Raw genomic sequence first — 56,640 nt, 5'->3', positions numbered from 1 at the left:
AACGACCGGCTGCAACGTAGGCGAGGTCGAGGCTGGCTGCGCCTGCGCGGCGAACACCGGCAGTTTGGCCGACCAGGCTGCGGAACATGCCAAGGTAGTTCTCAAGGTTGTCCATTTGGCTGTCGCGGAACGGGAAGCCCGTGCCGAGCAGAGCGCCTTCGAGGCTCTTGCGATTGCTCACGCGCAGGCGACGACCATTCAGTGCAGCGCCACGGCCACGGCTTGCAGTGAATTCTTCCTGACGAACCGGATCGATAACTACCGCGTGCTCAAGACGGCCACGGTATTTGCACGCCAGGCTGACGGCAAAGTGCGGAACGCCACGGATGAAGTTGGTGGTGCCGTCCAGTGGATCAATAATCCACAGGTAGTCGGCGCCTTCGCCGGAGCCTGGGGTCAGGCCGCTTTCTTCGCCAAGAAAGCCGTGATTCGGGTAGGCTTTGCGCAAAGCCTGAATAATCAGTTGCTCGGCAGAGCGGTCGATCTCGGTCACGTAATCTTTGGCATCTTTCTCGTCTACCGAGATGACGTCCAGGCGTTCGATTGAGCGGAAGATCATTTCACCGGCGCTACGGGCTGCGCGCAGCGCGATATTCAGCATAGGCTGCATGGATGTGTCACCTGGGTCGTTAAAGAAAGCCGAAAATTATATCAGAAAAGCGTAGTAGAAAAAGAGTCCCGTTTGTCCTGCATGGCATAAACACATCGGCTTCTGTAAGATTTCAGCCCCTCTGACGTTTTAGTGAGTAGCGACGTTGCTAGATAATATCCGTGTGGTTTTGGTCAATACCAGTCATCCCGGCAACATCGGCGGGGCTGCGCGGGCCATGAAAAACATGGGCTTGTCGCGTCTGGTCCTGGTTGATCCGATTGATTTCCCAAGCGGTGATGCCGTGGCGCGCGCTTCGGGTGCCACCGATATTCTCGACAATGCACAAATTGTCGGCACCCTCGAAGAAGCGCTTGTGGGTTGCACATTGGTGCTTGGTACCAGTGCTCGCGACCGGCGTATCCCGTGGCCGTTGCTGGATCCGCGTGAGTGCGGCGTGACTTCCTGCGAGCAGGCCCGGCAGGGCGGCGAAGTGGCATTGGTGTTTGGCCGTGAATATGCCGGCCTCACCAACGAAGAGCTGCAGCGTTGTCAGTTCCATGTGCATATCCCGTCTAACCCGGATTTCAGCTCGTTGAATCTGGCCGCTGCCGTGCAGGTGTTGGCATATGAAGTGCGCATGGCGTGGCTGGCTGCTGAGAACCAGCCGACCAAGGTCGAGAAATTCGAGTCCACTTCGATGCTCAGTTCACAGGCCGTAACGGCGGACGAGCTGGAGTCTTTCTATAGTCATCTGGAGTTGGCACTGGTTGAGATCGGTTTCCTCGATCCAGCCAAGCCGCGGCACCTGATGAGTCGCCTGCGTCGTCTTTATGGGCGCAGCGGTATCAGCAAGCTTGAAATGAATATTTTGCGCGGCGTACTAACCGAGACGGTCAAGGCGGCGCGCGGTGAGCACCACAAGCAGGGGAAAGATGATGTTTGAGCGTATGCGAGAAGACATTCAAAGTGTGTTCCATCGGGATCCGGCAGCACGTAATACCCTTGAGGTCGTGACTTGTTATCCCGGTCTGCATGCTATGTGGTTGCATCGCTGTGCGCACGCGCTCTGGGGTTCTGGCTGGAAATGGCTGGCGCGCGTGGTGTCGAACTTCTCGCGTTGGCTCACCGGTATCGAGATCCATCCGGGTGCGCGTATCGGCAGGCGGTTCTTTATCGACCACGGCATGGGCATCGTGATTGGCGAAACGGCCGAGATCGGTGACGACGTCACCATCTATCAGGGTGTGACGCTGGGCGGTACCAGCTGGAACAAGGGCAAACGCCACCCAACGCTTGAAGATGGCGTCGTGGTGGGTGCCGGTGCCAAGGTGCTGGGGCCATTTACTGTGGGTGCGGGCGCCAAGATCGGCTCCAACGCCGTTGTGACCAAGGCTGTGCCAGCGGGCGCTACGGCTGTGGGTATTCCGGGCAAGATCATCGTCAAGGCGACAGATGATCAGGAAGCCAAGCGTCAGGCCATGGCTGAAAAGCTCGGCTTCGATTCCTATGGTGTGGGTCAGGACATGCCGGATCCGGTGTCCAAGGCGATTGGGCAACTGCTCGATCACCTGCAAGCCGTGGATGGTCGTCTTGATCGCATGTGCAAGGCGCTGAAAACCCTCGACGAAGACTTCGATGTGAAAGCCTTGCCAGCGCTGCGCGATGAAGATTTCGTCGGTGTGTGTAAAGAGCAGGACGATAAGCCGGCGGCATAATGTGGAACGGCGCGTGGCATGTTGCTATGCTACGCGCCCTCGCTTGCGGGCTAAGTGCCTGCAATCTGCTTGAGTCGGCTGTTCGCCAATGGGTGTTGTCCGGGCTGGTTCCGGGTAAATGGCTCTGGCTTGCGGCTTTACGCAAAACGTCTATCACTGTCGCGGCGCCTTTTTACTGCACGCTGACAGCTAATCCCGAGTAAAACGATAGGTCTTATAGTTGACTTAAATACTCGGGAATTGCATACTCACTGCATAGTAGTGACCTTCGGTAAACCTCTAATGCGACTGACTACAAAAGGCCGTTATGCCGTGACCGCCATGCTCGATTTGGCGCTGCATGCGCAAAAAGGGCCGGTGTCACTCGCCGACATTTCAGAGCGTCAAGGTATCTCCCTGTCCTATCTGGAGCAGCTTTTTGCCAAGCTGCGTCGCGGTAGCCTGGTTTCCAGTGTTCGCGGCCCGGGTGGCGGCTACCAGCTTTCGCGTGACATGCGCGGGATACAGGTAGCCGAAGTAATTGACGCCGTGAACGAGTCGGTTGATGCCACGCGCTGCCAGGGGCAGGGCGATTGTCATGGTGGCGACACTTGCCTCACGCACCATTTGTGGTGCGATTTGAGCCAGCAAATTCACGAGTTTCTAAGTGGTATCAGCCTGGCTGACTTGGTAACTCGCAGCGAAGTGCAAGAAGTTGCACAGCGCCAGGATCAGCGTCATTGCAACAGCCGATCCCCACAATTAGACAAAATTGCAGCATCCGCCGTCGACTGAAGACAAGGTGCCGGCTCGCAAGGCCTGAATCCTGATTAGGAGAGAATCAATGAAATTGCCGATTTATCTGGATTATTCCGCTACCACGCCGGTCGATCCGCGTGTGGCGCAAAAAATGGTCGATTGCCTGACCGCTGACGGTAACTTCGGTAATCCGGCATCGCGCTCCCACTTCTTTGGCTGGAAGGCAGAAGAAGCGGTTGAGAATGCGCGTCGTCAGGTTGCTGAACTGGTAGGTGCCGATCCACGTGAGATCGTCTGGACCTCCGGCGCAACCGAATCCGATAACCTCGCTATCAAAGGCATCGCTGATTTCTACAAGAGCAAGGGCAAGCACCTTGTTACGTCGAAGATCGAGCACAAAGCTGTTCTCGACACCATGCGTCAGCTTGAGCGTGAAGGCTTTGAAGTCACTTACATCGAGCCGGGCGAGGATGGTCTGATCACGCCGGCGATGGTTGAAGCTGTGTTGCGTGAAGACACCATTCTGGTTTCGATCATGCACGTCAACAACGAGATCGGCACCGTCAACGACATCGCTGCCATTGGCGAACTGACGCGCTCGCGTGGGATTTTCTTCCACGTTGATGCGGCTCAGTCGACTGGCAAGGTTGAAATCAACCTCGAGAACCTCAAGGTTGACCTTATGTCGTTCTCTGCGCACAAGACTTACGGCCCGAAAGGCGTGGGCGCTCTGTACGTTCGTCGCAAGCCGCGCGTACGTCTGGAAGCACAGACCCACGGCGGTGGCCATGAGCGCGGTATGCGTTCCGGTACGCTGGCAACTCACCAGTGCGTAGGCATGGGTGAAGCGTTCAGCATTGCCAAGGCTGAAATGGCTGCTGAAAACCAGCGTCTGCTGGCCCTGCGCGATCGTTTTTATGCGCACCTGGCCGACATGGAAGAGCTGTACATCAACGGCAGCATGACTGCCCGTGTACCGCACAACCTGAACCTGAGCTTCAACTATGTTGAAGGCGAGTCGCTGATCATGGCGCTCAAGGATCTTGCTGTATCGTCGGGCTCGGCCTGTACATCGGCATCGCTTGAGCCGTCGTATGTGTTGCGTGCGCTGGGTCGTAACGATGAACTGGCGCACAGCTCGATTCGTTTCACCTTCGGCCGCTTCACTACCGAAGAAGAAGTTGATTACGCCGCAGCCAAAGTGCGCGAAGCAGTGACCAAACTGCGCGAATTGTCGCCGCTGTGGGATATGTTCAAAGAAGGTGTCGATCTGTCCCAGGTTGAATGGGCGGCACACTAAAGCTGCCGTTGAGCGGCGCCTGATGAGTGAGGAATAGATAACATGGCTTACAGCGAAAAGGTCATCGACCACTACGAAAATCCGCGCAACGTCGGCAAGATGGACGCGCAAGATCCAGATGTTGGCACCGGCATGGTCGGCGCTCCGGCGTGTGGTGACGTGATGCGTCTGCAGATCAAGGTAAATGAGTCGGGCGTAATTGAAGACGCCAAGTTCAAGACCTACGGCTGCGGTTCGGCGATTGCTTCCAGCTCCCTCGCAACCGAGTGGATGAAGGGCAAGACCCTTGATGAGGCAGAAACCATCAAGAATACCCAGCTGGCAGAAGAGCTGGCATTGCCGCCGGTGAAGATTCACTGCTCGGTACTCGCTGAGGATGCCATCAAGGCAGCCGTGCGCGATTACAAGCAGAAGAAAGGTTTGGTTTAAGGAGGTTGTCGATGGCTATCAGCATGACCGAAGCGGCGGCTCGCCACGTCCAGCGTTCCCTTGATGGGCGCGGCAAGGGCGAGGGCATTCGTTTGGCCGTTCGCACCACTGGCTGCTCGGGCTTGGCCTATGTGCTGGAGTTCGTCGACGAAACCGCCAGCGAAGACCAGGTGTTTGAGAGCCACGGGGTCAAGGTCATTATTGATCCCAAGAGCCTGGTTTACCTCGATGGCACCGAGCTGGACTTCGTCAAGGAGGGCTTGAACGAAGGGTTCAAGTTCAACAACCCAAACGTGCGCGGCGAATGTGGCTGCGGCGAAAGCTTCAACATCTGAGGCTACTGTGGGTACTCCTTGTCATTTTGCCTTGTTCGACCTCCAGCCGAGTTTTCGCCTGGACCTCGATCAGCTTGCCACGCGTTATCGCGAATTGGCGCGCACGGTTCATCCGGACCGTTTCGCCGATGCCGATGCGCGTGAACAGCGCTCTGCGCTGGAAAAGTCCGCGAGCCTCAATGAGGCCTATCAAACGCTGAAGAACGCGCCGCAACGCGCCCGCTATCTGCTGGCGCTGAGTGGTCCTGAATTGCCGCTGGAAGTCACGGTGCACGACCCGGATTTCCTGATGCAGCAGATTCAGCTGCGTGAAGAGCTTGAAGACTTGCAGGACGCTGCGGATATCGACGGCGTGTTGCGTTTCAAGCGCAGTTTGAAGCAGGCGCAGGACGAGTTGAACGAGAGCTTTGCGGTTTGTTGGGATGATGCCGCGCGACGTGAAGAGGCCGAGCGCCTGATGCGTCGCATGCAGTTTCTCGACAAGCTTTCCCACGAGGTCCGCCAGTTGGAAGAGCGCCTCGACGATTAACGCTCGCGCGCCCGTAAGGGTGCGCTTGATATTCAGATAAGCATTTATTAATCATGGCCTTACTGCAGATCGCTGAGCCCGGACAGAGCCCCCAGCCACACCAGCGTCGGCTGGCAGTGGGGATCGACCTGGGTACCACCAATTCGCTGGTTGCTGCCTTGCGCAGTGGCCTTTCCGAACCGCTGGCTGATGCCGAAGGCAAGATCATTCTGCCGTCGGCAGTGCGCTATCACGCTGACCGTATTGAAGTGGGTGAGGGCGCCAAGGCGGCGGCCTCCAGTGACCCGTTCAATACCATTGTTTCGGTCAAGCGTCTGATGGGTCGTGGTCTGAGCGATGTGAAGCAGTTGGGCGATCAGCTGCCTTACCACTTTGTCGGTGGCGAGTCGCAAATGCCGTCTATTCAGACTGTGCAGGGTGACAAAAGCCCGGTGGAAGTCTCGGCAGAAATTCTCAAGGTGCTGCGCGAACGTGCCGAGCTGACCTTGGGTGGCGAGCTGGTGGGTGCGGTGATTACGGTGCCGGCCTATTTCGATGATGCACAGCGTCAGGCCACCAAAGATGCTGCGCGCCTCGCAGGCTTGAACGTATTGCGTCTGCTCAACGAGCCGACTGCAGCAGCGGTTGCTTACGGCCTGGATCAGAAAGCCGAAGGCGTTGTCGCCATCTACGACTTGGGCGGCGGCACCTTCGATATCTCGATTTTGCGCCTCACCAGCGGTGTTTTCGAAGTGATGGCCACCGGCGGCGACAGCGCGCTGGGCGGCGATGATTTCGACCATGCGATTGCCAGCTGGATTGTCGAACAGGCCGGTTTGTCCGCCGATATCGACCCCAGCGCCCAGCGCAGCCTGCTCGATGCCGCGTGTGCGGCCAAAGAAGGACTGACTGCCAGCGATTCGGTTGAAGTTGAATATTTGCAGTGGCGCGGTGTGCTGACCCGCGAACTGTTTGATGCGTTGATCGAGCCAATGGTTGCGCAAAGCCTCAAGGCTTGCCGCCGCGCTGTGCGTGATGCCGGCATCGAGATTGAAGACGTTGGCGCTGTGGTTATGGTCGGCGGCTCCACTCGCGTACCGCGTGTACGTCAGGCTGTGGCCGAGATGTTTGGTCGTCAGCCGCTCACCGATATCGACCCGGATCAGGTGGTTGCCATCGGCGCTGCAATTCAGGCCGATACTCTGGCAGGTAACAAGCGCGGCGAGGGCGAAGAGCTGTTGCTGTTGGATGTAATTCCATTGTCGCTGGGTCTTGAGACCATGGGCGGGCTGATGGAAAAGGTCATCCCGCGCAACACCACGATTCCAGTGGCGCGTGCTCAGGATTTCACCACCTACAAAGACGGCCAGACCGCAATGATGGTTCACGTGCTGCAAGGCGAGCGTGAGCTGATCAGCGATTGCCGTTCGCTGGCGCGCTTCGAGTTGCGTGGTATCCCGCCAATGGTGGCCGGTGCCGCGAAGATTCGGGTGACCTTTCAGGTGGATGCCGATGGCTTGCTCAGCGTTGCGGCGCGTGAGTTGGTGTCGGGCGTCGAGGCGAGCATTCAGGTCAAGCCTTCGTACGGTCTGACTGATGAGCAAGTGGCGAAGATGCTCAAAGACTCATTCAGTTATGCCGGCGATGACAAGCAAGCCCGCGTTCTGCGTGAGCAGCAAGTGGATGCTCAGCGTCTGCTTGAAGCGGTCGAGGCGGCCGTTGCAGCTGACGGCGAGCGCTTGCTCGACAGCGAAGAGCGCGAAGTGATCGGCCATGAAATGCAACAACTGCGTGATTTGATTGCGGGCAACGATGGCCACGCACTTGAGGCGCAAACCAAACGATTGACCCAAGTGACCGATGCATTTGCAGCGCGTCGCCTGGACTCTACGGTAAAGGCCGCTTTGTCGGGCCGTAGTCTTAACGAGATTGAGGAATAAGCATGACGCAGCTGATTTTTTTGCCGCACGCCGAACACTGCCCGGAAGGGGCCGTATTCGAGGCCGAGCCGGGCGAAACCGTACTTAACGCTGCGCTGCGCAACGGCATCGACATCGAGCACGCGTGCGAGAAGTCCTGCGCGTGCACCACGTGCCACGTCATCGTGCGCGAGGGTTTCAATTCGCTGGAGCCTTCCGATGAGCTGGAAGATGACATGCTCGACAAAGCGTGGGGGCTGGAGCCTAATTCGCGCCTGTCGTGTCAGTCTGTTGTGACCGACACCGACTTGGTCATCGAAATTCCCAAGTACACGATCAATCAGGTCTCCGAAGGCCATTGATATAACCGCGCGGATTGCTCGCGCCGGGTTTTAACGTTCTCTGGAGAGACGGTTATATGAGTCTGAAATGGGCTGATGTGCTGGAAATCGCCATTCAACTGGCCGACAGCAAGCCGGATGTTGATCCGCGCTATGTCAATTTCGTTGATTTGCATCGCTGGGTTTTGGCCTTGCCAGAATTCAGCGATGACCCGCAGCGTGGCGGGGAGAAGGTGCTGGAGGCAATTCAGGCGGCTTGGATCGAAGAAGCCGACTGATTGTACTGCCCTGAATAGGGGCGCCGACCGGCGCACCCTACGCATTTAACCAGAACCCGCGTATAATTCGCGGGTTTAATTTTTGCTTAATCTAAGTTCCTGGAGTTTCCCATGGCTGTTGAACGTACTTTCTCTATCATCAAACCCGACGCAGTTGCCAAGAATGTAATCGGCGAGATCGTTACCCGCTTTGAAAAAGCTGGTCTGCGCGTCGTTGCATCGAAAATGGTTCAGCTGTCCGAGCGCGAAGCGAGCGGCTTCTACGCTGAGCACAGCGAGCGCGGTTTCTTCAAGGATCTGGTTGCATTCATGACTTCCGGTCCGGTTGTTGTTCAGGTTCTGGAAGGCGAAGGCGCCATCCTGAAAAACCGTGAACTGATGGGCGCTACCAACCCTAAAGAAGCTGCTGCTGGCACTATCCGTGCTGACTTCGCTGTTTCTATCGACGAAAACGCTGTACACGGTTCGGACTCCGAAGCGTCGGCTGCTCGCGAAATCGCTTACTTCTTCGCCTCTACTGAGGTTTGCGCTCGCATTCGCTAAGCGAACATTCGAGTGAAGGTGAAACCATGACTGAATCAACCGGTAAAATTAATCTTCTGGGGCTGACCCAGCAGGAAATGGAACAATTCTTCGACAGTATCGGGGAGAAGCGTTTCCGTGCCGGTCAGATAATGAAGTGGATTCACCACTTTGGCGTCGATGATTTCGACGCCATGAGTAACGTCAGCAAGGTCTTGCGCGAGAAGCTCAAGGCCTGTGCTGAAATTCGCGGGCCAGAAGTGGTCAGCGAAGATATCTCCACCGATGGCACCCGTAAGTGGGTCGTTCGTGTGGCGTCCGGTAGCTGTGTAGAAACCGTTTACATCCCGCAAGGTGGCCGCGGCACTCTGTGTGTTTCGTCGCAGGCAGGTTGTGCGCTCGATTGCAGTTTCTGCTCCACCGGCAAACAAGGCTTCAACAGTGACCTCACCTCCGCCGAGATTATCGGTCAGGTGTGGATCGCCAATAAATCATTCGGCACCCAGCCTGCGAAAATTGATCGCGCCGTCACCAACGTGGTGATGATGGGCATGGGCGAGCCGTTACTGAATTTCGATAACGTAGTCGCCTCCATGAAAATCATGATGGATGACCTCGGCTACGGTATCTCCAAGCGCAAGGTGACCTTGTCCACCTCTGGCGTGGTGCCGATGATCGACAAGTTGTCCGAGGTGATTGACGTCTCCCTGGCGCTGTCTCTGCATGCACCGAACAACGAGCTGCGTAATCAGTTGGTGCCAATCAACAAGAAGTACCCGCTCGACATGTTGCTTGCCAGCTGCAAGCGTTACGTGTCCCGTCTCGGCGAAAAACGTGTGCTGACCATCGAGTACACCCTGCTCAAGGATGTGAATGACCGGGTCGAGCATGCCGAGCAAATGATCGAGTTGTTGCGCGATGTGCCGTGCAAAATCAACCTGATCCCGTTTAATCCGTTCCCGCATTCCGGATATGAGCGCCCGAGCAACAATGCGATACGTCGTTTTCAAGACCTGCTGCATAAAGCCGGGCACAATGTCACTGTGCGTACTACGCGCGGTGAGGACATTGATGCGGCGTGTGGCCAGTTGGTTGGCCAAGTCATGGATCGGACCCGGCGTAGCGAGCGGTATATTGCCGTGCGCCAGTTAAGTAGCGAGGCTGAGTCATCGCCTTCCACTACTAATCAAAACTAAAAGGGAGGATATACATGACCTTGCGCCCCGCGCTGTTCTTACTACTCGCCAGCCTGTTGGTCGGCTGTGTAACGACCGGCGATGTCGATCCGATGAAAACCGACAGTGGTCGCGATGAAGCGCGCGATGCATACATCCAGCTAGGTCTTGGTTATCTTCAACAGGGTTCTACCGAGCGTGCCAAGGTGCCGCTGAAAAAGGCCCTTGAGCTTGACTCCTCCAGTGCCGACGCCCATGCGGCGCTGGCTCTGGTGTTTCAGATTGAAATGGAACCCAAACTTGCCGACGAGCATTACCGCAAGGCAATTGCCCAGCGTTCCTCCGATGCACGTTTGCTGAACAATTACGGCAGTTTCCTGTTCGAACAGAAACGCTACGATGAAGCATTCGAGCGTTACGAGCAGGCCGCGCAAGATAATCTTTACCCGGAACGCTCGCGGGTCTTCGAGAACCTGGGCATCACTGCTAAGGTATTGGGCCGAAACGAGCAGGCAAAACAGTATTTTGAGCGTTCGCTGCGGCTCAATCGCCGCCAGCCACGGGCTTTGCTCGAACTTGCCAATATGTCATATGACGAGCAGGCGTATGTCCCGGCCCGCCGTTATTACGAAAGCTACAGTGCGATTAGTGAACAGAATGCCAGCAGTTTGTTGCTGGGCACGCGTCTAGCTAAACGTTTTGATGATCGTGACCAAGCTGCTAGTTTGGGGCTGCAACTCAAACGTCTTTATCCGGGCACCCCGGAATACAAGCAATATTTGTCGGAGCAATGATGAAATCGGCGCAACCTGAAGCTGTAGCAGTGAACCGCATCAACCCCGGTGACACACTGCGTAATGCCCGCGAGCAGAAGGATTTGTCTGTCGCTGAGGTGGCTGCTCAGTTGAATTTGACGCCAACTCGTCTGGGGCAGATTGAAGCTGCTGAATTCGAAAAGTTGCCGGGTCATACCTTTGCCCGTGGCTATGTGCGTGCCTACGCAAAACTACTCGGCCTGGATCAAGCCGTGCTGGTTGAACAGTTCGATCAGTTCACCGGCAGCAATGCGGTCGGCAGTAACGTACAAGGCCTTGGCCGTATAGAAGAGCCGGTTAAATACTCGCAGCGCATCTTGCGCTTCGTCAGCTTTGCGCTGCTCGTCGGCCTGGCCGTTGTCGGCTTTTACTGGTGGCAGGGTCAGGCTGAGCGTCAGGCCAACGAGCAGGCTTCATCCGCTCTGGGCCATGTAGAAGTTGAAGGTGCTGATGGCGCCACACAGATTCATCCGCTCGATGAGCCGGAAGATCAAGCTGTAGAAGCAGCTCAGGAAGCGGCTCCACTTGATCTTGGCAGCATTGCGCCAACCGATGAAAGCGAAGAGGGCGCACCGCCGACTGCCGCCGAAGAAGGCGAGCCGGAAGCTGCTCCAGCCACGCCTAATTCTACTCAGGACAATGCCGCGCAAGACGCTGCTGTCGCCGCTGCACCGGCCGCTCCGGCAGAAACCGCCGAGGCCGCGCCGGCGCCTGCAACTGAACAGCCCGTGGCGGCTGCCGGTGAAGGTAATGTGGCAATCAATTTCAGCGCAGACTGCTGGCTGCAGGTGACTGATGCCGACGGTAAAGTGGTATTCAGCGGTCTCAAGCGCAAGGGCGAAAACCTGCAAGTGGTTGGCAAGGCGCCACTGGCGTTGCGTCTGGGCTTTGCCCGTGGCGCCGAGGTTAGCTATAACGGCCAGCCAGTCGATGTAACACCGCATATCGCCAATGGCGGTACTGCGCGTTTGACCTTGGGGCAGTAAGACATGCAGTGCGAATCACCGATCAAGCGTCGTCAGTCGCGTAAAATTTGGGTTGGCTCGGTACCGGTCGGCGGCGATGCGCCAATTGCCGTGCAGAGCATGACCAACACCGACACCAACGATGTGGCCGCCACGGTCGCCCAGATCCGTCGTCTTGAGGAAGCGGGCGCCGATATCGTGCGCGTATCCGTGCCGGACATGGACGCCGCCGAGGCGTTTGGCAAAATCAAGCAGCAGTCGAACCTGCCGCTGGTTGCCGACATTCACTTCGATTACCAGATCGCCCTGCGTGTGGCTGAACTGGGCGTCGATTGCCTGCGCATCAATCCGGGCAACATCGGTCGTGAAGACCGCGTTCGCGCTGTGGTTGAAGCCGCACGCGACAAAGGGATTCCGATCCGCATCGGCGTTAACGCCGGTTCGCTGGAAAAAGACCTGCAAAAGAAATACGGCGAGCCGACCCCGGAAGCACTGGTCGAGTCGGCTTTACGTCATGCCGAGCACCTTGAACGGCTGAACTTCCCTGATTACAAAATCAGTGTGAAAGCCTCTGACGTGTTCATGGCTGTTGCCGCCTATCGCTTGCTTGCCACCCAGATTTCCCAGCCACTGCACCTGGGCATCACCGAAGCCGGTGGCCTGCGTTCGGGCACGGTCAAATCGGCAGTCGGTCTCGGCATGCTGCTGGCCGAAGGCATCGGCGACACCATTCGCATTTCTCTGGCAGCCGACCCGGTCGAAGAGATCAAGGTGGGTTACGACATTCTCAAGTCGTTGCGTTTGCGCTCGCGCGGTATCAACTTCATCGCCTGCCCGAGCTGCTCGCGGCAGAACTTCGATGTGGTGAAAACCATGAACGAGCTTGAAGGCCGTCTGGAAGACTTGTTGGTGCCGTTGGATGTTGCCGTAATCGGTTGTGTGGTGAATGGCCCGGGTGAGGCAAAAGAGGCGCATATCGGTCTCACCGGTGGCTCGCCGAGCAACCTGATTTACATTGACGGCAAGCCCGCGCAGAAAATGAACAATGACAATTTGGTCGATGATCTGGAAAAGCTCATCCGCCAGAAAGCAGCTGAGAAAGTTGCTGCCGACGCTGCTGTAATCGTACGCAGTTAAGCGCCCGGCCTTTGAAAGTTTAAGGAATTGAATTGAGCAAGTCCCTGCAAGCCATTCGTGGCATGAACGACATCCTGCCTGAGCAAACTCCGCTGTGGCGCTATTTCGAAGGCACGGTTGCGAGCCTGCTCGATGGCTACGGCTATCGGCAGATTCGTATGCCTATCGTCGAGTTCACCGAGCTGTTCAAGCGCTCGATTGGTGAAGTTACCGATATCGTCGAAAAAGAGATGTACACCTTCGAAGACCGTAACGGCGATTCGCTGACCCTGCGTCCTGAAGGTACAGCGGCCTGCGTGCGCGCGGTACTCGAGCACGGCCTGGCAGGCGGCGGACAAACTCAGAAGCTTTGGTACATCGGCCCGATGTTTCGCCACGAACGCCCGCAGAAAGGCCGTTATCGCCAGTTCCACCAGATCGGTGTCGAGGTGTTCAATCTCGATGGCCCGGACATCGACGCCGAGCTGATCGTATTGACATGGCGCCTGTGGGGCCTGTTGGGCATTCGCGATGCCGTTACCCTTGAGCTGAACAGCCTGGGCACCAGCGAGGCGCGCGCGGTTTACCGCGATGCGTTGGTTGAGTTCCTTTCGGCGCGTGCCGATCAGCTCGATGAAGACAGCCGTCGTCGTCTGAGCAGCAACCCGATGCGTATCCTCGATAGCAAGTCGCCAGAAACTCAGGCGCTGCTGGTGGATGCACCGAAGCTTGCCGATTACCTCGACGAAGCCTCGCGCGTTCACTTCGAGGGCCTCAAGGCGCGCCTCGATGCAGCGGGCATTCCTTACGTCATCAATCCTAAACTGGTGCGCGGCCTCGATTACTACAGTAAAACAGTATTCGAATGGGTTACCGATAAACTCGGTTCTCAAGGTACTGTGTGCGCCGGTGGCCGTTATGATGGTCTGGTTGAGCAGATGGGTGGCAAGCCGACCACTGGCGTTGGTTTTGCCATGGGTATCGAGCGCCTGGTGTTATTGCTTGAAACTCTGGATAAAGTACCCGCTGAAATCGCCCGTCAGGTAGACGTATACCTGTGTGCCTTTGGCGAGGCAGCCGAGCTTGCTGCGCTGACCCTTAGTGAACGCCTGCGTGATCAGGTGCCGGGGCTGCGTTTGCAGGTGAACGCAGGCGGTGGCAGTTTCAAGAGCCAGTTCAAGAAAGCGGACAAGAGCGGTGCGCTCTATGCCGTGATCCTGGGGGAAGACGAGTTGGCTCAGCAAGTGGTAGGTTTCAAACCGCTGCGTGGTCAGGCAGAACAACAAAGCATTGCCATCGACGCTCTTGCAGAGCATTTGGCAACCAGCCTCGAGAAGGCTTAAGCGATTTAGCGGATTAAGGAGTATTGGGGTGGTTTCGCGTAACGACGAAGAAGAGCTGGCGGTAATCAAGGAATGGTGGCAGCGCAACGGTAAGCCGTTGCTGGCTGGCGGCGCACTGGCGTTGATCGCGGTGCTTGGCTGGCAGGGCTGGCAAAAATACCAGGCCAATCAGTCGCAGGGCGCCTCAATGCTCTATCAGCAGCTGCTGGAAACGGCGCTGACGCCGAGCGGCAAGCCTGATGTAGCCAAGGTTGCCGAGCTGGCAGGCAAGCTCAAGGGCGAGTACGGCGGCACTCATTACGCACAATACGGCAGCTTGTTCGTGGCCAAGGTTGCAGTTGAGGCCGGTGAACTGAACGACGCCGAAGCTGAGTTGCAGAGCATTGTCGACAGCCCGGCTGACGATACCCTGGCTGAAATCGCACGCCAGCGTCTGGCACGTGTTCTGGCGGCTGACGGCAAGGCCGACGAGGCCCTCAAGCTGCTTGAAAATGATGCGGACAAAGCCTATCTGGCTGGCCGTGAAGAATTGAAAGGCGACCTGCTGGTTAAGCTGGGCCGCACTGATGAGGCACATGCTGCCTACCTGAAAGCCAAAGAAGCGCTGTCGGAAGACGCCGCTGTGGGTGGCTTGCAGCTGAAAATCGACGACCTTGCCAAAGGGGATGCGTGACGTGATGCGTTGGAAAAATGCCGCATTGCTGGCCCTGGCTGTTTTGGTCGTGGGTTGCAGCAGCAACAGCAAGAAAGAATTGCCGCCCGCTGAGTTGCCTGACTTCACCGAAGAAGTGCAACTGCAGGAGCAGTGGAGCCACTCGGTCGGTGACGGCCAGGGCGATACCTTCAACATGCTGGTTCCAGCGGTTGAAGGGCAGCGTATTTTTGCAGCTGACGTCAGCGGTGAAGTCGTTGCGCTCGATCGCACCAGCGGTGATGAAGTCTGGGAAGCCGACCTCGATGTGCCGATTTCCGGCGCCGTTGGTGCAGGTTACGGCCTGGTTCTGATCGGTACGCTCAAGGGCGAAGTGATTGCCCTCGATTCCGACACCGGTGAAGAGCGCTGGCGTTCACGGGTTTCCAGTGAAGTTCTGGCAGCCCCGGCGACCAATGGTCAGCTGGTTCTGGTGCAGACTTCGGACGATACCCTGACTGCATTCGACGCCTACACTGGCTCGCACATGTGGACCTTCAACAACACCCCGGCCGTTCTGACCCTGCGTGGCAGCAGCAGCCCGTTGTTGACTGATCGTCTGGCGATTGCTGCGTTGTCCAGCGGCAAGGTGATTGCGCTGGATGCTCAGCGTGGTATTCCGGTTTGGGAACAGGCCGTGGCGATTCCGCAGGGCCGTTCCGAGCTTGAGCGTGTTGTCGATATCGATGGCGGCCTGCTGCTCTCGGGCGGCAAGCTTTATGTTGTCAGTTATCAGGGCCGCGTTGCAGCGCTGGATGTCGATTCCGGTCGGGTACTGTGGCAGCGCGAAGCTTCAAGTTCAGTTGGTGTAGCGGAAGGTCTGGGCAGCGTTTACGTCAGCCAGGCCAACGGTACCGTTGAAGCGATTGATGAACGTTCGACCTCGGCACTGTGGAGCAATGACCAACTGGCTCGCCGCCAGCTGTCGGCCCCGGAAGTGTTCTCGAGTTATGTCGCCTTTGGCGATTTTGAAGGCTATCTGCATCTGGTCAGCCAGGTCGATGGTCGTTTCGTAGCGCGTGAGCGTATCGACAGTGATGGCCTGCGGGCGCGTCCACTGGTGGTAGGCGACTGGCTCTACGCATACGGTAACGGTGGCAAGCTGGTCGCACTGACCATCAAATAAGCCGTCACCGTCAGGCTTGGCTATGCTGCACAACAGCGTTGTGCAGCCATCCGGTTTGAGCATTTAATTTTGGCCGCTGCCCATGCAGCGGCTTTTGTATTTTCTGAAATAACGAAGTGGAGAGCCTAATGGTTCCCGTAATAGCCCTGGTGGGCCGACCTAACGTCGGTAAATCCACTCTTTTCAACCGCTTGACCAGGACCCGCGATGCCATCGTCGGTGACCTGTCGGGTCTGACCCGTGATCGCCAGTATGGCGAAGCCAAGTGGCAGGGACGCACGTACATCGTCATCGATACCGGTGGTATTTCCGGTGACGAAGAAGGCATCGACGCGAAGATGGCCGCTCAGTCCCTGCAAGCGATCGAAGAAGCCGATGTGGTGCTGTTCCTTGTGGATGCCCGGGCCGGTTTGTCTGCCTCCGATCAGATGATTGGCGAGCACCTGCGCAAGCGCAACAAGCAAAGCTACCTGGTGGTGAACAAGGTCGACAACATCGACCCGGATCTGGCATGCGCCGAATTCAGTTCGCTGGGCATGGGCAAGTCGCTGGCGATTGCCGGTGCCCACGGTCGCGGTATCGCGCAAATGCTCGAAGCGGTGCTGACCCAGTTCCCGAAAGATGCGGGTGAGTTGGAAGAAGGCGAGGAGCTTGAGGACGTCGCTGAAGGCGAGGAAGCCAAGCGTATTCCGGGCCCGAGCGAGAAAGACGGCATCAAGCTGGCGATTATCGGCCGTCCCAACGTCGGTAAATCGACGCTGGTCAACCGCATGCTCGGTGAAGACCGGGTTATCGTTTATGACCAGGCTGGCACCACGCGTGACAGTATCTACATCCCGTTTGAACGCGATGATGAGAAGTACACGCTGATCGACACCGCCGGTGTGCGTCGTCGCGGCAAGATTTTTGAAGCTGTCGAGAAGTTCTCGGTGGTCAAGACCCTGCAGGCGATTCAAGACTCCAACGTGGTGGTGTTCGTCATGGACGCCCGCGAAGGCGTGGTCGATCACGACCTCAACCTGCTCGGTTTTGTGCTCGAAAGTGGTCGTGCACTGGTTATCGCCCTGAACAAGTGGGACGGGATGGATGCCAGCGAGCGTGACTATGTGAAGGTCGAGTTGCAGCGTCGCCTGTTCTTTGTCGACTTTGCCGATATTCACTTTATCTCGGCCTTGCACGGTACTGGCGTTGGCCATCTGTACAAGTCCGTGCAGGCATCGTTCCAGTCGGCTATCACCCGCTGGCCGACCAGCCGTCTGACCCAGATTCTCGAAGACGCGGTGCGCGAACACCAGCCGCCTCTGGTCAATGGCCGTCGCATCAAGCTGCGTTATGCGCACTTGGGTGGTGCTAACCCGCCGATCATCGTGATTCACGGTAACCAGGTCGAAGCGGTTCCGCGCTCTTACTCGCGTTATCTGGAAAACACTTACCGCCGTGTCTTGAAGCTGGTCGGTACGCCGATCCGTATCGAGTACAAGGGCGGTGAGAACCCGTATGAAGCGAAGAAGAACACGCTTACTGACCGTCAGGTGAACAAGAAGCGTCGTTTGATGAGCCACCACAAAAAAGCCGAGAAGAAGCGTAAAGACAAACGCTGATCCGGCAATTTTGCGGATGTTGAAACAGGCGCCTCAAGGGCGCCTTTTTCATGCCTGCCCGATGGGCTATCCTGCCTGTCCAGGCCGCGCAGTCGGGTGCGGTGGGTAGCAGGGGGCGTAATGATCAGCAGTAAGTTGCCAAATGTCGGCACCACCATTTTCACGCAAATGTCGCAGCTCGCCGCCGAGACAGGCGCGTTGAATCTATCTCAGGGCTTCCCTGACTTTGACGGGCCGCAGGCACTGCGTGACAACGTCGCCCGGCACATCGCCGCCGGCCATAACCAGTACGCCGCCATGACCGGCTTGCCCGCGTTGCGTGAGCAGGTCGCCGCCAAGATAGCCCGCAGCTACGGCTGCAACGTCAGCGCCGACACTGAAGTAACCATTACGCCAGGCGCCACGCAGGCTATCTTCTGCGCGATTCAGGCGCTGATTCAGCCCGGTGATGAAGTCATCGTGTTCGACCCGTGCTACGACAGTTACGAGCCATCAGTTGCCTTGGCCGGTGGGCGCTGTGTGCACGTGCCGCTGGCATACCCCGGCTTCGCCATCGACTGGCAGAAATTTCGCGATGCGCTGAGCCCGAAAACCCGCCTGGTGATTCTCAACAGCCCGCACAATCCGAGTGGTGCGCTGATTACCCGCGCCGAGCTGGACCAACTGGCGGCGTTGATTGCCGAGCGCGATATCTACATCATCAGCGATGAGGTGTACGAGCATCTGGTGTTCGATGGCGTTGCGCATTGCAGCGTACTGGCCCATGAAGCGCTTTATCAGCGCGCCTTTGTGGTCAGCTCGTTCGGAAAGACTTATCACGTAACCGGCTGGAAAACCGGCTATGTCGTGGCGCCGCCGGCGTTAACCGCCGAGCTGCGCAAGATTCATCAGTACGTCAGCTTCTGCGGCGTGACTCCGTTGCAGTGGGCGCTGGCAGACTTTATGGCAGAGCATCCGCAGTACATCAGTGAATTGCCGGCCTTCTATCAGAATAAGCGCGACCTGTTCTGCAACTTGCTGGCAGACTCACGCTTGAGCTTCACCCGCACGCCCGGTACGTATTTCCAGCTGGTGGATTACTCGGCGATTCGCGATGACCTGGATGATGTGGCGATGGCTGAGTGGATGACCCGTGAACACGGCGTCGCCAGTATTCCGGTTTCGGTGTTCTACCAACAGGCACCGAAGGACATGCGCTTGGTGCGCCTGTGTTTTGCCAAGCGCGAAGAAACCTTGCGCCAAGCAGCGGAGAAACTATGCGCGATCTAACCCTGCGAGAAGACCTGCATCTGGCCCTGATCCAGACCGATCTGGTGTGGCACGACCCACAGGCTAACCTGAACCGCTTCGAAGCCTTATTGGAGCAGGCTCACGGTGTTGACCTGATCGTTCTGCCCGAGATGTTCAGCACCGGCTTTTCAATGAACTCGGCCGAATTGGCAGAGCCCGAAGACGGCCCGTCTACCCAGTGGCTGTTGCGTATGGCCGTGCGCATGAAGGCAGTGATAACCGGCACGCTGATTATTCAGGCAGCGGACGGCAGTTACCGTAACCGGCTGATCTGGGCGCGCCCCGATGGTTCGATGACGCATTACGACAAGCGTCACCTGTTCCGCATGGCCGGCGAGCATAAGTATTACACCGCGGGTAACCAGCGGGTGCTGCAGGAATTGAAAGGCTGGCAGATTCGCCCGCTGATCTGCTACGACCTGCGTTTTCCGGTGTGGAGTCGTGACCCGCACAGCACTGACCTGCTGATCTACACCGCCAACTGGCCAGCCGCGCGACGCACGCACTGGAATCGTTTGCTCCCCGCGCGGGCGATTGAAAACCTCTGTTATGTAGCGGCGGTCAATCGCACCGGCACTGATGGCAAAGGCCATCCGTACAGCGGCGATTCACAGGTTTTGGACTTTCAGGGTGAGTCGTTGCTCAACTGTCAGAATCAGCCCGGCGTCTATCGCCAGACGCTCAGCTCGGCAGAGCTAGCGGCTTACCGTGAGCGTTTTCCGGCCTACAGCGACGCCGACGACTTCGAGCTCAACTGACGGGCATAAAAAAGCCTGACGCATGGGAAATGCGCCAGGCTTGGATGCAGCGTTCAGCGAATTAAGCGGCTTCTTCTTCGGCCTGGATCAGGGCGCGGTTGAGGGCGCTGAACAGGGCACGGAAACTGGCCGTAGTCAGGTTCTCGTCAACGCCGGCGCCATGCAATGCGCGGCCACCGTTAACCCGCAACTCGATGTACGCCGCCGCTTTGGCGTTGGTGCCGGCACCGATGGCGTGCTCGGAGTAATCCATGATTTCCACCTTCACTGGCAAGCCTGCAACCAGGGCCTCCAGCGGGCCTTTGCCGATGCCGCGCCAGTGGTGGGTTTCACCGCCGCTGATGACTTCCACGTCTACCGCGCTGGTGCCGTTCTCTTCTTGCAGGCGATGGCCCTTGAGCGCGTAAGGCGCAGCGGCTTGCAGGAACTCACGGTTGAACAAGCTGTAGATCTGCTCGGCAGTCATCTCCAGACCCAGGCGGTCGGTTTCTTTCTGAACCACCTGGCTGAACTCGATCTGCATGCGGCGCGGCAAGCAGATACCGTATTCCTGTTCCAGCAAGTAGGTGATGCCACCTTTACCGGATTGGCTGTTTACGCGAATTACTGCTTCGTAGCTGCGGCCGATATCGGCCGGATCGATCGGCAAGTAAGGGACTTCCCAGATGCCGTTCGGGTCCTGCTGAGTCAAGCCTTTGCGGATAGCATCCTGGTGCGAGCCGGAGAATGCGGTGTGGACCAGATCGCCAACATACGGATGGCGCGGGTGTACAGGCAACTGGTTGCACTCTTCGACCACTTTGCGCACCGCGTCGATATCCGAGAAGTCCAGACCCGGATTGATGCCCTGGGTGTAGAGGTTCAAGGCCAGATTGACCAAGTCGACGTTACCGGTGCGTTCGCCGTTGCCGAACAGGCAGCCTTCAACACGGTCGGCGCCCGCCATCAGGCCCAATTCGCTGGCCGCAACGCCGGTGCCACGGTCGTTGTGGGTGTGCAGGCTGATCAACACGCTGTCACGACGGCTGATGTGCCGGCCGAACCATTCAATCTGGTCGGCGTAAACGTTCGGTGTGGCCACCTCGACGGTGGTCGGCAGGTTGAGAATCACCTTGTTGTCCGGCGTTGGCTGCCACACATCCAATACTGCATCGCAGACTTCCACGGCGAAATCCAGTTCGGTCGAGGAGAAGATCTCCGGCGAATACTGGAATGTCCATTGCGTATCCGGCTGTTCTGCGGCCAGACGCTTAATGATTTGCGCGGCGTTTACGGCAATGGCGACGACACCGGCTTTGTCCTGATTGAAGACAATGCGGCGGAAGGCCGGGGCGGTTGCGTTGTAAACGTGAACGATGGCCTTCTTGGCGCCTTTGAGAGACTCGAACGTGCGGGTGATCAAATCTTCGCGAGCCTGCGTCAACACCTGAATGGTGGTGTCGTCCGGGATATGGCCGTCGTTGATCAGCGTGCGGACGAAGTCGAAATCGGTCTGCGAGGCGGAAGGGAAGCCCACTTCGATCTGCTTGACGCCAACCTGTACCAGCGTTTTGAAGAAACGCATCTTCTTCTCGGCATCCATCGGCTCGATCAGCGACTGGTTACCGTCGCGCAAATCGGAGCTGCACCAGATCGGCACTTCGGTGATGGTTTTCGATGGCCAGGTACGGTCCGGCAAGTTGATCGGGGTAAATGCACGGTATTTGCTGGACGGGTCTTTAAGCATGCTCATGGTAATTCCTTGGTAAGCGGCGGCCTGTTTCTGGGTCAGGCAAATCTATCGGGGGCGTTGCGCTGGCGAGGTGATTTAGCCCCGCAGTCGTTGGCTGACCAGGCAGAGGTTGGCGTGTTGCCGCTTTAGAATGAGGGTGTGTGGACTGTTCATGGCACTAACACTACTGATGTAGGTAAAAGCTGGCAAGCTTGTCTTGAAAATTGGTGAATAACGCCATTAAAGCGGTTTGGGTGAGGATTTATTGCGTAATCTTGGGTGGTTGGTGGCAATAATTGCGCAGTTGTTTTGACGGGTGACCTGTGCCTGCCACGTCACCCGCAAAGCGCCAATCAAGGCAGCTTGTAATCCGGCTGCTGGCGAGTGAGGCCGCGCATGTCGGTGCCACTCGGATGCTGGTAAATGCGCAAGCCGAATTCCGGCAGAATCGCCAGCATGTGATCGAAAATATCCGACTGGATACCTTCGTAGCGCGCCCACGAAATCGTTGTGGTAAAGCAGTAGATTTCGATTGGCAGGCCGTCGGCAGTGGGTTCCATCTGGCGCACCAGTTGGGTCATCTGCTGGTGAATGTCCGGGTGTTTGAGCAGGTAGTTTTCGACATAGGCGCGAAAGGTGCCCAGGTTGGTCAGGCGGCGGGTGTTTGCCTGAACTTGCGAGCCTTCGCCAATTTCAGTGTTCCAGCTGTGCAGCTCACTTTTCTTGTCGGCCAGGTACGCGTTGAGCAGGTTCAGCTGTTGCAGGCGCTCAATATCTTCGCTGCCCAAAAAGGCAATGCTGTTCTGGTCGATGTACAAGCTGCGCTTGATCCGCCTGCCGCCGCACTCCTGCATGCCGCGCCAGTTCTTGAAAGGATCGGTGATGAAACGTCGGGTCGGAACACTGGTGATGGTTTTGTCCCAGTTCTGCACCTTGACCATGTGCAGGGCGATATCGACCACATCACCGTCTGCATTGAGCTGGGGCATTTCAATCCAGTCACCGACACGGACGATGTCGTTGGACGAAATCTGCACGCTCGCCACCAGCGAGAGAATCGTGTCCTGAAAAATCAACATCAGCACCGCCGCCATTGCGCCAAGGCCGGAGAGTAAAATCAGCGGTGAGCGATCTATCAGAACCGCGACCATGAGGATGGCGGCGATTACGCTGATGATGATCTGCACGACCTGCAAGTAGCCTTTGATCGGGCGGCGGTAAGCATCGGGGCGGCGCTGGTAGATCAGGTTGACCAGATCCAGCGCGCCGTTGATAGCGATGGCAATCGTCAGCACGATAAACGCATTGCAGACGTTACTGACCACGGTGGCGAAGGTTTCTGGAAACCCGTCAATCAGGGTCACGCCCTTGGAGATTATCAGCGCCGGAACCACGTTCGACAGACGCTTGATAATGCCGCTGTCGTGCAATTGCGCTTCGCGCCAGAGTCGCGTGCTGCTGGCGACCATTTGCAGGCCGCGAACCAGAATGCGCTTGACCAGCCAGTTACACGCAACGGCAATCAGTACCAGAAGCACAGACGCGCAGAGGGTGAAAAGGTCGGGATGCTGTTCCAGCCAAGCCATCCAGGTGTTTATTTGTTCCGGCATGGGTCACTCCGTGTTACCTGACAGCCGCTACTGAGGTCGGCGCTGATTAAGTGGCGCACATTAGCAAAGTGCTAAAGGCAGCGTAGCTGCCCAAAATCATGGTGTTGAGTCGGGCGATTGCTAAGGTTTGAACGCGCCGATAAAAATGGCCGGATCAACCCGCACGGCATTCAAACTGACATTCCAATGCAAATGCGGGCCAGTGGCGCGGCCTGTTGCGCCGACCTTGCCGAGCACGCCGCCGCGCGGCACCTCATCACCGACCTTCACGTCTATCTTAGACATGTGGCAGAACATGCTGATCAAGCCCTGGCCGTGATCGACAAAAACGGTGTTGCCGTTGAAAAACAGGTTGCCGGTGAGTATCACCTTGCCGGCAGCAGGTGCCTTGATTGGAGTGCCGCTGCTGGCGGCGAAATCCAGCCCCGAGTGGGGATTACGCTCCTCGCCATTGAAGAACCGACGCAAGCCGAACGGACTCGAAAGCGGGCCGTTCACGGGTCGGTCGAACAGCAGGTTGCTCGGCTGGCGCGCACTGAACTGCGCGTAGGCGGCATTCTGCTCGGCCAGCTCGCGGTTGATCCGCTTGAGATTGCTGGCGTTCGGATTGACCTGCTGCTTGTTCTTGATCTTGATGCGCTGTTCTGCGTATTTCTTGCTGCCCACCGCAAAACTCACCGTCTGCTGGCCGGAGCCGGCGTTAACCTGCAACTGCTGAGTACCAGCTTTGACGGTTAGCGGTACGCCGACGATGGCGATCCAGCGCTGGCCATCCTCTTTGATGATCAGCACCGGATTGCCCTGATACGTTGCGCTCGGCGCTTGCTCGCCATTGCCCAGGTCAATTACGGCAACACCACCAGGCACCGGCTTGTTGAGTAAACGGCTGATAAAGCCTTCGGCATGGGCTTGCATGGCACTGAACGCAATGAGCAGAATGAGGATCAGGCGAGGGTAAAAACGTGGCATGGGCAACTCGGGTTATCTGGGTTGGCAGCACAATGCTGGCTTAAAGTCGGGGTGCTGTGAAGCGATGGACGTTTCAATAGATGTCTGGCCAGTGTGGCATTGAGTCCCGACATTCGTTACAGGGATGTGCTGCAGTTTGAGGTAAAGTCCGCCAATTAATTCAATCGAGTGAATGATATGGATGTCATCACCCCACGCCCCGTGAGCGCGTGCACGCGCAATCTGCATTGGCTGATCGTGTTGCTGCTGAGCGGGGTCTATCTCAGCGCGTATTACCGCAGTTACCTCACCACGCAGCTTGAAGTGAGCAACTGGTATTCACTGGTGGTGCATATTAACGCGGGACTGCTGGTCGGCGTATTCAGTGTCCTGGCCATTGTAATGCGCCGCCGCTCCGAGCGTCGCGGCTGGCTGGCGAAACTGAGCAAGTTCGCGCTCTACAGCCTGTTGCTGCTGATTCCACTAAGCGCCTACATGGGCCTTGGTTTCAAATTGCCGATAGCAGGGCACTGGATGCTGGACAGCTTCGCGCAGTTGCCTGCGGCCCGGCAGTTTGTCAGTGAGCAAAACATGCTGATGATCACCTTTCAGGAACCGTTCGCGCTGTTTCATCAGGAGTGGGGCAGTGAGGTATTGCTGCCCGCGTTGATCGCGCTGCACGTAGCGGCAGCGCTTTATCATCACTTCATTTTGCGTGACCAGACGCTCAGGGCGATGCTGGGGCGTGGGGCGGATTGAGTGGCGACTGCTCAGCGTTTACCCATTTGCTGCTCGAGTTGCTGCCGCCAAAGGTTATCGAGTGATTGGATTTGGCTTGGGCCATAAATTGCCTGAGGCTGGCTGCAACTCCAGGCCCATAGCTGGTCACCGAAATCGTAGTGCCACCACTCGCTGGGCAGGTTGCTGAAGCCTGCCGCAAGCATTGCGTTGTAAAGAATCCGACGGTTCTTGCGTACCAGCGTCTGCCGCGTATTGGGTTGTTCAATCAGCTCAAATGCGGCTGTTGATGAGAGTGGGCTGGCTTCGTCAAATTCTGTGCCCATGTCCAGAAAGCGTCCTTCAGCATCGCACAAGGTCACGTCCACCGCGCCTCCGGTAAGGTGCGGGCTCGGGGCTGTGCGGTTGGTGCTGGGCGGCGAAACGTATTGGCGGGTCAGGTGCTCCAGCTGTGCGTTATCTGCGTCTGGGTAGTACTCGGTTAACGCGTCCGAAAGGCTTTCGTACAAGTACTGTTGCACGGCAAATGGTCGCCATGCATCCAGTATGACCAAGCGAGTGCCGGCCGGTAAAAGACGGGTTACTTCTAACAGACGCTCAAAAACTTCGCTGCGCGCGTAGCACTCAGCAATCGCATTGGGTACGCCCAGCCGGTGATAGGCTGGGTAAACGCTGAACGCAGGGCTCAAGCCGAGTACTTGCAGCGGTTGCTGGCATTCGACGATAGGAATAGCAGATACCGCATGCCAGTTTGGCTCGTCGTAGTTGGCAATGGGCTTTTCACAGTTATGCATAGTTTCAGCTCAACAAACGCGGCAACCAGAGGGTCAGGGAAGGGAAGAGGATCAGGATGTACAGCACGCTCAAGGCAACCGCGATAAACGGCCAAATGCCTTTGAACATCTCGGTGATACTCAACTTGCTGATGGTCGCAACAATAAACAAGCACGAGCCCATCGGCGGGGTGATCATCGCAATGGTGATGTTCAGGGTGAAGATCAGCCCTAGATGAACTGGGTCTACACCGGCGGCCAGAGCGACGGGGGCGATGATCGGGGTGAGTAGCATCAGCACCGATACTTCTTCCATGACCATGCCGCAGATGAAAATGATCATGCTGATCACTAACAGCATCAGGGTTGGAGAATGGCTGAATGGTTGCAGCATGGTCGCGAATTCACTGGCGACTTGCGCATAGTTGAGCAACCAGTTAACCACCGACGCCGCAGCGATAATTGCGTAGATGCTGGCGGTAAGGCGGACGGTTTCTTGAATCGACTTCCAGAATCCTGCCAGCGTAAGCTCGCGCTGGATGAAGCCGATCAAGGCAACGTACAGGACAATAATTGCCCCGGATTCGGTAGGCGTCACCAAGCCAAGCACAATACCGGCAACGATCAGAGTCGGTGCGACCAACGCGGTTGAGGCGCCTGCTACAGCCGCAAATACTTCTGCCCAGGATGGTTTCTTGTTTTGCGCCTGCAATCCGGCTTTCCGCGCATACAGCGCATTCATGGTCATGAAAGCAACAGCCAGAACCAAGCCCGGAATGACGCCTGCAAGGAACAGCTCGCCGACAGAGGTATTGGTCAGGGATGAATACAGAATCATGAAGATGCTAGGCGGAATAATCGGCCCAATCAGGGAGCTACCTGCGGTTAAACCCGCGGCAAATTTGCGTGAGTAACCCTCTTTTTCCATCGCCGGAACCAGCAGAGTGCTGAGCGCTGATGCGTCTGCAGCTGCTGAACCGTTAACGCCCGCAAAGAAAACCCCAGCCACCACGTTGACGTGGCCCAGTCCGCCGCGGAAATGGCCCACCAAGGCATTGGCTAAGCGCATCAAACGCGGGGTCATGCCTGAACTGTTCATCAGGTTGCCCGCTAAGACAAACAGTGGAATTGCCATGAGCGAAAAAATATCCATGCCGCCAAAAAAACGCTGGGGCAGGATGTTGAAGAACAGATTGGGATCGATAAAAAGGAAGCCAACCAAGGCAGTCAGCAGTAAGCAGAGAAACAGTGGCAGGCCCAGAATCAGGTTGACTGCAAAAGCTGCGATCATTGCAAAACCCATCATGGCTTGAGCCCCTGTTCTGTGGTCTGCTCCGTCTGACTTGCAGACCATGGGCCCTGCAAAAGCACCATCAAAGTGAGTAAGCCAAACCCTATCGGCAGGCTAAGCAGCGGCCACATGCGGCTCACGCCCAAACCAAGGCTCTGGAAGCGACTGGCGTTCAAGGCATAGCGATAACTGGCCCAAGTGGCGAAGGCAAAAAAGCTCAGCGCGATTAACCACTGATAACACTTCAAGACACGAGCGAGCTTGTGCGGCAGGTGTTGTTCGAGCAGGTTGATGCGCATGTGCCCACCGTGAACCCACAGAGCCCCAAGAACCAACATGACGCTGCCAATGATCAGGTATCGGGCGAGTTCATCCATCCAAATCGGCGAACTACCAATCAGGTAACGGGCAAACACGCCATAAATGAGCAGCAGCAAATCAAGCAGCAACAGCAAGGCACCCAGATTCAGTAGCACACTGCTGGTGCGCTGTAGTAAGGAACGCATAGAAACTCCGGATCAGGGGAGGGCCGCCCCGTCAGTGCGGGGCGGCAGTTACCGTGTTGCGATTATTGATTGAGGCCGGTGTCTTTGAGCGCCATATCGATCCATTTGGCATCAATCTTTTGCGCTTTCAGCCACTCCAGATAGGCCGGCTGACCTTTGCTCTGGAATGCGGCGAGATCCTTGGCGTCAGGCTGGATGACTTCCATACCTTCGGCTTTGAGGAAGGTGATATCGCTTTCCTGCTGTTTGGCAATGGCCTCACGGTTAAGTTTGGTCGCCTCCTCACTCGCCGCGAGCAGAGCGTCACGGTCTTTCTCTGGAAGCGCAGCCAGCATGTCGCCATTGGCAACCAGGAATTGATCGGAGTACTGGATGTTGGCCAGAGTCAGGTACTTCTGCACTTGGTAAAGGCTGCCAAGAATGATGTAAGACGTCGGGTTCATCTGGCCGTCGGCTACGCCTGTACGCAAGCCCATGTACAGCTCAGTCCATGGAATAGGCGTGCCGGATGCACCAAACGACTCATAAAGCGCCACTTGGCTCGGGTCCATTGCGCGGAAGCGCAAGCCGGCAAAATCCTCAGGCGATTTGATTGGCTTTTTGTTGTTGGTGAAGTTCAGGAAGCCACCTTCCTCAACAACGGCCAGCATCTCGACACCGGTGCGGTTTTTAAACTCGGTTTTAGCAGCCTTCCAGTACTCGCCATTATCGAAGAACTGGTGCGCAGCAGCAGCGTCCTTGAACATGAACGGGATCGCGCTGACATAGATTTCAGGGAACAGTGGGGCCACGCCGGCAAACGAAGCAATGTTCAGGCCCGGCGTGCTGATCACCTGCTCCATACGCTGCTCTTCTTCGCCCAGCATGCTGTTGGGATAAAGCTTGATGCTCAGCTCGCCGCCACTTTTTTCTTCAGCGATACGTTTGAGGTTGCTGGCAAATAAATGAACCGGGTTTTTCTCGCTATCAGCGGCGCCGTTATAGCTGAGATTGATTTCAGTCGCCGCGTACGACATCGCGCCAGCCAAACTCATAGCGGTGAATAGCAGCCCCGTGGTCACACGACGGGCCAAACGTGAGCGCAATTTCGAATGCATATTATTTTCCTTATGGCAGAGCGATTTAGAAAGTTAGGAGTGAATTATTGTTGTGAGTGTTGGTTGCCCAAACCTTGGGTGGTCAGAAGCTAGCTGTTGTTGTGTTGACTATTCAAGTCTTTATGCGTTGCTTTAAATGCAACACGTAAGGCGCTCTGTGCGCTTTACCAGTCAGGTCGGAACCGAATTAGCGTTTGAGAATGCTTGGGGCGTGATCGTTAAAAAAGCGCATACCCTGCTGTAAGTGATCCAGGCACGCTTTACTGGCGACCGTGAGTTCGCGGCCTTTATGGCTGACAATACGCGCGCGGGCGTCACGCAATGCCCGATTGGCCAAGCTGCATCGCTTGATAGTCCCTGCTTCGATCTCTTGGCTAACGGTGAGCTCCGGCATGAACGCTACGCCAATCCCAGACTTCACAAAGTTGACCAGAACTGCCACAGAGTTGGTGCGCATTTTCGGCTGCAGCTGCATGTGCTCCAGTTGGGCGACGATAACGGCTAACTGGCCCATGCCCGTACTGCTGTGAATGAGTGCCAGTGATTCATTGCGCAATGCCGACATCGGCACTGGCGTAGTGATATCAGCCAGCGGATGCTCAGGGGGAATAATCAGATCCAAAGGTTGTCGCGTATCGACTTCAATATGCAGGGCGTCGTCTTCAGGAGGGGCGTAAACAAGGGCGAAATCCACGGCATCTTCTTTAACCAAACCAACGGCCTCGTTGGCTCCTGCCATCCGCACTTCAAGGTCTATTCCCGGGTGGTTGAGAATAAAGCTTTGCAGTGGTTGCGATATCAGGTCGGTGATGAAACCCTCGCCAACGGCAATACGAACGCGACCCTGACGTAACCCCTGCAGGTCGGAAAGCCGCGAAAGTACCCCTCGGTCATTGGCTTGCTGCTGGCGGTAGTGGGCAACCAACAGCTCACCCGCTTCGGTTGGATGAACCCCATGTGGAGTTCGGTCGAGTAAGCGGATATCCAGTTCGGACTCGAGTGCGGAGATTTGCCGGCTAATGGCCGAAGGGTCAATGTTGAGCTGTTGCGCAGCGCGGCGAACAGAGCCGTGATGAATCACTTCGTTCAGATAGGCGAGTGCGCGCTGGTTAATGCGAATCATAGTTGTGAGTGGCTCTAATCCAGCAGTGACAACGTCGCGGGTTGGATATGGTTGTCTTCAACGCGCACATCCAATTCGCCTTCGCCTAAGCGGGCTTTCAGGCGTTGGCCCGGTCGGGTGTCGGCGGCGCTGCGGATTACCCGGCTGTGTTCATCCAGCAGAATGCTGTAGCCACGGCCCAGGGTTGCCAGCGGGCTGACGGCGTTCAGTGTTTGCACCTGGCTTTGCAGCGCCAGTCGCCGGCCTTTGAGGGTTTCGTTGATGGCTCGCGGCAAGCGCTCGGCGAGGCTGTTCAGGCGCTGTTGGAAGAGCTGCAAGCTACGCCCCGGATGTTGCCCGGCCAGGCGAGTTTGCAAATGATTAAAGCGCTCGCGACGTTTATTCAGTTGCCATTCGACCGCGCGGTGCAGGCGCATTTCAAGGTCGTCCAGCCCTTGTGCTTGCTGGCGCAGACGTTCGCCGGGATGGCGCAGGCGACGGCTGACGCCCTCAAGGCGCATGCGTTCGTGTTGCAGGTGGCCTTGCATGCGCAGCATTAACCGGCGCTGCAGGGTATTCAGGCGCTGCACCAGTTCACTGCTGTCTGGGGCCAGCAACTCGGCGGCGGCGGAGGGCGTTGGTGCGCGCACATCGGCAACAAAGTCGCTGATAGAAACGTCGGTTTCATGGCCGACGGCGCTGACAATTGGTGTGACACAGGCATCAATTGCCCGTGCGACAACTTCCTCGTTGAAGCACCACAAATCTTCCAGCGAGCCACCACCGCGCGCCAGTATCAAAGCATCAAAGCCTTGTTTGTCGGCCAGTTGCAGCGCCCGCACAATTTGCCCGGTGGCTTCACGGCCCTGCACCGCAGTCGGGATCAGGTTCAACTCGACTTGCGGGGCGCGGCGGCGGAACACGCTGATGATGTCGCGTATCACCGCACCGGTGGGCGAGCTGACAATACCGATGCGTTTGGGGTGAACCGGCAGGGGGATTTTGCGCTCGGCGGAAAACAAGCCTTCTTCACCGAGTTTTTCTTTCAGCGCCTCAAAGGCCAGACGCAAGGCGCCGTCACCTGCTGGCTCAACGCTGTCGAGAATCAGCTGGTAGTCGCCACGGCCCTCAAACAATGAGACTTTGCCGCGCACTTTAACCGCCAGCCCGTCACGCAGCGCTTCGCGTACCCGCGCGGCACTTTGGCGGAACAAGGCGCAGCGAACTTGGGCTTTACTGTCTTTGAGGGTGAAGTAAACGTGGCCTGAAGCAGGCTTGGCCAGGTTGGATATTTCCCCTTCAACCCAAATGCTCGAGAACACGTCTTCAAGCAGCAAGCGTGCGCGGTTGTTCAACTGGCTGACGCTCAGCACCTCACGGTCGAGGTTCAGGCGTTGGAAAGGGTCTTTGATCATGCGCCGATGATAATGGGTTTAAGGGTTGAACCATAGACTCCGCGTCTGGATTGTCTTGACCTGCGAGTTGGCGCCGCTAAGCTGCGCGCCTTGAATATTCAACGAGGTCGCCTCATGAGCGAACAACAAGCCATCGTTGTGCCGCTGATCTCCAGCTTTCCCGGGCATGAGGGCCGCGCACGGGCGGTTGTGCGCTGGTTGGTGCAGCAGAACATCATCGCCGAACAGGTGACGACCTGCGGGCGTACTTTCCAGTGCATGGCCTATGCCATCGCGCCCGGTGCACGCAAAGTGGTTAAACATCCCGACTTGCTGCCGTTCGACCAGCCGGTTAATGGCCTGGAAATTATCACCAAGCGCTGCATCTTCACCCCTCAAGAAGGGTTCAAGGAAGAGGCCGGTTGCCCGGAGTGCCGTCAGGAAATCGGTGAGGCGCTGTTCGACAGCCTCGAAGACTGGATGCCCGGGCGCACCGATAATTTCACCTGCCCTGAATGCCGCTTTGAAGACGACATCAACGGCTTTCTGTTCTTGCAGCCGTGTGCGTTTTCCAATCTGGGCTTCATCTTCAACAACTGGGCCGATGCCGAGTTCAAGCAGAGCTTCCTGGACGATTTTGCCGAACGTCTTGGCTTTGGCGTCAGGGTTGTGCGGGTGGACCTGTAATCCAGGACAACCCGCCGATCATGCCTGGCGGCGGGCTTGCTGCTCGACGCGGCATTGCAGTTCATACAGATAGCTGAAACCAGACTCCCAATGGTTGTGCCCCGACTCGACGTTGATGTGGCCTGCGCCGTTGAGGATGGTCGCCTCGCTGCCCCATTGTTGAGCCAGAAACCGGGCGCGAGTTGCACTGGCAGCCGAGTCGGTGTCCGAGCCGATCAACCGGCTCGGGAACGGCAGGGGCTGCTGCGAAATCGGCGCGAAGTTCTGTAATGGCAGCGGGCAATTGAGCCTTTCAACGTCGGCCGGAGCCACCAGCAAGGCGGCGGATATTCTGTCGAGCAATTCGTCAGGTGCCTGCGCTGCCCAATGCGCAACGGTAATGCAACCGAGGCTGTGCGCAATCAACACCGTTTGCCGCGAGTCGCTCTCTATGGCGCGCTGCAATTGACTTACCCACGCTTCGCGCTGAGGGTTTTGCCAGTCACTTTGCTCAACCCGATCACTGTTCGGCAGGCTGCGATGCCAATGGCTTTGCCAATGGTTGTCGGCTGATCCCTGCCAGCCCGGCACTATCAGGTAACGGATAGTTTGGTCGCGCATCATGCGCCCTCCTGCACGTTTGAATGCGTGCAGTGTAGGGCGGCTTTTGTGCTTTAAAAAAGAATAAGAAATTATTTGCTTATGCTTTTGTGTGCGGAGATTGCGCAGGATAGGGCAAATCTTTTTATATTCATTAAAAGAATATCAATGTTATTAAATGATATTTTTAAGCATATAAAATTCTCACTACTATCCGCTTCATGGCCCGTGACAGGGGCGTTTCAGCCGATCTCGCCGCAATTGTTCAAGGAGTAAAAACATGACTGCAACGCTTGCCGCTGCCGAGGCTGAAGCCGAGGCGAATCTGCTGCGCGAAATTGCCTCGCAGCTGCGCGGGCTCAGGTTCGGCTCGGTGGAAATCACCGTACATAACGGCCAGGTCGTACAAGTCGAACGCAAGGAAAAATTCCGCATTAACGCGCCTGCGGCTAAGCAGGCCTGATCATTAACACCCTTTAGCACCATCAGCCCGACTGGACAACCGGAGGGCGTGAATCCCACACGCACCGGTTCTGGCGCCTCATTCGCAAATACGCGTCTGGCAGCCAGGCCTAAAGAAAAATTGCCCTTTAGGAGTTGTCCCATGTCTATTCGTCATTTTGCTTTTGCCTCGCTCGCTAGCTTGTTTATCGCCGGCCCGGTGGCTGCCGCACAAACGCTGCTCAACGTCTCATACGACCCGACCCGCGAGTTCTACAGCGAGTTTAATGTCGCCTTCAACAAGCACTGGCAAGTACAGGGCAATGAGCCTGTAACCATTCAACAGTCACACGGCGGCTCGGGCAAACAGGCCCGCGCCGTGATCGACGGCTTGCGTGCCGACGTGGTGACGTTGGCTCTGGCCGGTGATGTTGATGAGTTGTACAAGCTCGGCAAGTTGATCCCGGAAAACTGGCAACAGCGCTTGCCGCAATCGAGTACGCCGTACACCTCAACCATCGTATTTCTGGTGCGCAAGGGCAACCCGCACGGCATTAAGGACTGGGACGATCTGGTCAAACCCGATGTCGCCGTAATCACCCCGAACCCGAAAACCTCGGGCGGGGCGCGCTGGAACTTCCTCGCTGCGTGGGCTTACGCCAAACAGCACTACGGCAGCGATACACAAGCGCAGGCGTTCGTTGAGAAGCTCTACAAAAACGTGCCGGTTCTCGACACCGGGGCGCGCGGCTCAACCATCACCTTCGTCAATAACCAGATCGGTGATGTGCTGCTGGCTTGGGAGAACGAAGCCTTTCTGGCATTGAAAGAAGAGGGCGGCGAGAACTTCGAAATTGTCGCGCCATCATTGTCGATTCTGGCTGAGCCGCCTGTGGCCGTGGTCGATGAAAACGTCGACAAAAAAGGCACGCGCAAAGTGGCCGAAGCGTATCTCAATTACTTGTACAGCGATGAAGGCCAGCGTCTCGCGGCCAAGCACTTTTATCGTCCGCGTAATCAGGCGATTGCAGCCGAGTTCTCCACGCAGTTTCCGGCGTTAAAGCTGGTCACTGTTGATAAGGACTTTAACGGCTGGAAGACCGCGCAACCGAAGTTCTTCAACGACGGTGGTGTGTTCGATCAGATCTATCAGGCGCACTAAAACCGTTTGCAGGCGTGATGGCGACGATGGATTAGCGCAGCTAATGCGCCAGTCCGATTGCGCTGGGTGATCACTCGCCCTTGCGCGATCCTGAGTTCAGTCACGTCACGCTTGCGCTTTATTACCGGCAACTTCCCCAGCCCATTTCAGTTATAGGCCTCGTTATGTCGAGAAGCATTTCCCCGGTGATACCCGGCTTTGGCCTGACGCTGGGCTACACCCTGGTTTATCTCAGCTTGTTGGTGCTGATCCCTCTCGGGGCCATGTTCGTGCATGCCGCGCAGCTGAGTTGGGCCGAGTTCTGGTCGATTGTTTCCGCGCCGCGGGTGCAGGCAGCGCTCAAGCTGAGTTTTGCCACCGCCTTCGCGGCCGCCGCAATCAACGGCATTATCGGAACGCTGTTGGCCTGGGCGCTGGTGCGCTACACATTCCCCGGCCGCAAGGTGATTGAGGCGATGATCGATTTGCCATTTGCCTTGCCGACAGCGGTGGCCGGTATCGCTCTCACAGCCCTGTATGCCCCCAGCGGCATGCTTGGCCAATTGGCCGCAAGCTGGGGCGTGAAGATCGCTTACACGCCCATCGGCATCACGCTGGCCCTGACTTTCGTCACGTTGCCTTTCGTGGTGCGCACATTACAGCCGGTGTTGGCCGACATCCCGCGAGAGGTCGAAGAGGCCGCTGCTTGTCTGGGGGCAAAGCCGTTGCAGGTGTTTCGTCATGTGCTGCTGCCGGCGATGCTACCCGCGTGGCTCACCGGCTTTTCTCTGGCGTTCGCTCGTGGGGTTGGCGAGTACGGCTCGGTGATTTTTATTGCGGGCAACATGCCGATGAAAACCGAGATTCTGCCGCTGCTGATCATGGTCAAGCTCGACCAATACGACTATCACGGCGCCACGGCGATCGGTGTGCTGATGCTGCTGGTGTCATTTATCCTGTTGCTGCTGATCAATCTGCTGCAACGACAAATCGCCAAGTCCTGAGGGCCGCCCCATGTCATCCATTACGCTCGCAGCGGGTGCTGCAAGTAACGCTAAACGGCGCGGCAATGCGATTGGTCGTCGTGTACTCATCGTCAGCGCCTGGTTGGTGTTTGCGCTGTTTCTGTTGTTGCCACTGCTGATCGTGGTCAGTGAGGCGCTCAAGCATGGAATTGGCACTTTCCTGGCTTCGGTCTTTGAGGCGGACGCCGTTGCCGCACTGCAACTGACGCTGCTGGCTGTTGGCATATCGGTGCCGCTGAACCTGATATTTGGCGTGGCCGCTGCCTGGTGCGTGAGCAAATACAGCTTTCGCGGCAAGAGCATTCTGGTCACGCTTATCGACCTGCCTTTCTCGGTTTCGCCTGTTATCGCTGGGCTTATCTATGTGCTGCTGTTCGGCGCGCAAGGCTTTATCGGCCCTTGGCTGCGAGCGCACGATATCCAGATTATTTTCGCCTTGCCGGGCATCGTTCTGGCGACTGTCTTTGTCACCGTACCCTTTGTTGCCCGTGAGCTGATCCCGCTTATGCAGGGGCAGGGCACGCAAGAAGAAGAGGCCGCACGCCTGCTGGGGGCCAACGGCTGGCAGATGTTCTGGCACGTGACGTTGCCGAACATCAAGTGGGGGCTGATTTATGGCGTGGTGCTGTGCACGGCCCGCGCCATGGGCGAGTTCGGCGCTGTTTCGGTGGTGTCGGGGCATATTCGTGGCTACACCAACACGCTGCCGCTGCATGTCGAGATTCTCTACAACGAATACAACCACGTCGCCGCCTTCAGCGTTGCCAGCCTGTTATTGCTGCTGGCGCTGGTTATTTTGCTGGTGAAGCAGTGGAGCGAATCGCGGCTAAAGTAGCCTGACCAAACCCTACCCACTGAGTCGTCCGTGATGGAGATGCAATGGAGTTGAGCTTTGAAATCGCGGGTTTCAATTACTTGATGTGATCGCCAACCTTACATCGTTGCAGGCTTTAAGATTGATTGCTGGCTACTCGACGGCCTCAGACGATCGGGCGGCCCGTTGGCAGAGCCTAATCTTTGCAAAATATTTCTATGGCTCTATGATGGGGCGCTGAATCAGTGCCGGGCTGTGCTTGGCTACCAACAATAATAGTTTTAACTAGCCTCTCCCCAACCCTATGGCCGTTCACAGTTGTCACACGATTTTCGCCGAGAGTTTTTTCACGCGTAACGCGGGATTGTTCGAGCCTTACCTCGGCTTTGTCGGCTTGGGGGACTCTGTTCTCAATTCTCCTGAGTCTGAAATTCCGCTTAGCCAGTACGTGGCGCTTTGGGAAATTTTGGGCCAGGAAGTCAGCCCGACTATTGGCCTGCAAGTAGGCATCAGCACCCACAGCCATGAGCTTGGCGCATACGGGCATGCGGTTCGCAGTGCCCCGTCCATGCAAATGGTGCTGCGCTGTTTATCGCGTTTTATTGCGGTGTTAACTCAAGGTACGCGGGTTGATATCGACGAAGACGCCAAGACAGTCGCGCTGGCCTATCAGATTACCGATCCGGCGATTGTGCGCCGCCGTCAGGATGCGGAGTTTTCCATCGGCATTGCGCTGAGTCTGTTCCGCGAAGTGACGCAGAATCCGACGTTAACCCCGATAAGGGTTGATTTTGAACATGATGCTCCCGCCGATCTGAGCTTTCATCGTCAGGTGTTCAATTGCCCGATATTCTTCAATCGCCCGGACAATCGCGTGTGTTTCTCGCGCGACATTCTGGACATGCCTGTTGGCACCGCCGACACCCGTTTGTTTCAGGCACTCGAGCCTTTTCTGGAGCAGCAGCGCGAAACGCGTGCGGCTGCAACTGACTTGCTGAGCCAGATGGGCCGACACATCGCCAGTGGTTTAGGCAGTGGCAATGTCAGCATTGAACAAGTGGCTGCGAGTATGCGTTTGGGCGTGCGCACCTTGCAGCGGCGTTTGTCTGTGCAGGGGCTGGATTTCAGTCAGATGGTTGAGGGCGTTCGCCGCTCGCTTGCCGAAAACTACGTGGCACAGTCTGACTACAGCTTTACCGAAATAGCCTTGCTGCTCGGCTACTCGGAGGCCAGTTCCTTTAGCCGCGCCTTTCGCCGCTGGCATCAACTCACCCCTCTGCAATACCGCCAACGCGCCAAAGCCTGACAGCCAAACCCAGAAACAGAGTTGCGCTGCTGGGTGGCAGCTAATGCTGCGGCAACCGGAGCTGTGGCCGCTATTCTGCGGCTGCGATAGCTGCACTAAATCCCAATAACCCCCAGCAGACTCCCCAAAAATCCAGCTCCCCCCAGTCTGCGCTTCGCACCTTCCCGGCTAGCACTCTCATCGCTAACCGCCGTTCCCAGCGCCTTATCCACTGCTTTTGACACCAAATGTCAGGCGCCGTGTCATCTACTGGCAAGCTCTTGTTACAAAAAAACATTACTTTCGGTTGCGACTTCCTTGACGACTGTGAGTTGCCGGCCATTGCGCGGTATGGCGATTTCGATCAAGGCGGTAACTGCAAAAAAATAAGAAGTGACAGAGGTTGTTGGTATGGGGTGGATTAAGCCTTGGGTTTCAGTCCCATTGGGCGGGGCTGAGCAATCAATGGATGCGATAGACGCCGTCTGTTGTGATCATTCCCGCGGCACTGGCAGATGGCTGCGCATTGCTGGATTGTCAGTCACTGTAATCACCGCTCCCCTCCGATCAGAGCCTCTAGGTCTCACGATTTTTTCGGCGCTGTTGCGTCGTTGCCACATTTGTTTTCGCTCCTGTCAGAAATACCCGCTCAACGCTCAGCATTCCGTTGCTTAGGCGATGGTTCGGCGCGTGCGTGGGTGAATTGTCTGACGTCGCACAATAATAATTCCTGGAGAAACTCATGAAATCGTTCCCACGTACCGTATTGGGCGGCGCGTTGTCAGTCATCTTGTCTGTGCAACTGGCGTCCGCGGCCGACGCTAATGCATCGGCTAACCAACTGACGCCTATCGGAGCAGAGCTCGCGGGTAATGCCGACGGCAGCATCCCCGCCTGGAGTGGTGGCCTGAGCAAGGCGCCTGCAGGTTGGTCTCCGGGCCACGGCAACCCGTATGCGGCAGAAAAACCGCTATACACCGTCGATGCCAATAACCTCAGCCAGTATCAGGCGCTGCTGCCTGAAGGGCAGGCGGCGATGATCAAGACCTACCCCGGTTATCGCCTTGATGTGTACCCCACACACCGCAGTTGCGGGATTCCCGCGCAAGTGGCTGAGCGCACCGCGCAGTACGCCGGGACAGCGAAAATTGGCAGCGATGGCTGGCGACTGGAGCAGGCTGTGGGTGCGGCAGTGCCGTTTCCAAAGCCGACTAGCGGCATCGAAGCGATGTGGAACTACAAGCTGCGCTACATGGCCAAGGGTCGCCGTGCGCAAATCTCTCTGCTGGTACGCGAAGGCGATGGCGCACTCTCTGAGTTCAAGCAGTGGGCCTACGAATACTATCCCTACAACAACCCGGCTGTAGAGAACCCGCAAGGTGCGGATAACACCGAAGCCAAGCTGCTCTACAACGTGCTCTCGCCGTCTTCGCGTGCTGGCGAAATGTACCTCGTACACGCCTCACTGGATAAACCGCAGGACTCGTGGATTTATTTCCCGGGGCAGCGCCGTGTGCGTCGTGCGCCTTCGTTTGCCTATGACAACCCGATTGCAGGCACCGACAGCCTGTATTTCGTTGACCAGATCAACATGTTCACCGGCGCGCTCGATCGTTATGACTTCAAACTGATCGGCAAGCAGGAAATGCTGGTGCCTTACAACTCCTACAAGCTCGTTGATAAGTCCAACAAGTACGAGGATTTGATGGGGCAGGATTACCTGAACCGCGATGCGCAGCGTTATGAAAAGCACCGCGTATGGGTGGTCGAGGCGACTGTTAAAGCCGGCAAGCGTCACTCGTTTGCCAAGCGCAAATTCTACTTCGACGAAGACAGCTGGAACCTGCTGCACGTCGACATGTACGACGCCAAAGGCAACCTGTGGCGCGTTCAGGAAGGGAGCATTTGGGCTGACCCGCAAATCCAGGCGTGCACCGGCTTTGAGTACGTCAGTTATGACCTGATCGCGCGTCGTTACATCGCCGACAACTTCACTCAGGAAGGCGAAGTGCTGGACCTGACGGCCGGACTGGAAGGGCGTGTAGACGACAAGATGTTCAACCCTAACGAACTGCGTCGTCGCGGCGAACGTTGATTGGAAGACACAGACATGAATAACAATAAAGGCGGTCGTTCGATGCCGCAGACCATGACTCGCTCACTCAACTCTCTCGCACTGGCGGTCATGGCCGCCTCGGGGCTGATGTGGACGCAACCCAGCTACGCGTTTTTGTTCGGCTCGGTAGACGGTGTTTCAGGCAGCTTTGACTCGACGCTGTCTTATGGTTTTGCCACGCGGATGGAGTCTCCGGATTGCCATTTGCTCGGTGGTGACAGCGGCGGGTGTGCGGGCAGCACTGATACCGAGTTGGGTCGTTACTACAACCTCAGCCGAGGCAACGGTTACGCCAATTCGGACATCAACTATGCCAACGCTGATAACGGCGATCTCAACTACAACAAGCACGATGTGTTTTCTCTGGTGCTGAAGGGAACGCACGAGTTGAGCCTGCGCTTTGGCGATGGCTGGAGCTTCCTGGGCCGCGGTTCGTGGGCCAAGGACTTCAAGATGGACAATGTCCGCCGCACCGAACTGGATGAGCAGGCCGAGCGCGATGCAACCGAGCGTTTCGACTTGCTTGATCTGTGGGTGGCGAAGAGCTTCGACCTCGGCGAAATGCCGGCCAAGGTCAAGCTTGGCAGCCAGGTGATCAGCTGGGGTGAGGAGATTTTCTACGTCGGCGGCATCAATCAGATCAACGCCCTGCGTTTGCCGAAATACCACACGCCAGGCACCCAGTTGAAAGAGGTCTTCATGCCGGCACCGATGGTGTCTTTCAACTTGGGGCTGACCGATACCCTGAACCTGGAAACCTATTACCAGTTCAAGTGGAATGCCTATGAGCTGGACCCAGTCGGCACCTATTACTCGGCAATTGATGTGGCCGGTGAAGGGCGTGGGCCTATTTATTATCCGAGCGGATACGTCGAAGGCATCTTGCCAGGCACGTGCGCGGGCACGCCAACTGGCCGTTGCGGTGAGCCTTTGATCAGTGGTTTGAGTGACGCTGATCTGGTGGCCAGCGGTTTGGCCATTCCTTACGGCGGCGAGCGTGAAGCCAAGAACAGCGGCCAGTACGGCGTAGCGCTGCGCTGGACTGCGGATGATATCGGTGCGGAGTTCGGCTTCTTCTACGAGCGTTATCACGACAAGTTGCCTTTCGTGGGTTACACCGCTCTGAGCAACCCGGACGCTCTGGTCGTGGACAACTACTTCATCAACTACGGCGAAGACAAAGACCTGTTCGGGGTGTCGATGAACACCATGATGGGCCCTGTTGCCGTGGCCGGGGAGTTGTCATACCGCCCGGATGACAGCGTCGGGATTGATCCGACCGTGCCATTTGGCAGCGGCTTCACTGGCAGCTTCAACCCGTACAGCGTGTTCGATACCGGCGTGAATACCGGCTTTGTTGAAGAGGAAAAATGGCAGGGCGACATCAACGCCATCTACACCTTCTCGAAGAACGACACCTTGGGCTTCATTCCGTCCAGCCTCGGCGCCTCGGATGGTTTCATCCTCGCCGAAGCCGCAGTGGCCTATTACCCGGGGCTCGATACCTCAGGCAAGGTGCCGTATTTCCTACCGGATTACTCGCTGCCGGACAAAGCATCGTGGGGCTACATCGCCGAGGTGGGTATCAACTATCCAAACTTGTGGGGCAGCGGTATCACCGTCACTCCGCAGCTGGATTTCAGTCATGACGTTAATGGCACCACGCCCAACGCGTTGCCATTTGTCGAGGGTCGTAAATCGCTTACCACTTCCCTGTTGTTCAACTACCGCGACCGCTGGAAGGCTGGCTTGCAGTGGGTGGAGTTCTGGGGCGGCGGCAACAATAACCTGATGGCTGATCGCGATTTCCTCAGCGGCAATATTTCTTACTCGTTCTAACTTGGCAGCATGCTGCAGAGGGTGAGAGGGCTGGAGGCGACTATCCAGCTCACTCGCCCTTGCTGGCGTGTTGGCATCGAGGCATCTCATGTTGGCTTCTCTCGTCTCAGCGCTTGAGCGCTTTTTCTTCCGTCACCGTCTGGCAACGCTCAGCGCATTGGCTGTAATTACCCTGGTCATGGGCGTGTTTGCATCTCGCCTGGAAATGTCCGCAGGTTTCGACAAACAGTTGCCGCAGCAACACGCATTCATCAAAACCTTCAATGAATACCGCGATGTGCTGTTCGGCGCGAATCGCATCATTGTTGTGCTGCACGCTAAAAACGGTGACATCTGGAACAAGAAGGCGATGACCCGCCTTTATGACATCACCCAAACTCTGTTTTTCATGCCCGGCATAGACCGTCGCAGTGTGACCTCGCTGTGGACGCCGAATACCCGCGCGGTGCAAATCACCGAAGAAGGCATGAAGGCCGAAGACGTGGTCGGCGGTGACGTGACCGTCGACACCCTTGATGAGCAGGCGATTGTCGGCATCCGCGAGCGCACGATTATTGGCGGTTTTGTCGGCAGCCTGGTGGCCAATGACCATTCCGGTGCGATGGTGGTGGCCGAGTTGGCTGATCCCGATCCGCAAACCGGCAAGCGCCTCAACTATCTGGAATTCAGTCAGCACCTTGAGGACGCATTGCGCGCGAAATACAGCGACGCCGACTATGACGTGCAGATCATTGGTTTCGCCAAGCAAATGGGCGACATCGGTGCAGGCGCCAAGGGCGTCGTCGGTTTCTTTGTGCTGGCATTCTTTCTCACCGTGTTGGCGGTGTATTGGTACACGCGCTCCTGGGCACTGACATTCCTGCCTCTGTTCTGCTCGCTGGTGTCGGTGGTTTGGCAGTTCGGCACCATTACCTTGCTCGGATTCGGCCTTGATCCGCTGGCCATTCTGGTGCCGTTTCTGGTGTTCGCCATTGGCGTTTCCCATGGCGTACAGCAGGTCAACTTCATCTCTAAAGAGGTGTGTGCCGGTGCGGATGGCATGACCGCGGCGCGGCGCAGTTTCGGCGGTTTGTTTATTCCCGGCACACTGGCGCTGATCACCGCTTTTGTCGGATTTGCCACGCTGGTACTGGTGCCTATTCCGATGATCCGTGAACTGGCGATCACCGCTTCCGTGGGTGTCGCCTACAAGATTGTCACCAACCTGATCATGCTGCCGGTGCTGGCGAGTTACTTCCGTTTCGACGCCGCCTATGTCTCGCGGATTGAGCGTTTACGTGAACGTCGCGATAACGTCATGATCCGCTTGGGTCGCCTTGCCGAACCGCGCCAAGCGGCCATCGGCGGGCTGTTTTGTCTGGTCTTGATGGGCGTTGCAGTCTGGCAAAGTCAGGGCCGCCATATTGGTCATGTACTGCCCGGCGCGCCTGAGTTGCGCGCGGATTCACGCTACAACCAGGACGTTGAAAGTGTGGTCAATCACTTCTCGCTGGGCCTGGATCTGTTCACCGTCGCGGTCGAAACGCCCACCGGCGGTTGTTACCGGCATGACGTAATGAATTATGTCGACCGGCTGACGTGGTATCTCGGCAATGTGCCAGGCGTGCTCTCGGCGCAGTCGCTGCCAGCGCTGGCAAAACTCTCGGCATCGGGCGTTAACGAAGGGAATCCGAAGTGGGCTTCGCTGCCGCTGGATGAGCTGTCGTTGGGTGAAGCCGTGCGTCAGGTGCCCGAAGGGCTGCGCCTGTACAACGCCGACTGCACGTTATTGCCGGTGAACCTGTACTTGGCCGATCACAAAGCCAGCACCCTGAAACGAGTGGTGCAGGCGGTCGAGCAATATCGCGCAAGCCATGCAATGGACGGCGTAAACGTGCGTCTGGCCAGTGGTAACGCCGGTGTTCAGGCGGCGACCAACGAGGTCGTTGAAGTGTCTGAATTGCCGATGATGCTCTATGTCTACCTGACCATTCTGCTTCTGGTGTTTCTGGTTTACCGCGATTGGCGGGCCATGATTGCCTGCTGTCTGCCGCTGACGCTGGCGACATTCCTCGGCTACTGGTTCATGAAGGCGCTCGATATCGGCCTGACTGTTGCGACTTTGCCGGTCATGGTGCTGGCAGTCGGCATCGGCGTCGATTACGCGTTCTATATCTACAACCGTCTGCAACTGCATCTCGCAGAAGGTATCGACATTGTGAGCGCGTTCAAGCTGGCATTGCGTGAGGTTGGGGTGGCGACTGTATTCACTGCGCTCACACTGTCTGTCGGTGTTGCGACGTGGTCGTTCTCAGCGCTGAAATTTCAGGCCGACATGGGCCAGTTACTGACGTTCATGTTCATGGTTAACATGATCATGGCCATTACCCTGCTGCCAGCAATCGCTGTGCTGCTCGATACCCTGATACCGCGAAAGGGGCCCGTTCGTGCGCCCGTAATCGCGCATTGAGAAGAGGACGCATGATGCTTTTGGGCAATAGGCTGCGCGTGTTGATGGCGGCATTAACCTTGGTTTGGGTGCACGGCGCTTATGCGGCCGGAGCGGTCGAACCGGCGATGACGGTGGCGCATGCTCAGGCATCGCCGCTGGTTGCCGTGGCCAAAGCCGGCACGCGTGTAGTCGCGGTTGGCGACCATGGCGTGGTGGTAATGAGTGATGATGGCGAGCACTGGCGCCAGGCAAACACAGTGCCGGTCGACAGCCTGCTGACGGCACTGACGTTTGTCGATGACCAACAAGGTTGGGCAGTCGGTCAGGCAGGGGTGATTTTGCACACCACCGATGGCGGCGAGCACTGGACCTTGCAACAGCGTCTCGACGAGCAACCGGGTTTGCTCTCGCTGTGGTTCGAGAATGAGCGGCACGGCATCGTTGTCGGGGCTTATGGCTACGCGGCGCAAACACAGGATGGCGGGCAGAGCTGGCAGCGTCTGCAGGTGGGTGAAGACGGTGACGATTATCACCTTAATCATCTATTCGCTTCGAGCGACGGCACGCTGTTTATTGCCGCTGAGATGGGCAATGCCTATCGCTCAACAGACCACGGCGCCACATGGCAGGCGCTGGACACCGGCGCTACGGGTTCACTGTGGAGCGGGCTTGGTTTACGCGATGGCCAGGTCTTGTTGGCAGGCATGACCGGGCGCGTGCTGCTCGGCGACCCGGCCGGCGACAACTGGCAAACACTCGACAGTGGCACCGAAGAGGCCATTACCGCGCTTGCGCAGCTGGCGGATGGTCGCGTGGCATTGGTCGGCAACGGCGGCATGACGGCAATCTCTGATGCGGCGCTTACGCGGTTTAACGTCAAGGTCCGTGAAGACCGGGTCAACCTGGCAGCGCTGGCGCCACTGAATGATGGGCAAATCATTCTTGTCGGTTCAGCGGGTGTAATGCCTCAGTAACGACTTGCCCGGGCACTCGACGGAAGGCTTCGTCGGTGCTTTAGTTTTGCATGGAGCCTGTTGCGAACAGCGGCATGTTACGGGCGCCCGGGCAGGCGGATTTATCCAAAGTACGGCGCTTCAGACAATGACGCCAGATGGCAAGTGGACTGTCATCTGGTGTCAAGCTGTTGAAGCTTGAACATCCGTACACTGATTTTTAAATAATTTTTATAAGCCTTACTGAAGCTGGCGGATACCTCAATATGCTCAAGCGTACACTCCGATACATGCTCTGCGGTCTGTCATTGATTACCGTGGCATTACCTGTTGCGGCGCAGTTCGAACCTGAACAGGCGAGCGTCGAAGTGCTGGGTGATCACCGTGGGCAGAACTGGTTCTGGATTTGGGGCAGCAACGCGCCAATGATGACCGATGGCCGTGCCTATCTGTTCAACGATGACGGCAAAAGCCTCGGTATGCTCAACACCGGCACCTGGACCAACGGCGTTATTGCTGCGCGCACGCGTGACGAGCTGTACGCCACCGAAATTTATTTCAGTCGTGGTGTGCGCGGTAAGCGCACAGACGTAGTCACCGTCTACGATGCCAAAACACTGAGCCCCAAGCGTGAAATCGAAATCCCGGCCAAGCGCATCTCTGCTCTGATCTCCACGGGCTTGAGCGTGTTGTCTGATGATGACCGTTTTCTCGCCGTGCTGAATTTCACCCCCGCACAGTCGATCAGCATCGTTGACCTTGAGAACAACCGGTTCGTCGAAGAAGTCGCAACTCCAGGTTGTGCGTCTATTTACCCGGCCGGCCCGCGAGATTTCTACTCGATTTGCGGCAATGGCGGCTTCTTGCACCTCACGCTCGATGAGCAAGGCCATGTCAGCAAGCAGGAACGCACCGAACCGGCCTTCGATCCGCTCAAAGATTTGCTGCTCACCACCGCTTCACGCATGGGTGACACCTGGTATTTCATCTCGCAAAAGAACAACGCCTACGCCCTTAAAATGACGCCGCAAGGCCTTGAAACCACCAAGCAGTGGTCCTTGGTCAGCGATGAAGAGCGGGCTGACGGCTGGAGCGTTGCGGGTAACCACGGCACTGCGTTGCACGAGAAGAGTGGTCGTTTTTACGTGCTGATGCATCAAGGTCCGCCAGAGGCTTACCAAGAGCCTGGCACCGAAGTGTGGGTTTACGATGTCAGCACTCAGGAGCGTGTGGCGCGCATTGAACTCAATGAGCAGAGCACGGCGATTGGCGTAAGCCAAGGCGATCAGCCGCGCTTGTATAGCCTCGATTGGGTCGTGCCAATGTCCAGCGTGTTCACCACATGGATTTATCTGACTGAGGGCGAAGAAGCGCTGATGCCGTTGCTGCGTCAGGCGATTAACCTCTACGACGCGGACAGCGGCGAACACCTGCGTTCTATCGGTGATATTCCCCTCGGTTTCCTGAACATGGTGATGCCGTGGTAATCGGCGCGTATCTGCACGACCCCGTGGTGCATTTGATCAGCGCCCTGGCACTGGCTGCGCTCATGGCATCGGCAGGCTGGCACAAGCTGCGCAACCCGGATGCATTTGCCAATGTGTTGAGCAATTACGCGCAGGCGATGGGTTTCTCGCTGCCCGGCGGGGCGCGCGCCCTGTTGCAGTATTTACTGCCCGGCCTGGAGCTACTGGCGGCAGCTGCTGTGCTGGTGAGCCCGTGGTTGCCTGTAGCGGCTTGGCCGGTGGTGTGTCTGCTTGCGCTGTATGCGCTGGTGCTGGCGGTCAGCGCGAAGCGCGGAGCAGCCATCGAAGATTGCGGTTGTCATTTTGGCTCCAAACCCCAACCGCCAAGCATGGCGCTGGCATGGCGAAATGTGCTGTTGGTGCTGGTGGCGGCAAATCTGACGCTGCCCATGCTTGATCGACCGTGGGTTTGGTTCGACGCCGTTACCGGTTTGTTTGCCCTGCTGAGTGCCGTGATGGTTTACCTGCTGGCCAATTTATTGATCTCCAATCGAATTTCTTTGCGAGAACTGTCATGAATGACGCGCTGCTGATCTCATCCATCCTTTCCTGGGTGTTCAATATTGTTGTGCTGATTGCCTGTCTGGCGCTGGCCCGTCAGGTTGGCCTGCTGCACGAGCGGATCAAACCCGTGGGCGCGCTCTCGCTGGGTAAGTCGATCAAGGCGGGTGAGTCTGCGCCGAGCTTTTCGTTGCCGAGCCTCACCGGCGGAGCTGTCAGTTTCGGTGGTGCCAATGCGCATGGCCAATCGACCTTGTTGTTTTTCCTGTCGGATACCTGTCCGGTCTGCAAGACACTGTTGCCGGTTCTCAAGTCGGTTCGTGAGCAGGAAGGTGCCAAGTTGCGCGTGATTCTGGCCAGTGACGGCGACGAGCCTTCGCATCAAGCCTTTATCGCCGCGCACCGTCTGGACGCGTTCCCTTATTTGTTGTCGCAGGAAGTCGGTCTGGCTTACCAGATCAGCAAGCTGCCGTACGGCGTGTTGATCGACGCGGCCGGAACCGTTGTGACTCACGGCTTGATCAACACACGCGAACATCTGGAGAGCTTGTTTGAAGCTCAGCAACTCGGGTTCGCTTCGGTACAGGCATACCAAGCCGCACAGAGCGTGGGTGAACACGCTCAATATAAGAAGGTGCATTAAGCATGGCGATCAAATGGTTTGATGAGGCGACCGAGATGTTTACCCGGCGCACAGCTCGCGCCACCTCACGGCGCGGTTTTCTCGGTGGCTTGGGCACCATGCTGGTCGGCGCCAGCGCGGCCACCTTGCTGCCCGTGTTTCGCAGCAGCGCCTTCGCCCAAGGCAATAGCGCCTTGGTGGAAGAGGGCGACCCGAACAGCTGCGACTACTGGCGTTACTGCGCCATCGACGGTTTTCTGTGTGGCTGTTGCGGGGGCTCGGTAAACAGTTGCCCGCCCGGAACCGTGCGCTCGGACATCACCTGGATCGGGACCTGCCGCAACCCTACAGACGGCAAAGACTACGTGATTTCCTACAACGACTGCTGCGGCAAGAGCAGTTGTGGTCGCTGCGTTTGTCAGCGTGATGAGGGCGATGCTCCTCTTTATCGCCCGCAAAGCTCGAACGACATCAACTGGTGCTCCGGTAGCCATGCAGATATGCCTTATCACTGTTCGTTGTCGGTCGTGATCGGTGTTAAAGAATAGTTTTACGGCGCGGCGTTCAGTCGTAACGGCCGCTGTTGCCGGGCTGCTGCTGAGCGCTGCCTCAGCATTGTGGGCAACTGAGCAGCGCCAATTCGATTACATGATCAATTGTCAGGGCTGCCACCTGCCAGACGGCAGTGGCAACCCCGAGCGGCAAGTGCCGGCGTTCCCGGGCCAGCTTGGCAAGTTTCTCTGGGTGCCGGGCGGGCGTGAGTATCTGGTTCAGGTGCCAGGTTCGGCTTTGTCGGGCCTTTCCGATGATGGCTTGGCCGGCGTTCTTAACTGGATGCTGGAAACCTTCAGCCCGAATGAGTTGCCAGCAGATTTCAAACCATACACGGGCGCTGAGCTGCATGAGTGGCGCCAGTCACCGCCGGTTGATGTCGGCGGTGTTCGGCAGGGACTGCTGGATCGTATCGAACAACAAGAAGCACAAAAGCGCACGGGAATCTGAATCAATGAAGAGAATTATCAGTGTTGGCCTGCTCCTTCTGGCAGTGTCTGGCGTTGCTCAGGCGGCGGATAGCCCGCCTGCGCAGGCAGCGACCTGCGCAGCGTGTCACGGTGATCAAGGGCAAGGCAATGCAGCACTGGGAACGCCGCGTCTGGCTGGGCAGCAGGCCGACTATTTGCTGCATCAGTTACGCAGCTTCAAGGCAGGTAAGCGCGGTTATGACGCTCAAGACAGTTATGGCGCGCAGATGCGCGCCATCGTTGCCGGGCTTGATGACGCGGCCTTCGAGCAATTGGCGAGCTATTACGCCGGGGTAAAAATCGACGCTGAAAAATCTGCCGGTGGTGCGGATGTGGCGCGCGGCGAGGCGCTCTTTCAAGGAACATGTGCTGCCTGTCACGGGCCACGTGGAGAAGGCTTTGCACAGTTAAAAACGCCGAGGCTGAACATCCTCGATGGCGCTTATATTGACCGTCAGCTGACACACTATATTGAAGGGGTTCGCGGCGGTGATGGCCATGCTGACCAACTCGGGCTGTGGATGCGCGGCGTTGCGTTGCAGGTCGGTGAGAAAGCAGATCGCCAGGCGATCATTGATTACATTGCCACTTTGCCGGCGGACTGATCAGGCGAGAAGTAGGGTAACTACGTGCGCTCAACTCAACCGAGCTGAGTGGCACGCCTGACCAAAAAATGCGCTAACCGATGGCCTATAAGTCTGCTGCTGGATTAACTGTTGGCTACGATGAAAGGCTGCTCAGGTTACTGGGCAGCCTTTTTGCGTTGAGAGCCTGCTGCTAATTCTTGATGCGCCCATCTTCACCTGCTGGCGGCTATGCAGCCTGTGCCTCGCCGAACGGGTAATAAGTCAATTTACAGAGGCTTTTCTGGCTCGCTCTGCAAGTTGTCTATGCTCGAAGGATTAGCGATCGTCGTCGCAATAACTGCGCACATTGGGCCGCCGCGCTGGCCCCAACTTACTGCTAATTTTTCGGCAAATTTTATGACGAGCTAACATCTTCAGGTGCGAGCCGATGCGCTTTATGTGACGTTTGCAAGACGGCCCGTTTTCAGCCAGCCCAAACGCAGTAGTGCCTAACAAGAGGATGTCATTGTGATCAAACGCTCGATAGGTGCACAGATAATCTCCCGCGCGGCTTTAGGCAGCGTGTTCTCATTAATGCTGGTCGAGTCCGCATTCGCCGGTGAGGGCGCAAGCAGCGATTACCTGCAGGGCACTTACGGTGATTTCCAGGCGGCGGTGTGGGGTGATGCTGGCGTTTACTTGCGCAACGACCTGGCCTATTACGACGCCGATGTTGGCGCGCACGCCCGTGGCGGTAAGGTATCTGCCAAGCTGGACCAGCAGATGTGGCTCAATAACCTGCAACTGGTTTGGTTGTCGGATACCACGTTGTGGGGCGCGCGGATCGGCTCTGCGGTGCTGGTGCCTTATTTTGCCAACATCAAGGCAAGTGGTGATCTCTCGACAGCGCAAGGCTCGGCCTCAGCCAGTGGCGACGAGCAGGGCATTGGTGACATTTACGTGAGTCCGCTGATGCTGAACTGGGTTAATGGCGAGCACAACTTTACCTTTGCTCCAGCGCTATACATCCCGACCGGCAAATACGATGAAGACGAAGCTTTAAATGCCGGGCGCAATTATTGGGCGCTCGACGTGTCAGGGAGTTACACATGGTTTGATGCCGATGCCGGTCACGAGTTCTCGATGACCACTGGTGTGATGTTCAACGACCGCAACTCCGACACCGATTACAAAACCGGCACCGAGTTTCACCTGGACGCACTAGCCGCCCAGTATCTTTCTGAGAGCTTTGGGTTGGGCATCGTGGGTTATTACTACAAACAGCTCGACAGTGACGACGGGCCACTCCAAGGGCCTGTCGATGCGTCATCAATCCAGGCCGAGGGTGCGGGATTTGGCCCAGCGGTTATCTGGAATCAGGCGGTCGGCACGCGAACACTCTCCGTGATCGGCAAGGCGTACTTTGATACGACGAGCACAGACCGTTTTGATGGCAACCTGTACATGCTGTCGATAGCCATCGACTTGTGAAATTCGCAGGATCTACGTCAAGCATAAGCGCTGAGCCCGGCACATTGCCTGCGCCGGGCAGGTAGCGACAATCCGTCCGGGCATGTGGCTGAACGCCTGAAGCATTCAGCCACATGCCCTTGCTAAGCGTTAAAGCGAAGCGCCTGGCTTGTAAGGGGCAGGTGTGCCCATCGGGATCAATGGGGATTGCTTCAGGCTTTCCTGATACTCGCCAACGATTTTAAGCACAGGACCAACCACCCACGTATCGACCGTGGGCTTCTCTTCACGCGGGTCGGTGTACAGGTTGAAGATCGTCGGCACCGGGTTTTTCACGGGTGGGTCGAACATGTTGTCCTGACGGTAGAAGTGCAATTTCCAGTTGCGCCATTTCACGGCCTGCAGTCGGTCGGCACACCAGATGGGGAAACCTTCGCGTGCCGACTTCTCGCTTTTACCCAGAATGAAATCCGATTGGTCATGGCTGTCGAAAGGGCGGTCGGTTGGCACTTTGGCGCCGCCGAAGGTTGCCAGTGTGGCGAACATGTCGACGCCGTGGAGGATCTCATTGCTTACCCGCTTGGCTGGAATCTTGTTCGGCCAGCGGATCATGAACGGCACACGGATACCGCCTTCCAGCGCGGTAAAGTACTGCCCGCGCCAAGGCCCGGCCCAGCCATCCCAAGGGCGAATGTACTCAGGGCCATTGTCACTGGTGAAAACCACAATGGTGTTGTCCTTAACGCCCGCCTTGTCTATGGAGTCGAGAATATCCCCGACATGCGCGTCCATCTCGGCCAGCATGTCGGCCCAGTCGCCATTGCCTGTCTTGCCCTTGAACTCAGGATTCGGCTCTGTTGGCAGGTGCGGTTGGGTTAATGCGACGTAAGCAAAAAACTGTTTGTCGGCTTTTGCCTGTTTCTCGATGAAGCTCACGGTGCGCCGCGTGATTTCTGCGTCGATCTTGCGGCGCTGGACCACATCGTAGGCGCCCAGCTCACGGCTTTTCTCGCCTTTTTTACCTTCCATGATCTGCTCGGGTGGCATGATGTCGGCAGACCAGCCCGAGGCACTTGGCCAAAGCGCTTCATCCGTGGTGCGGGGAATCCCATACCATTCATCAAACCCCTGATCGTTAGGCAAGCGTCCATCCTTGCTGCCCAAGTGCCACTTGCCGTAATAGCCGGTGGCATAACCTGCATCGGATAACGCCTCGCCGATTGTCACTTCCCAGCGGGTCAAACCATCAGTGACGCCCCCGAACGGCACTGAATGGGTGCCTGAACGAATGGCCCAGCGCCCCGTCATCAAACTTGAGCGACTCGGCGTGCATTGGGTTTCCATATTGAAATTCAGGTAGCGCGATCCTTCCTCTGCCAGAGAGTCGATGCGCGGTGTAGGTGCGCCCCGGGTGATTCCGCCGCCATAGGCGCCAACTTCCCCGTAACCGAGGTTGTCCGTGAGGATGAAGACAATGTTGGGTTTGCTCGTTTGAGCGGCAATGCCGGTTGATACCAGTGAAAACGGCATTGCCAAGGCAATGATGAGTGCTGTGCGGGTCATCTTCATAAGTGCAATTCCTGTTGCTGCCCTTGGGTTGTCTTTCTGTTGGCGGATGGCGTCGCCTGCGCTAGGCGCTGGCGAAAACGCGGGTTGTGGTGCTTACGAAGTATAGGAGCGATGTGCAGTTTTTCCTCGGCGAAGCTCATGGAGCATTGCAGTTTTAACCATTAGTAGTGTGGCTTTCATCATTCAACCAGAACACTTGGCAGGGCTCTGATCTGGAAAGTACAAAGGAGGGGCAAATACCGTAAGCATCGCGGAACGTTCGTGTGAAATGGGCCGAATCCGAGAACCCCGCGCGGTGAGCGGCATCGGTGAGCGAGTAACCTTTTAGCGCTTCATGCAGCGCGTTTCTGAGCCGATTGCAGAGTACATAGCGGCGCAGCGTGACCCCTTCATATTGACGAAATCGGTGCGAGATCCAGCTTTCCGATATGCCGACCGCCGAGGCTAATTCGGCGAGTTTTATCGGTTGGTCCAAATGTCGGTTGATCCAGCCCAATACAGCTTCGAAGCGAGGGTCCTGCGGTGTTTGGGTGGCTGTAGCCGGGCTCTCAAAGAGCAGGCTGCACACCTGATCTGCCAGCGCTTGTTCGCGCGAATCACTGGCTGAAATTTTTCTTAGCGCCTGCATGATCTCGGGTGAAATCGATAAGGCTTCAATTGCACTGTTGCCGTGCAGCTTCTGCAGCCCTGTATAAGCCTTGCCGCCGGGGAAAAGATAAAACAAGGCGCAGGTCGAACCTTGTGCGTCGAACTCGTGGGGCACATTCGGCGGTACCAAGAATGCGCTGGAGGCGCTCCAGGGCTGTGCTGATGTACTGCGCATGCGCAAATCGCCCTCCAGGCCGATTGCCAGCTGCACGGCATGATGGCTGTGCAAATGGCTCTCGAAGTCAGGCCCCAACACCAGCATGTGTTGCTTCCAAATATAAAGCTTAAATCGGGATTGGCCCGTTGATGCCAGTTTATTCAATTCGAGCACCCAAAGGATTCACATACTGAAGTCACGTCACTGAGAGAACAGTAAAGGCTCCACTAAGAGAAGGCAATTAGTCAGCACAATTATTCTATTGCTGTGCGCGTGCAAGCAATTTGAAAAGCTCGGGAAAATTTTCAGCCAGTTTAAGTGAAAATGGCTGAAAGTTCGTTGGGTGTTTGTATAGTGTGGCTTGATTGTGTAGCGGTTAGATAGCCTAGCTGTAAGTTTGTGTACGGCATCATAATAAAAAGGAAACAGCATGCAATTGCAGGATTTCAAAAGCTGTCTGGCGGAAGTTTATCAAGGCGAAGTCGTCGGAGAATCTGCCTTCGACAATATGCTAGGCGTGGTAGAGAACCGTGAGCAGCGCTATATCGTTGCCTCGCTACTCCAGTTTGAAACCGAAGCCAAAGCCATCATGCGACCTGTGCTTTACCAGTATGAACTGCCTGTCAACGACGCCGCGCAGGGCTATGCCACAGGTCAGGCGGCCAGTGATGATCTCAATCAACTGCCGTGGAAAGACAGATTCGAAGCCCTGCAGAATCTGATTGCCAGCCAGTATCTTCCCCGTTACGAAATGCTCGAGACCCTGGTCGACCCTTCACAGAATAAACAGGCTGCTGAAGTCGCTCGTTTCATGGCTGAGCATGAGCGACGTATATTAAAAGTTATGGAAAACGTTGTACGGGGCGTCGATAACCCTGCTGAACCGATTGTTCAGTTACTCAGTCATCCATTACCCAGATTCGAATAGTCATATTCAGCAAGAAGTTGAAGCGAAATTACTCAAGTGATTAAGCTTCAATAAACCGCGTAACAATATGGCTAGTCGTTTAACGCTTCAGGAGTTCGTTCCTGTATAGCGTTAGATTCGCATGCAATTAAAACAATAAAGTTATTCCAATGGAGGCAAAAGCGCATGGCAACTGGTTTTGTATCGCATGAGCTTTACTTGTGGCATAACACAGGTAATTTGGCCGGTGTAATGCCGTTCGGCAATCCTGTCGAGCCCTACGAGCATGTTGAAAACCCGGCGACAAAACGCAGAATCCGTAACTTGATGGAAGTGACGGGATTGCTCGGCAAACTCACGCCAATCGCCCCGCGTGCGGCAACCGATGAAGAGATTCTTCGCGTTCACACACCCGGCCATCTAGAGCATATCCGCAGCCTCAATGAGTATCTGGGCGTTGAAGCAGGGGCCTATGCGCCAATGGGGCGTGGCAGTTTTGAAATTGCCATGTTGTCTGCAGGGGGCGTTATTGAAGCACTCGATGCGGTGCTCGATGCCCGGGTTACCAACGCCTATGCGCTGGTACGTCCGCCAGGCCATCACGCAATGCCGGACTTGGCGATGGGCTTTTGTTTGTTCAGTAATGCAGCCATTGCCGCGCGCCACGCGATCGAGCGGCGCGGGTTGAAACGTATCGCCATTGTCGACTGGGATGTTCATCACGGTAATGGCACGCAAGCCGCCTTCTACGATGATCCACGGGTGTTGACGATTTCTCTGCACCAGGACCGCTGCTTCCCTTCGGATTCAGGTTTCATGGAAGAAAATGGTGAAGGCGCGGGCGCCGGTTTCAACATCAACGTGCCGCTGCCGCCAGGTTCTGGCGTGGGCGCTTACGAGACCACCTGGGATCGGGTGGTAATTCCGGCGCTGGAAAAATACCAACCTGAATTGGTGATTGTTGCATCAGGTTTTGACGCCGGCTCCTACGACCCGCTGGGTCGGCAGATGATGACCAGCGAGGGCTACAGAACACTCACGCGCAAGCTGATGAGTTTTGCAGACCAGCATTGCCAGAGTCGAATCGTCATGTGCCATGAGGGTGGGTATAGCGCGCCGACTGTGCCGTTCTTCGCTCACGCCGTGATTGAAACGCTGGCTGGTGTCGACACAGGTTTGGTCGATCCTTTCCAGGAGGTGTTTGCGAGTCTGGGCGGTCAGGAGTTGCAGCCGCATCAGGAGGCGCTGATTGCCAAGGCAGAAAAGCTGCTGGAAGCACTGCCGCAAACCTGAACAGCGGTAAGTCTGGCCATACTCCCAGTGCATTTCCCTGCCAAATTCGGCAGGGAAATGTAATTCAGCGGTGCTATCGCCTTGAACCCGAAACGCATAGAGATGGAAGCAGCAAATGATCGATTCCACTGCGCATTTAGTTACGGACGTCGACACGCTGCAAGCGCGTGTTGGCGGTGAACCACATCCGGCGATTCTGAAGAAAATTGGTGCGAGCCTGGATGAGAAGGCGATTGCCTTCATCGGCCAGTCTCCTTTCGTGATGCTAGCCACCTGCGACGCCGATGGCTTTCCTGAAGTGTCGCCAAAGGGCGACGGACCTGGTTTTGTCTGGGTTGAGAATGAAACCACCTTGTGGCTTCCGGATCGCACCGGCAACAAGTTGATAATGGGCTTGAAAAACGTGCTGAGTAATCCGCGGGCCGCTTTGTTATTCGTCATCCCTGGCACAGAAGAAACCTTACGGGTCAGCGGCAAGGTGACCGTTCATGATCACCCTGAGGTTTTAGAGCGTTTTGCATCGGTTGGCCGGCCCGCCCATTTGGCAATCCGCATGAGTGTGGATAAGTGCTTTTTCCACTGCGCCAAAGCATTCAAGCGCTCGAGTTTGTGGCAAGCCGAGACCTGGCCTAAGCCTTTTCGGGTGTCTTTCGGAGAAATATTGGCTGCAAAAATGGGCGGAGATGCCGCCATGCAGCGCGATATTGATGCGCTGGTGGATCAGGATTACCGGGAGAATCTGTAAGCGTATGCATATACTAGCGATTATCTGGCAGCCCAATAAAAACTGGCTCGCGCTGTCTGCAGAGCAGCAACTCGACTACTTGCGCACCCTTGATACGCCCATCAACAGCGCCCGCGCGCTTGGGATGGTTGTGCTTGGCTGGAGCGCGGTTGATTCGCGCGTACCCAAGACCCCGTCGAATACCTTCATCGGCGTATTCGCCATGCAAACAGCAGAAGGGATCATAGAGTTGGAAAAGGCGGTGGCGCAATCGGATTGGTATCACTACTTCGATTCGACCAACATCAGTGCCAGCCTGCAAGGCATGAATGAAGCGCAGCCGCACAAGGTTTACGCCAAGCTTTTGCAGCTCAATGCCGAATAAATTTCGGATGAAGATGTCTGACTACAGTCACAGGTTTTCGTAGTTCGCATTGCACCGCTTATTACGAATTTATGACGGGCAAAGAAGGGCTTGTCTGCTTTGACGGCAATTTAAGATCTCGCCACTCCAACCTAGCGGTTTTACAGGAGTGGCGATTACTTTAAGTTCCAACCAATAGTTCGGTTGCTTTTGTTTTGGTCGTGAGGGTCACGCGGAAGATGGCCGCCAAAGTACGCTCGACCTCTTTGTAGTCCGCGTCTGAAAATCGAAGTCGTTCAGTGCGTAACCACACAGCTCTGAACCGGCAAAATTCTTATGCATTTTTGATTTTAAGCAGGAGCTGTATACAGCTAACTGTCCGTATCGGAGTGCTCAGTGCAGCGTCTTATCGGGTCGGTCGAAACGGGCGGCCAATAGTGCCGGCAAGCTCTGACACCAGAAATGGCAACCTTCTACGTAGCCCCCGTAATCACTGGCGTAGGCACCTTCAGTCTCTCAATGAGGCGGCTGTTTTTATGGGACGAGTACCGAGTGTTTTAACGCCGCTCTATTACTTTGAAAATCATCGTGCAAAGCACGCTAGTGGCCCGCTTCTGATGCAGCAAATTAACTTAGTTAGCGGCCTATCAAATAAGCGCTGAGTTCGCTCTTTTCGCAACATCAAGAAATCTAACTACATGTCTCAGATCAGTTGACCGGCATGTTTTGTAGGCTAGTCTTCAAGGTTACTGAATCTTGCGATGCAGGCACTGCAGGCTTAGCTTTTTTCATGCTTTAACATTTTTAAATGGTGGGAGAGACCAAATGGCGCCTAAGATCCAATCCAGGTGTTTCAAATTTTTGTTAATGTCGTCGCTAGGGATGGTCTGAAGTAGCCATGCATTTCTGGCTGACTTCACCCTCTGCTGATTTTAAAAGCGGCAAATCGATCAAAAACGATCAGATCACCCGCTCATTTGGGTGTTTCTGGCCGCCGCGATAACCTCGCAGCTGCCATTTCCAACATTACAGGCGCACCTCTCCTGCATTCGCCAGCAAATGTCGGCGTGCCATCCACAGATTCGACAGCGCGAACAGAGTCACCAGTTGTGCGGTGTTCTTCGCCAGGCCACGGAAGCGCGTTTTCACATAACCGAACTGGCGCTTGATCACCCGGAACGGATGCTCGACCTTTGCACGCACCTGGGCCTTGGCTTTCTCGATCCTGCGCTT

57 protein-coding genes (1 of these 57 only partly in view) are annotated in these 56,640 nt (G+C 56.6%); 43 read left to right on the top strand and 14 right to left on the bottom strand.

Annotated features, from left to right (window positions below; all coding sequences use genetic code 11):
• On the bottom strand, positions 1–610 hold the 5' portion of the coding sequence (gene suhB, locus BM395_RS16990) for a type III secretion system regulator SuhB (protein ID WP_069901221.1). The gene continues 206 nt to the left of window position 1, outside the view; only the first 610 of its 816 coding nucleotides appear in the window; the start codon lies at positions 608–610; its stop codon lies off the left edge, out of view.
• 145 nt (positions 611–755) lie between these two features.
• Between suhB and trmJ the strand changes: the two genes are divergently transcribed.
• The 21 genes from trmJ to BM395_RS16885 all read left to right on the top strand — a co-directional run bounded on the left by trmJ (position 756) and on the right by BM395_RS16885 (position 19,557).
• Positions 756–1,535 (top strand): tRNA (cytosine(32)/uridine(32)-2'-O)-methyltransferase TrmJ, encoded by a 780-nt coding sequence (gene trmJ, locus BM395_RS16985; RefSeq protein WP_069901223.1) that lies wholly within the window; start codon positions 756–758, stop codon positions 1,533–1,535.
• Positions 1,528–2,307 carry a serine O-acetyltransferase gene (gene cysE / locus BM395_RS16980; RefSeq protein WP_090514208.1) on the top strand — a complete coding sequence of 260 codons (780 nt, stop codon included), beginning with the start codon at positions 1,528–1,530 and terminating at the stop codon, positions 2,305–2,307. The genes trmJ and cysE overlap by 8 nt, the downstream gene beginning before the upstream one ends.
• Before the next feature lie 282 nt (positions 2,308–2,589).
• Positions 2,590–3,081: a Fe-S cluster assembly transcriptional regulator IscR gene (iscR, locus tag BM395_RS16975; RefSeq protein ID WP_069901227.1), complete on the top strand. Its 492-nt coding sequence runs from the start codon at positions 2,590–2,592 to the stop codon at positions 3,079–3,081.
• Positions 3,082–3,130: 49 nt separating this feature from the next.
• A complete protein-coding gene (locus BM395_RS16970) occupies positions 3,131–4,345 on the top strand; it encodes an IscS subfamily cysteine desulfurase (protein WP_069901229.1) in 1,215 nt (404 codons plus the stop codon).
• A gap of 42 nt (positions 4,346–4,387) precedes the next feature.
• Complete coding sequence (gene iscU, locus BM395_RS16965) at positions 4,388–4,774, top strand: Fe-S cluster assembly scaffold IscU (RefSeq protein ID WP_069901231.1); 387 nt, start codon at positions 4,388–4,390, stop codon at positions 4,772–4,774.
• Positions 4,775–4,785: 11 nt separating this feature from the next.
• Positions 4,786–5,109 carry an iron-sulfur cluster assembly protein IscA gene (gene iscA / locus BM395_RS16960; RefSeq protein WP_069901233.1) on the top strand — a complete coding sequence of 108 codons (324 nt, stop codon included), beginning with the start codon at positions 4,786–4,788 and terminating at the stop codon, positions 5,107–5,109.
• Positions 5,110–5,116: 7 nt separating this feature from the next.
• Complete coding sequence (gene hscB / locus BM395_RS16955) at positions 5,117–5,638, top strand: co-chaperone HscB (RefSeq protein WP_090514039.1); 522 nt, start codon at positions 5,117–5,119, stop codon at positions 5,636–5,638.
• A gap of 53 nt (positions 5,639–5,691) precedes the next feature.
• Positions 5,692–7,557: a Fe-S protein assembly chaperone HscA gene (hscA, locus tag BM395_RS16950; RefSeq protein WP_090514036.1), complete on the top strand. Its 1,866-nt coding sequence runs from the start codon at positions 5,692–5,694 to the stop codon at positions 7,555–7,557.
• Positions 7,558–7,559: 2 nt separating this feature from the next.
• Positions 7,560–7,898 (top strand): ISC system 2Fe-2S type ferredoxin, encoded by a 339-nt coding sequence (fdx, locus tag BM395_RS16945; protein WP_069901237.1) that lies wholly within the window; start codon positions 7,560–7,562, stop codon positions 7,896–7,898.
• Between the two features lie 56 nt (positions 7,899–7,954).
• On the top strand, positions 7,955–8,155 hold the full coding sequence (gene iscX / locus BM395_RS16940; RefSeq protein ID WP_069901238.1) for a Fe-S cluster assembly protein IscX: 201 nt from the start codon (positions 7,955–7,957) through the stop codon (positions 8,153–8,155).
• Positions 8,156–8,266: 111 nt separating this feature from the next.
• Entirely contained in the window at positions 8,267–8,698 is a 432-nt protein-coding gene (gene ndk / locus BM395_RS16935) for a nucleoside-diphosphate kinase (RefSeq protein WP_010484592.1), read from the top strand.
• A gap of 26 nt (positions 8,699–8,724) precedes the next feature.
• Positions 8,725–9,873 carry a dual-specificity RNA methyltransferase RlmN gene (gene rlmN, locus BM395_RS16930; RefSeq protein WP_069901239.1) on the top strand — a complete coding sequence of 383 codons (1,149 nt, stop codon included), beginning with the start codon at positions 8,725–8,727 and terminating at the stop codon, positions 9,871–9,873.
• Between the two features lie 14 nt (positions 9,874–9,887).
• Positions 9,888–10,646 (top strand): type IV pilus biogenesis/stability protein PilW, encoded by a 759-nt coding sequence (pilW, locus tag BM395_RS16925; RefSeq protein WP_069901240.1) that lies wholly within the window; start codon positions 9,888–9,890, stop codon positions 10,644–10,646.
• Positions 10,646–11,653: a RodZ domain-containing protein gene (locus BM395_RS16920; RefSeq protein ID WP_090514033.1), complete on the top strand. Its 1,008-nt coding sequence runs from the start codon at positions 10,646–10,648 to the stop codon at positions 11,651–11,653. The genes pilW and BM395_RS16920 overlap by 1 nt, the downstream gene beginning before the upstream one ends.
• 3 nt (positions 11,654–11,656) lie before the next feature.
• Positions 11,657–12,769, top strand: coding sequence for a flavodoxin-dependent (E)-4-hydroxy-3-methylbut-2-enyl-diphosphate synthase (gene ispG / locus BM395_RS16915; protein WP_069901242.1), 1,113 nt, complete (start codon positions 11,657–11,659; stop codon positions 12,767–12,769).
• A gap of 32 nt (positions 12,770–12,801) precedes the next feature.
• Positions 12,802–14,091 (top strand): histidine--tRNA ligase, encoded by a 1,290-nt coding sequence (gene hisS, locus BM395_RS16910; protein ID WP_069901243.1) that lies wholly within the window; start codon positions 12,802–12,804, stop codon positions 14,089–14,091.
• 28 nt (positions 14,092–14,119) lie between these two features.
• Positions 14,120–14,764 carry a tetratricopeptide repeat protein gene (locus BM395_RS16905; RefSeq protein ID WP_090514029.1) on the top strand — a complete coding sequence of 215 codons (645 nt, stop codon included), beginning with the start codon at positions 14,120–14,122 and terminating at the stop codon, positions 14,762–14,764.
• Complete coding sequence (gene bamB / locus BM395_RS16900) at positions 14,757–15,908, top strand: outer membrane protein assembly factor BamB (protein WP_069901245.1); 1,152 nt, start codon at positions 14,757–14,759, stop codon at positions 15,906–15,908. Before BM395_RS16905 ends, bamB begins: the two co-directional genes overlap by 8 nt.
• A gap of 128 nt (positions 15,909–16,036) precedes the next feature.
• On the top strand, positions 16,037–17,509 hold the full coding sequence (gene der / locus BM395_RS16895; protein WP_069901246.1) for a ribosome biogenesis GTPase Der: 1,473 nt from the start codon (positions 16,037–16,039) through the stop codon (positions 17,507–17,509).
• A 120-nt stretch (positions 17,510–17,629) separates the two neighbouring features.
• Positions 17,630–18,778, top strand: a complete 1,149-nt coding sequence (locus tag BM395_RS16890; RefSeq protein WP_090514025.1) for a pyridoxal phosphate-dependent aminotransferase — start codon at positions 17,630–17,632, stop codon at positions 18,776–18,778.
• Entirely contained in the window at positions 18,766–19,557 is a 792-nt protein-coding gene (locus BM395_RS16885) for an amidohydrolase (protein WP_090514022.1), read from the top strand. The genes BM395_RS16890 and BM395_RS16885 overlap by 13 nt, the downstream gene beginning before the upstream one ends.
• A gap of 61 nt (positions 19,558–19,618) precedes the next feature.
• On the opposite strand, the gene leuA is transcribed toward BM395_RS16885, so the two are convergent.
• The 3 genes from leuA to BM395_RS16870 all read right to left on the bottom strand — a co-directional run bounded on the left by leuA (position 19,619) and on the right by BM395_RS16870 (position 23,847).
• A complete protein-coding gene (gene leuA, locus BM395_RS16880) occupies positions 19,619–21,289 on the bottom strand; it encodes a 2-isopropylmalate synthase (RefSeq protein WP_090514018.1) in 1,671 nt (556 codons plus the stop codon).
• Between the two features lie 332 nt (positions 21,290–21,621).
• Positions 21,622–22,878 carry a mechanosensitive ion channel family protein gene (locus BM395_RS16875; protein ID WP_090514015.1) on the bottom strand — a complete coding sequence of 419 codons (1,257 nt, stop codon included), beginning with the start codon at positions 22,876–22,878 and terminating at the stop codon, positions 21,622–21,624.
• A 120-nt stretch (positions 22,879–22,998) separates the two neighbouring features.
• Entirely contained in the window at positions 22,999–23,847 is an 849-nt protein-coding gene (locus BM395_RS16870; RefSeq protein WP_090514011.1) for a peptidoglycan DD-metalloendopeptidase family protein, read from the bottom strand.
• Between the two features lie 177 nt (positions 23,848–24,024).
• Between BM395_RS16870 and BM395_RS16865 the strand changes: the two genes are divergently transcribed.
• Complete coding sequence (locus BM395_RS16865; protein WP_090514008.1) at positions 24,025–24,585, top strand: cytochrome b; 561 nt, start codon at positions 24,025–24,027, stop codon at positions 24,583–24,585.
• An 11-nt stretch (positions 24,586–24,596) separates the two neighbouring features.
• Here the strand turns inward: BM395_RS16865 and BM395_RS16860 are convergent, their stop codons facing one another.
• From BM395_RS16860 to xseA, 6 genes are all read right to left on the bottom strand, one after another.
• Positions 24,597–25,358, bottom strand: coding sequence for a M15 family metallopeptidase (locus BM395_RS16860; RefSeq protein WP_090514004.1), 762 nt, complete (start codon positions 25,356–25,358; stop codon positions 24,597–24,599).
• Positions 25,359–25,362: 4 nt separating this feature from the next.
• Positions 25,363–26,643: a TRAP transporter large permease gene (locus BM395_RS16855; protein ID WP_090514001.1), complete on the bottom strand. Its 1,281-nt coding sequence runs from the start codon at positions 26,641–26,643 to the stop codon at positions 25,363–25,365.
• The gene (locus BM395_RS16850) at positions 26,640–27,134 is read right to left on the bottom strand and encodes a TRAP transporter small permease (RefSeq protein WP_090513997.1); all 495 of its coding nucleotides are present in this window, start codon (positions 27,132–27,134) and stop codon (positions 26,640–26,642) included. The genes BM395_RS16855 and BM395_RS16850 overlap by 4 nt, the downstream gene beginning before the upstream one ends.
• Before the next feature lie 62 nt (positions 27,135–27,196).
• Positions 27,197–28,231: a TRAP transporter substrate-binding protein gene (locus BM395_RS16845; RefSeq protein ID WP_090513993.1), complete on the bottom strand. Its 1,035-nt coding sequence runs from the start codon at positions 28,229–28,231 to the stop codon at positions 27,197–27,199.
• A 187-nt stretch (positions 28,232–28,418) separates the two neighbouring features.
• Positions 28,419–29,354 (bottom strand): LysR family transcriptional regulator, encoded by a 936-nt coding sequence (locus BM395_RS16840; RefSeq protein ID WP_090513990.1) that lies wholly within the window; start codon positions 29,352–29,354, stop codon positions 28,419–28,421.
• A gap of 14 nt (positions 29,355–29,368) precedes the next feature.
• Positions 29,369–30,748, bottom strand: a complete 1,380-nt coding sequence (xseA, locus tag BM395_RS16835; protein ID WP_090513987.1) for an exodeoxyribonuclease VII large subunit — start codon at positions 30,746–30,748, stop codon at positions 29,369–29,371.
• Between the two features lie 114 nt (positions 30,749–30,862).
• Here xseA and BM395_RS16830 point away from each other — a divergent pair, with 114 nt between their 5' ends.
• The gene (locus BM395_RS16830) at positions 30,863–31,414 is read left to right on the top strand and encodes a sugar ABC transporter ATPase (protein ID WP_069901254.1); all 552 of its coding nucleotides are present in this window, start codon (positions 30,863–30,865) and stop codon (positions 31,412–31,414) included.
• Positions 31,415–31,432: 18 nt separating this feature from the next.
• Here BM395_RS16830 and BM395_RS16825 read toward each other — a convergent pair whose 3' ends face one another.
• Positions 31,433–32,014 (bottom strand): RBBP9/YdeN family alpha/beta hydrolase, encoded by a 582-nt coding sequence (locus tag BM395_RS16825; RefSeq protein ID WP_090514205.1) that lies wholly within the window; start codon positions 32,012–32,014, stop codon positions 31,433–31,435.
• A 259-nt stretch (positions 32,015–32,273) separates the two neighbouring features.
• Between BM395_RS16825 and oscA the strand changes: the two genes are divergently transcribed.
• The 16 genes from oscA (at position 32,274) to BM395_RS16745 (ending at position 49,766) form a co-directional block, all read left to right on the top strand.
• Complete coding sequence (oscA, locus tag BM395_RS16820) at positions 32,274–32,456, top strand: sulfur starvation response protein OscA (protein ID WP_090513984.1); 183 nt, start codon at positions 32,274–32,276, stop codon at positions 32,454–32,456.
• Positions 32,457–32,597: 141 nt separating this feature from the next.
• Positions 32,598–33,596 carry a sulfate ABC transporter substrate-binding protein gene (locus tag BM395_RS16815; RefSeq protein ID WP_090513981.1) on the top strand — a complete coding sequence of 333 codons (999 nt, stop codon included), beginning with the start codon at positions 32,598–32,600 and terminating at the stop codon, positions 33,594–33,596.
• Between the two features lie 164 nt (positions 33,597–33,760).
• Complete coding sequence (gene cysT, locus BM395_RS16810; RefSeq protein ID WP_090513977.1) at positions 33,761–34,579, top strand: sulfate ABC transporter permease subunit CysT; 819 nt, start codon at positions 33,761–33,763, stop codon at positions 34,577–34,579.
• Between the two features lie 10 nt (positions 34,580–34,589).
• The gene (gene cysW / locus BM395_RS16805) at positions 34,590–35,435 is read left to right on the top strand and encodes a sulfate ABC transporter permease subunit CysW (protein ID WP_090513973.1); all 846 of its coding nucleotides are present in this window, start codon (positions 34,590–34,592) and stop codon (positions 35,433–35,435) included.
• 283 nt (positions 35,436–35,718) lie between these two features.
• Positions 35,719–36,720, top strand: coding sequence for an AraC-like transcriptional regulator QhpR (qhpR, locus tag BM395_RS16800; protein ID WP_090513970.1), 1,002 nt, complete (start codon positions 35,719–35,721; stop codon positions 36,718–36,720).
• Between the two features lie 721 nt (positions 36,721–37,441).
• A complete protein-coding gene (locus BM395_RS16795) occupies positions 37,442–38,794 on the top strand; it encodes a DUF1329 domain-containing protein (RefSeq protein WP_090513967.1) in 1,353 nt (450 codons plus the stop codon).
• A gap of 15 nt (positions 38,795–38,809) precedes the next feature.
• Complete coding sequence (locus tag BM395_RS16790) at positions 38,810–40,654, top strand: DUF1302 domain-containing protein (protein ID WP_244529002.1); 1,845 nt, start codon at positions 38,810–38,812, stop codon at positions 40,652–40,654.
• An 88-nt stretch (positions 40,655–40,742) separates the two neighbouring features.
• The gene (locus BM395_RS16785) at positions 40,743–43,103 is read left to right on the top strand and encodes an efflux RND transporter permease subunit (protein ID WP_090513964.1); all 2,361 of its coding nucleotides are present in this window, start codon (positions 40,743–40,745) and stop codon (positions 43,101–43,103) included.
• 14 nt (positions 43,104–43,117) lie between these two features.
• Entirely contained in the window at positions 43,118–44,059 is a 942-nt protein-coding gene (locus tag BM395_RS16780; protein WP_244529001.1) for a WD40/YVTN/BNR-like repeat-containing protein, read from the top strand.
• A 245-nt stretch (positions 44,060–44,304) separates the two neighbouring features.
• On the top strand, positions 44,305–45,525 hold the full coding sequence (locus BM395_RS16775; RefSeq protein ID WP_090513961.1) for an amine dehydrogenase large subunit: 1,221 nt from the start codon (positions 44,305–44,307) through the stop codon (positions 45,523–45,525).
• Complete coding sequence (locus BM395_RS16770; protein WP_069901269.1) at positions 45,519–46,082, top strand: MauE/DoxX family redox-associated membrane protein; 564 nt, start codon at positions 45,519–45,521, stop codon at positions 46,080–46,082. Before BM395_RS16775 ends, BM395_RS16770 begins: the two co-directional genes overlap by 7 nt.
• Positions 46,079–46,708, top strand: a complete 630-nt coding sequence (gene mauD / locus BM395_RS16765; RefSeq protein ID WP_090513958.1) for a methylamine dehydrogenase accessory protein MauD — start codon at positions 46,079–46,081, stop codon at positions 46,706–46,708. Before BM395_RS16770 ends, mauD begins: the two co-directional genes overlap by 4 nt.
• Positions 46,709–46,716: 8 nt before the next feature.
• On the top strand, positions 46,717–47,235 hold the full coding sequence (locus BM395_RS16760) for a methylamine dehydrogenase light chain (RefSeq protein ID WP_425287637.1): 519 nt from the start codon (positions 46,717–46,719) through the stop codon (positions 47,233–47,235).
• The gene (locus BM395_RS16755; RefSeq protein WP_244529000.1) at positions 47,222–47,689 is read left to right on the top strand and encodes a c-type cytochrome; all 468 of its coding nucleotides are present in this window, start codon (positions 47,222–47,224) and stop codon (positions 47,687–47,689) included. Before BM395_RS16760 ends, BM395_RS16755 begins: the two co-directional genes overlap by 14 nt.
• A gap of 4 nt (positions 47,690–47,693) precedes the next feature.
• The gene (locus BM395_RS16750) at positions 47,694–48,314 is read left to right on the top strand and encodes a c-type cytochrome (protein WP_090513952.1); all 621 of its coding nucleotides are present in this window, start codon (positions 47,694–47,696) and stop codon (positions 48,312–48,314) included.
• 489 nt (positions 48,315–48,803) lie between these two features.
• Positions 48,804–49,766, top strand: a complete 963-nt coding sequence (locus tag BM395_RS16745; protein WP_141124106.1) for a SphA family protein — start codon at positions 48,804–48,806, stop codon at positions 49,764–49,766.
• Between the two features lie 129 nt (positions 49,767–49,895).
• On the opposite strand, the gene BM395_RS16740 is transcribed toward BM395_RS16745, so the two are convergent.
• Together BM395_RS16740 and BM395_RS16735 are read right to left on the bottom strand one after the other, a co-directional pair.
• Positions 49,896–51,314, bottom strand: coding sequence for an arylsulfatase (locus tag BM395_RS16740; protein ID WP_090513946.1), 1,419 nt, complete (start codon positions 51,312–51,314; stop codon positions 49,896–49,898).
• Positions 51,315–51,468: 154 nt separating this feature from the next.
• Positions 51,469–52,284, bottom strand: a complete 816-nt coding sequence (locus BM395_RS16735) for an AraC family transcriptional regulator (protein ID WP_141124105.1) — start codon at positions 52,282–52,284, stop codon at positions 51,469–51,471.
• A gap of 265 nt (positions 52,285–52,549) precedes the next feature.
• Between BM395_RS16735 and BM395_RS16730 the strand changes: the two genes are divergently transcribed.
• From BM395_RS16730 to BM395_RS16715, 4 genes are all read left to right on the top strand, one after another.
• On the top strand, positions 52,550–53,047 hold the full coding sequence (locus BM395_RS16730) for a hypothetical protein (protein ID WP_090513940.1): 498 nt from the start codon (positions 52,550–52,552) through the stop codon (positions 53,045–53,047).
• 165 nt (positions 53,048–53,212) lie between these two features.
• A complete protein-coding gene (locus BM395_RS16725; protein ID WP_090513937.1) occupies positions 53,213–54,319 on the top strand; it encodes a class II histone deacetylase in 1,107 nt (368 codons plus the stop codon).
• A 115-nt stretch (positions 54,320–54,434) separates the two neighbouring features.
• Positions 54,435–55,064, top strand: coding sequence for an MSMEG_1061 family FMN-dependent PPOX-type flavoprotein (locus tag BM395_RS16720; protein ID WP_090513934.1), 630 nt, complete (start codon positions 54,435–54,437; stop codon positions 55,062–55,064).
• Positions 55,065–55,068: 4 nt separating this feature from the next.
• A complete protein-coding gene (locus BM395_RS16715) occupies positions 55,069–55,428 on the top strand; it encodes a DUF6616 family protein (protein ID WP_069901277.1) in 360 nt (119 codons plus the stop codon).
• A 1,005-nt stretch (positions 55,429–56,433) separates the two neighbouring features.
• Here BM395_RS16715 and BM395_RS16710 read toward each other — a convergent pair.
• The coding region (locus BM395_RS16710; RefSeq protein ID WP_141124104.1) for a transposase at positions 56,434–56,640 on the bottom strand (207 nt) is incomplete at its 5' end.

This window comes from Pseudomonas marincola (genome assembly GCF_900116605.1).
Taxonomy (GTDB): domain Bacteria; phylum Pseudomonadota; class Gammaproteobacteria; order Pseudomonadales; family Pseudomonadaceae; genus Aquipseudomonas; species Aquipseudomonas marincola.
The sequence above is the reverse complement of the archived record's forward strand: the minus strand, read 5'-3'. Positions and strand labels throughout refer to the sequence as shown.

Excerpts from the sequence above, each read along its gene's own strand:
- BM395_RS16885 (WP_090514022.1), top strand. The coding sequence starts at position 18,766 with ATGCGCGATCTAACCCTGCGAGAAGACCTGCATCTGGCCCTGATCCAG.
- leuA (WP_090514018.1), bottom strand. The coding sequence starts at position 21,289 with ATGAGCATGCTTAAAGACCCGTCCAGCAAATACCGTGCATTTACCCCG.
- BM395_RS16890 (WP_090514025.1), top strand. The coding sequence starts at position 17,630 with ATGATCAGCAGTAAGTTGCCAAATGTCGGCACCACCATTTTCACGCAA.
- BM395_RS16785 (WP_090513964.1), top strand. The coding sequence starts at position 40,743 with ATGTTGGCTTCTCTCGTCTCAGCGCTTGAGCGCTTTTTCTTCCGTCAC.
- BM395_RS16840 (WP_090513990.1), bottom strand. The coding sequence starts at position 29,354 with ATGATTCGCATTAACCAGCGCGCACTCGCCTATCTGAACGAAGTGATT.
- qhpR (WP_090513970.1), top strand. The coding sequence starts at position 35,719 with ATGGCCGTTCACAGTTGTCACACGATTTTCGCCGAGAGTTTTTTCACG.
- BM395_RS16815 (WP_090513981.1), top strand. The coding sequence starts at position 32,598 with ATGTCTATTCGTCATTTTGCTTTTGCCTCGCTCGCTAGCTTGTTTATC.
- BM395_RS16780 (WP_244529001.1), top strand. The coding sequence starts at position 43,118 with ATGCTTTTGGGCAATAGGCTGCGCGTGTTGATGGCGGCATTAACCTTG.
- BM395_RS16730 (WP_090513940.1), top strand. The coding sequence starts at position 52,550 with ATGCAATTGCAGGATTTCAAAAGCTGTCTGGCGGAAGTTTATCAAGGC.
- iscA (WP_069901233.1), top strand. The coding sequence starts at position 4,786 with ATGGCTATCAGCATGACCGAAGCGGCGGCTCGCCACGTCCAGCGTTCC.
- BM395_RS16875 (WP_090514015.1), bottom strand. The coding sequence starts at position 22,878 with ATGCCGGAACAAATAAACACCTGGATGGCTTGGCTGGAACAGCATCCC.
- BM395_RS16720 (WP_090513934.1), top strand. The coding sequence starts at position 54,435 with ATGATCGATTCCACTGCGCATTTAGTTACGGACGTCGACACGCTGCAA.
- BM395_RS16970 (WP_069901229.1), top strand. The coding sequence starts at position 3,131 with ATGAAATTGCCGATTTATCTGGATTATTCCGCTACCACGCCGGTCGAT.
- BM395_RS16855 (WP_090514001.1), bottom strand. The coding sequence starts at position 26,643 with ATGATGGGTTTTGCAATGATCGCAGCTTTTGCAGTCAACCTGATTCTG.
- fdx (WP_069901237.1), top strand. The coding sequence starts at position 7,560 with ATGACGCAGCTGATTTTTTTGCCGCACGCCGAACACTGCCCGGAAGGG.
- BM395_RS16725 (WP_090513937.1), top strand. The coding sequence starts at position 53,213 with ATGGCAACTGGTTTTGTATCGCATGAGCTTTACTTGTGGCATAACACA.
- cysW (WP_090513973.1), top strand. The coding sequence starts at position 34,590 with ATGTCATCCATTACGCTCGCAGCGGGTGCTGCAAGTAACGCTAAACGG.
- BM395_RS16740 (WP_090513946.1), bottom strand. The coding sequence starts at position 51,314 with ATGAAGATGACCCGCACAGCACTCATCATTGCCTTGGCAATGCCGTTT.
- hscA (WP_090514036.1), top strand. The coding sequence starts at position 5,692 with ATGGCCTTACTGCAGATCGCTGAGCCCGGACAGAGCCCCCAGCCACAC.
- BM395_RS16830 (WP_069901254.1), top strand. The coding sequence starts at position 30,863 with ATGAGCGAACAACAAGCCATCGTTGTGCCGCTGATCTCCAGCTTTCCC.
- bamB (WP_069901245.1), top strand. The coding sequence starts at position 14,757 with ATGCGTGACGTGATGCGTTGGAAAAATGCCGCATTGCTGGCCCTGGCT.
- xseA (WP_090513987.1), bottom strand. The coding sequence starts at position 30,748 with ATGATCAAAGACCCTTTCCAACGCCTGAACCTCGACCGTGAGGTGCTG.
- BM395_RS16870 (WP_090514011.1), bottom strand. The coding sequence starts at position 23,847 with ATGCCACGTTTTTACCCTCGCCTGATCCTCATTCTGCTCATTGCGTTC.
- BM395_RS16795 (WP_090513967.1), top strand. The coding sequence starts at position 37,442 with ATGAAATCGTTCCCACGTACCGTATTGGGCGGCGCGTTGTCAGTCATC.
- iscU (WP_069901231.1), top strand. The coding sequence starts at position 4,388 with ATGGCTTACAGCGAAAAGGTCATCGACCACTACGAAAATCCGCGCAAC.
- cysE (WP_090514208.1), top strand. The coding sequence starts at position 1,528 with ATGTTTGAGCGTATGCGAGAAGACATTCAAAGTGTGTTCCATCGGGAT.
- oscA (WP_090513984.1), top strand. The coding sequence starts at position 32,274 with ATGACTGCAACGCTTGCCGCTGCCGAGGCTGAAGCCGAGGCGAATCTG.
- mauD (WP_090513958.1), top strand. The coding sequence starts at position 46,079 with ATGAATGACGCGCTGCTGATCTCATCCATCCTTTCCTGGGTGTTCAAT.
- BM395_RS16825 (WP_090514205.1), bottom strand. The coding sequence starts at position 32,014 with ATGCGCGACCAAACTATCCGTTACCTGATAGTGCCGGGCTGGCAGGGA.
- BM395_RS16775 (WP_090513961.1), top strand. The coding sequence starts at position 44,305 with ATGCTCAAGCGTACACTCCGATACATGCTCTGCGGTCTGTCATTGATT.
- rlmN (WP_069901239.1), top strand. The coding sequence starts at position 8,725 with ATGACTGAATCAACCGGTAAAATTAATCTTCTGGGGCTGACCCAGCAG.
- BM395_RS16845 (WP_090513993.1), bottom strand. The coding sequence starts at position 28,231 with ATGCATTCGAAATTGCGCTCACGTTTGGCCCGTCGTGTGACCACGGGG.
- cysT (WP_090513977.1), top strand. The coding sequence starts at position 33,761 with ATGTCGAGAAGCATTTCCCCGGTGATACCCGGCTTTGGCCTGACGCTG.
- BM395_RS16920 (WP_090514033.1), top strand. The coding sequence starts at position 10,646 with ATGAAATCGGCGCAACCTGAAGCTGTAGCAGTGAACCGCATCAACCCC.
- BM395_RS16750 (WP_090513952.1), top strand. The coding sequence starts at position 47,694 with ATGAAGAGAATTATCAGTGTTGGCCTGCTCCTTCTGGCAGTGTCTGGC.
- der (WP_069901246.1), top strand. The coding sequence starts at position 16,037 with ATGGTTCCCGTAATAGCCCTGGTGGGCCGACCTAACGTCGGTAAATCC.
- BM395_RS16715 (WP_069901277.1), top strand. The coding sequence starts at position 55,069 with ATGCATATACTAGCGATTATCTGGCAGCCCAATAAAAACTGGCTCGCG.
- BM395_RS16860 (WP_090514004.1), bottom strand. The coding sequence starts at position 25,358 with ATGCATAACTGTGAAAAGCCCATTGCCAACTACGACGAGCCAAACTGG.
- iscR (WP_069901227.1), top strand. The coding sequence starts at position 2,590 with ATGCGACTGACTACAAAAGGCCGTTATGCCGTGACCGCCATGCTCGAT.
- ndk (WP_010484592.1), top strand. The coding sequence starts at position 8,267 with ATGGCTGTTGAACGTACTTTCTCTATCATCAAACCCGACGCAGTTGCC.
- pilW (WP_069901240.1), top strand. The coding sequence starts at position 9,888 with ATGACCTTGCGCCCCGCGCTGTTCTTACTACTCGCCAGCCTGTTGGTC.
- BM395_RS16865 (WP_090514008.1), top strand. The coding sequence starts at position 24,025 with ATGGATGTCATCACCCCACGCCCCGTGAGCGCGTGCACGCGCAATCTG.
- BM395_RS16790 (WP_244529002.1), top strand. The coding sequence starts at position 38,810 with ATGAATAACAATAAAGGCGGTCGTTCGATGCCGCAGACCATGACTCGC.
- BM395_RS16850 (WP_090513997.1), bottom strand. The coding sequence starts at position 27,134 with ATGCGTTCCTTACTACAGCGCACCAGCAGTGTGCTACTGAATCTGGGT.
- iscX (WP_069901238.1), top strand. The coding sequence starts at position 7,955 with ATGAGTCTGAAATGGGCTGATGTGCTGGAAATCGCCATTCAACTGGCC.
- ispG (WP_069901242.1), top strand. The coding sequence starts at position 11,657 with ATGCAGTGCGAATCACCGATCAAGCGTCGTCAGTCGCGTAAAATTTGG.